Source organism: Pseudomonas sp. MIL9 (genome assembly GCF_016887925.1).
Lineage (GTDB): Bacteria > Pseudomonadota > Gammaproteobacteria > Pseudomonadales > Pseudomonadaceae > Aquipseudomonas > Aquipseudomonas mohnii.
In genome coordinates, this window is record NZ_JAFEHE010000030.1 from 1 (window position 1) to 57,671 (window position 57,671).

Below are 57,671 nucleotides of genomic sequence, written 5' to 3' on the forward strand. Positions count from 1 at the left end.
ACAAGGGACGGTGGTGTTTCAAATGACGGCGGTAGAACGCTGTCACCCTCCTGTAGGAGCGAGCCTGCTCGCGATGGTCGTGAACGATAACGCGTAAAACCGGTTGTCCTGCGGTGCCCGCAGGTTTTTCGCGAGCAGGCTCGCTCCCACAGGATTCGCTCGAATAACCAGCCAGATAGTCTTCCTCCATTTCCAGCCAGTAAGGGCAACCATGCCAAATCAAGCCCCCACCCAGGCTTCCCCTCCCCGCGCCTTGCGCTGGGCAGTGGCCGGCTCGGTGATCGTGATGATCGCTGCCGGTGGCCTGTTCTATTACGCCTCGAAAATGGCCGCCGACAAGCGCCAGGCCAACCACGACGAAGTCCTGGTGATCATCGACCCGCACAGCTGCGAGCCGAATGCCCTGACGGTTCCGGCCGGCCATGCCAGCTTCCGCATCGTCAATCGATCCGATCGCGCCGTCGAATGGGAAATCCTCGATGGCGTGCTGGTAGTCGAAGAGCGGGAAAACATCGCACCCGGCCTGAGCCAAGTGATCAACGCCAACCTGTTGCCCGGCAACTACGCCATCACCTGCGGTCTGCTGAGCAACCCGCGCGGCACCTTGCACGTCACGCCGACAGCGGCTTCCGAAGCGGCGGCCAAGGCCAGGCCGTCGATGGTGGCGTTCGTCGGGCCGTTGTCGGAGTTCCGTGTGTACCTGAGCAGCCAGGGCACAGCGCTGATCAAAGCCGTCACCGCCCTTGAGCAAGCCATTGCAGCCCGCGATCTCAGCCAGGCCCAAGCCTTGTACGTGCCGGCCCGAGCCGCGTATCAACGCCTGGCCCCGGCCGCCCAGCGCCTGGCCGAGCTGGACAACGGGATCAACGCCCGTGCCGACTACTTCGAACAACGCGAGCAAGACCCCGGGTTCGTCGGTTTCCATCGCCTCGAATACGCGCTGTTCCAGCAACGCAACCTCGACGGCCTGGCACCGGTCTCTCAGCGCCTGTTAGCGGACGTGACCACCCTCAAGCAACAGCTGCTGGCCCAGTCCCTGCCACCGGAGCAACTGGTGAGCCTTGTCGTGCGCAACCTCAACGGCATCGCCGAGGTGCGCGCCCGCAGCGGTGAAGAAGAACGTTACAGCCACATTGATCTGAATGGCTTCGCCGCCAATCTCGACGCCGCACGCAAGGTCGTCGACCTGCTGCGTCCGTTGCTGGCCAAATCCGCCGCCGACCTGCTGCCGCAGATCGACAGTGCGCTCAGCGCGTTTGACACCGAGCTCAACGGTTTCAAGGTCAACGACGGCTACGCCAGCTACGACAGTGTCGGCACAGCGCAACGCCAACAGATCGCCGACAAGGCCAAGGCACTGGCCGCTGCACTCGATGGAATCGACCCCGCCCTTGGCCTTTCCGGCCTCTAAGCAGAAGACGACTGATCAATGAACGATTCAGAACAACTCAACCTCCAGCGGCGCCGGGTATTAATGGGCATGGGTGCTGCTGGTGTCGCCCTGGCCGGCTCCGCGCTGAGCTGCCCGGCCATGGCCGCCAGCCCCGCACAAGTCACCGAGGCGCCGAGCAGCGACCACACGCAAGACCGCCACGAATTCCACGGCAAACACCAGACGGGCATCGTCACCCCGCGCCCGGCGTCCGGCATGCTGGTGTCGTTCGATGTGCTGGCCAGCGATCGCGAGGATCTGGAGCGACTGTTTCGCACCCTAAACCAACGCATCGATTTTTTGATGAAGGGCGGCCCGGTCACCCAGGTCGACCCGAAGTTGCCACCCATGGATTCGGGCATTCTCGGCCCGATTGTGACCCCGGATAACCTGACCATCACCGTGTCGGTAGGCGCCTCATTGTTCGATGAGCGCTTCGGTCTGGCCAATGCCAAGCCCAAGCGCCTGACGCGCATGATCGGTTTTCCCAACGATGCGCTGGAGGCTGATTGCTGCCACGGCGACCTGAGCCTGCAGTTCTGCTCCAACACCACCGACACCAACATCCACGCCTTGCGCGACATCGTGAAAAACCTTCCGGACCTGCTGCTGGTGCGTTGGAAACAGGAAGGCAGCGTGCCGCCCCAGGCCCCGGCAAAACCCGGTGTGCCAGCTCAGAGCGCGCGCAACTTCCTGGGCTTTCGTGACGGCTCGGCCAACCCCGATTCCAACAATGCCAACACCATGGACAGCATCGTCTGGATTCAACCCGGCTGCGACGAGCCGGCCTGGGCTGCCAACGGCAGCTATCAGGCGGTGCGGATCATCCGCAACTTCGTCGAGCGCTGGGATCGCACGCCGTTGCAGGAACAGGAAAGCATTCTCGGCCGGATCAAAAGCACCGGTGCGCCCATGGGCGGTACCCATGAGTCGCAAGTGCCGGACTACAGCAAGGACCTGCATGGCAAGTTGACCAGACTCGACGCGCACATCCGCCTGGCCAATCCGCGCACCGCCACGACCCAGGCCAACCTGATCCTGCGCCGGCCGTTCAACTACTCCAATGGCGTGAACAAGAACGGCCAGCTGGACATGGGCTTGCTGTTCATCTGCTACCAGGCCGACCTGGAGAAAGGCTTTATCACCGTGCAAACCCGACTCAACGGCGAGCCACTGGAGGAGTACCTGAAGCCGGTCGGTGGCGGCTATTTCTTCACCCTGCCCGGTGTCACCGGCGATAAGGATTTCATCGGTCGCTCACTGCTCGACGCCACACAACCCACAACAACCGCGTAACCACCCAACACGGAACCGTCCCATGAAACAGTCGCCACTCGCGTTACTGCTGACCCTCGGCTTGCTCACCACACCGCTTGCGGCTTTCGCGGCAACGGCGCCGCTGGAGCTGGTGCAGCCGATTTCGGACTACAAGATCTACGTCACCGAACAACTGGATGAACTGGCCAGCCACACCCGGCAGTTCACCGATGCGGTGAAAAAAGGTGATCTGGCCACCGCGAAAAAACTCTATGCGCCGACCCGTGTTTACTACGAATCGATCGAGCCGATTGCCGAGCTGTTCAGTGATCTCGACGCGTCCATCGACTCCCGCGTCGATGACCACGAGAAAGGCGTGAAAGCTGAAGACTTCACCGGCTTTCACCGCATCGAATACGCGCTGTTTTCGCAAAACAGCACCCAGGGACTGGGCGAACTGGCCGACGGTCTGGACAAAGACATCAAAGACCTGCAAACCCGCGTCGCCGGCCTGACGTTCCCGCCGGAAAAAGTCGTCGGCGGTGCCGCTGCGCTGCTTGAAGAAGTGGCCGCCACCAAGATCTCCGGCGAAGAAGATCGCTACAGCCACACCGACCTCTATGACTTCCAGGGCAACATCGACGGCGCGAAGAAAATCGTCGACCTGTTCCGCCCGCCAATCGAAAAACAGGACGCGGCATTCATCGCCAAAGTCGACAAGAACTTTGCCACGGTGAACAGGATTCTGGCCAAGTACAAAACTGCGGGCGGCGGTTTCGAGACTTACGACAAGGTGAGTGAAAACGACCGCAAGGCGCTGGTCGGGCCGGTGAATACACTGGCTGAGGATCTGTCGACCTTGCGTGGGAAACTGGGGCTGAACTGAATGCAGTAGCGACTGGAAGGGCCTCATCGCGAGCAAGCTCGCTCCCACGGATTGTTGAGTCAAACCACAATGACGTGATCGGCATCAAACCCTGTGGGAGCGGGCTAGCCCGCGATGGCGTCAGCCGCCGCGCTACCGTTTTTAGAGGATTCGGTAGAGCAAGCGCTCAATACGCACCCGGCTCACACGCTTGAGGAACTTCGCCACTCCGGTCGGGTAGTCCGGCAAGGTTTGCAGGTCCTGGAAGCGCTCGATACGCCGGGTGTGCTGGAAAATCTGCGCCAGTTCCGTGCGCCGCGGTGCCTGCAACTCGCCTTTCGGATCATCGATCAGCAAGCCGTTTTCCAGATCGAGACGAAACGCCCGAGGGTTGAGGTTGTTGCCGGTCAGCAAGGTGTAGCGCTGGTCGATCCACATGCCCTTGAGGTGATAGGTGTTATCGCCGTCCAGCCACAGGTGCAGGTTCAACTGGCCACTGTCGATGTTGCGTTGATGGCGCTTGGCGAACCGGCGCAGGCTGATTTCGTACAGGTAAGGCAGCGCCGAAATCACCTTGAACGGCTCGCTCGGCGGGATATAGAAGTCGTTGGCGGTCTTGTCGCCGACCACGATGTCGATCTTCACCCCACGCGCCAATGCCCGGTTAACCTCCCGAATCACCGCCAATGGCAGATTGAAATAGGGCGTGCAGATGGTCAGTTGCTGCTGGGCGCTGGCGATCAATTCACAAATCACCCGGTTCAACGGGTTGTTCTTGCCGACCCCGAGCAACGGGCTCACCGACAAACCAGTCCTGTCCGTGGTGCCCTGGGTGGTGTCGTACGCCGCGTGCTTGAGTCGGCTGCGCAGGTCGCCAATGTCGCTGCGCAGGCTGCGGGTGGTCGGCAGGTTCGGCAGATCCAGGCGATGCACGGCCTTGGAAGCCACCAGGCCGTGTTGAACCAGATGCTGCATCGAATCGGCCAGGTCACGGTTCTGCAACAGGTGATAACGGTCGTAGCGGTACTTGTCGAACTTGTGCAGGTAGACGTTGTTCAGGCTCGCGCCGCTGTAGATCACGCAATCATCGATCACGAAACCCTTCAGATGCAGGACGCCGAACAGTTCGCGGGTCTGCACGGGCACGCCATACACCGGCACTTCGCTGGCGTGGGTGCGGGTCATTTCCTGATACCAGGCCGAGTTGCCCGGTTGCTTGCCGGCACCGATCAGGCCGCGCTGGGCGCGCAACCAGTCGACGACGACCACCACGTCCAGTTCCGGACGCGCCCGTTTGGCAGCGTGCAAGGCATCGAGAATTTCCTGGCCGGCCTCGTCCTGTTGCAGGTACAGCGCAACGATATAAATGCGCCGGGTTGCACTGGCGATTTTCTCCAGCAGGCAACGGCGGAACTCGGCAGCGCCAGAGAGGAAGGTGACGGCATCGGCGGTCAGCGGAAAACTGCGCAGTTTGGGCAGCAGAGAGCGTTTGAAAAGCGACGGCATAGGGCTCGCAGTGGGTCGAATCCAAAGAGGTTGAGAGCTTACACCATGGATCGGTTCGGGTCTTGTGGCTGTCTGTCCTGACGTCATCGAAGGCCAGCCAGCGATGGCCATTTCATGACTGGCAAAAATAGTAATTGACCAAGGAGAACGATCGTTCTACTGTTCGTTCCATGAACGAAATCACAAACAACGACACGCGCGACATCATTCTGGACGTCACCGAAAAGCTGATCTACAAAAGTGGCATCGCCGCCACGGGCATGGATCTTCTGGTGAAGACCGCCGGCGTCTCCAGAAAGAGCGTCTACCGCTACTTCGCCAACAAGGAGGCGCTGACAGTCGCGGCCCTGCAACGCCGGGATCAACGCTGGATGCACTGGTACAGGAGCGCGGTCGACCAGGCCGAAACCCCGGCAGACCGGTTGCTCAATCTGTTTACCGTGCTCAAGTCCTGGTTCTGTTCCGAAGGCTTTCGCGGTTGCGCGTTCATCAATACCAGCGGCGAAACCGGTGATCCGCAAGACCCTGTTCGCCTGGTCGCCAAAGACCACAAACAGAAGCTGCTCGACTACGTGTGCGAGCTGTGTACCGAACATGGCGCCGAAGATCCGCAGACGCTGGCCAAGCAGTTGCTGATCCTGATTGACGGGGCCATTACCGTCGCACTTGTCATGGGTGACTACAGTGCCGCCGATCATGCGCAATGTGTGGCACGCAAGTTATTGGCGCTGTAACTGCTTGATCAAGACCGACAACGTTGTTGAACGTTCATTTGATACGGAGATATCCAATGTCTAACGCTGAAGTTCGTCCGCCATTGCCGCCCTTTACCCGTGAATCCGCCATCGAAAAGGTCCGCCTGGCCGAAGACGGCTGGAACTCCCGCGATCCGCAGCGTGTGTCGCTGGCCTATACCCTGGACACCCAATGGCGAAACCGCGCCGAGTTCGCCCACAACCGCGAAGAGGCCAAAGCCTTCTTGACCCGTAAATGGGCCAAGGAACTGGACTATCGCCTGATCAAGGAACTCTGGGCGTTCACTGACAACCGCATCGCTGTGCGTTATGCCTATGAATGGCACGACGATTCGGGCAACTGGTTCCGTTCCTACGGCAACGAAAACTGGGAGTTCAATGAAGACGGCCTGATGGCCCGGCGCTTCGCCTGCATCAACGACCTGCCGATCAAGGAAAGCGAGCGCAAGTTCCGCTGGCCGCTGGGCCGCCGCCCGGATGATCACCCGGGCTTGTCCGACCTGGGCTTGTAACACTGGCCCCTGGCAGGCACTGGCAAGCCAGTACCTGCCGGGGTTGAGGTGCTCAGGCGACCGCTGCGGTCTGCCGGGACAATGCTTCGGCCTCCAAGGCCCTTACCAGTGGCAATACCCGCTGGCCGAAATACTCCACTTCTTCTTGAAAGTGCAGAAACCCCGCCAATACCAGATCCACGCCCACCGCTTTGAGCGCCACGATTCGCTCGGCGATCTGTTGTGGCGTGCCGATCAGATTGGTCTTGAAACCATCGTTGTATTGCACCAGATCCTCAAACGTCGATTTCGCCCAGTTGCCCTCGCCCTCCGGCGATGCCCGGCCGGCTTGTTTCGCCGCGTCGCCAAAGGCATTCACCGCCTCCGGGTCGGCCTGATCGATGATCTGTGCCAGCACTTCCCGCGCCTCCTCTTCGGTATCGCGGGCGATCACGAATGCGTTCACCCCGATCTTGACTGAATGATTGTTCGCCGCCGCCTTGGCGCGAATGTCATCGACCTGGGCCTTGATGCCTTCCGGGGTGTTGCCGTTGGTGAAATACCAGTCCGACGCCCGCGCGGCCATGTCCCGCGCGGCACGGGAACTGCCACCCTGGAAGATTTCCGGGCGCCCCAGGGGTTTGGGTTTGAGGCTGTAGTTATCGAAGCGGTAGAAGTCGCCGCGAAAGGTGAAGTTGTCCTGGGTCCAGATGCCTTTGAGTGATCGGATGAACTCTTCGGAGCGGCGATAGCGCTCATCGTGTTCCAGCCAGTGTTCGCCGATGGCCTGGAACTCGCCCTTGAACCAGCCGCTGACGACATTGATCGCCACCCGGCCATTGGTGAGTTGATCGATGGTAGCCAGTTGCTTGGCCGCCAGCGCCGGTTGCCAAGGGCCTGGCAGGATCGCGGCGATGACTTTGAGCTTGGTCGTTGCCGCCAGCAGTGCATGGCTGAAGGCGACCGATTCATGCTGGTACTCGGCGCCGTAACCGGCGGTGAAACGAATCTGTGTCAGGGCATATTCAAACCCCGCTTCTTCTGCCAGTTGTGCCAGCTTGCGGTTGTAGTCGATACCCCAGTGGGTACGTTGTTCGATCTTGCTGACCACCAGCCCACCGCTGACGTTCGGCACCCAGTAGGCAAATTTCACGGCTTGCTGACTCATTGGCGTTTCCTCGGGACATTAGGGTTTGTCCTGAGGCATGAGCAGCAAGCGTGCCAGCCCGGAAGTCAGCACTGTGGCTCGGGAGCCTGGTCCCGCCGGGCTGCGCAGCGGCCCCAAATTTTAATGAGCGCTGCGCACTCAAGCGCGAGCAAGCTCCCTCGCCACAAAACCGCCTCACCGGACAATTTGCTGATGCACTGTTGGCCTGACAACAGTTGAAACCACCGCAAACTCAAGGGCGCCCAGTAAATCCGCACAGAACGGGTCCGGCATGGACCCTGCAATCCCCCTTGGCAGACGCAACGCTTTTTCTGCCCAGCCAAGGAGTTGTCCCATGACCGAACACCAGGTAATCAACCCGCTGTCCACCGGCGCCGACTATCAAACCCTCGCCGCGAAGTACCGGCCGATTTTCCAGCGCATCGCCGACGGCGCCCTCGAACGCGAACAGTCGCGCACCCTGCCCTATGAGCCGATTCAATGGCTCAAGGACGCCGGATTCGGCGCAGTGCGGGTGCCGATTGAATACGGCGGCGGTGGTGCTTCGGTGCCGCAGTTGTTCGAGCTGCTGATCGAACTGGCCGAAGCCGACTCCAACGTTCCCCAGGCACTGCGCGGCCACTTCGCCTTTGTCGAGGATCGTCTCAACGCCCCATACGGCCCGTCGCGAGATGTCTGGTTCAAACGCTTCGTCGAGGGCGACATCGTCGGTTGCGCCTGGACTGAAATCGGTGCCGTCGAGGTTGGCGATGTCGTGACCAAAGTCACGCCCCATGGCGATCAATGGCGGCTCAACGGTGAGAAGTTCTACAGCACTGGCAGCCTGTTCTCCGACTGGATTGACGTCTACGCCCAGCGCAGCGACACCGGTGGCGACGTCATTGCCGCCGTGCGCACGCGCCAGCCGGGCATCGTGCAGAGCGACGACTGGGATGGCTTCGGCCAACGCACCACCGGCAGCGGAACATCGCGCTTTGTCGATGCCGTGGTGGACGCCGAGAACGTCATCGACTTCGCGACCCGCTTCAAATACCAGACTGCGTTCTATCAGCTCGTGCTCCTGGCCACACTGGCGGGCATCGGCCGTGCGGCATTGCGTGATGTTTCGCGTCACGTGCGCGAACGCCAGCGCATCTACAGCCATGGCAACGCACAACGTGTCAGCGATGACCCGCAGGTCCAGCAAGTGGTCGGCAATATTGCCGCGTGGGTGTATGCCGCCGAAGCCAGCGCCCTGAGAGCCGCGCTACCGGCGCAGGAGGCCTACCTGGCGCGTTTCGCCGGTGACGACGAACGGGAAACCGCAGCGAATGTGGCCGCGGAAATCGAATCGGCGAAAGCGCAAGTGGTGGTCACGGAGCTGATCCAGCGGGCGACCACCGAGCTGTTCAATGCGTTGGGGGCTTCGGATATTCGCCAGGGCAAATCGCTCGACCGGCATTGGCGCAATGCGCGGACCGTGTCGTCGCATAATCCGCTGATCTACAAGGCACGGATTGTCGGGGATTGGACGATCAACGGAACCGAGCCACCGTTTGTGTGGCAGATCGGCAATGGGCCGCAGCTTAAATGATGTGCCGCCAGGGCTGACGCCTTCGTCGGGTCGCCGCCAAAGGTGGATGTGGGTAAGATGTGAGCCCTCCCCGCATTCCACCTTTGGCACCTCGCCGAATAAGCCGATTCCATGCCTTTCGAACTCAGCGTTGACCTCACCACCCTCGCCATTCTCGCCCTTGTCGCCTTTGTAGCGGGCTTCATCGACGCCATTGCCGGCGGTGGTGGCCTGTTGACCACCCCGGCGTTGCTGACCGCAGGCCTGCCACCGCACCTGGTCCTGGGCACCAACAAGCTCAGCTCGACCTTCGGCTCCGCCACCGCCAGCTTTACCTTCTACCGCCGCAAGCTGTTCCATCCCAGGCAGTGGACTCACGCCATCGTCGGCACGCTGGTTGGCGCCCTGAGCGGTGCCGTGGTTGCCCACTACCTGCCGGCCGAATGGCTGAACAAGATGCTCCCGGTGATCGTCTTTGCCTGCGGTGTCTATCTGTTGTTTGGCGGAACGCCGAAAGCCCCGCTGGACAGCGACGCGCCGATCAAGAAAACCTGGCAATCGACCCAAGGCTTCAGCCTCGGCTTCTATGATGGTGTGGCCGGTCCCGGCACCGGGGCGTTCTGGACTGTCAGCAGCCTGCTGCTCTACCCCATCGACCTGGTGAAAGCCAGCGGCGTGGCGCGCAGCATGAACTTCGTCAGCAACGCGGCGGCGCTGTCGATCTTCATTTTTTCCGGTCAGGTGGACTGGGTCATCGGCTTGAGCATGGGCTCGTCTTTGATGGTCGGCGCCTTCTTCGGCGCTCGCACCGCCATCAGTGGCGGCGCGAAATTTATTCGTCCGGTGTTCATCACCGTGGTGTTGGGCCTGACCGTGCGCCTAGCCTGGCAACACTGGTTCAGCGTGGCCTAACCGCCGCGCCACGTAGACGTCGATCAGGTAACGGGCTATCGAGCGTGACGCCGGCAACGGCGGCAGCTCGTGCACGTTGAACCACTGGGCGTCTTCGATCTCGTCTTCCTGGCAGACGATCTCGCCGCCAGCGTATTCAGCATGGAAGCCGAGCATCATCGAGTGCGGGAACGGCCAGCACTGGCTGCCCATGTACTGGATGTTCCTGACCTCGATCCGCACCTCTTCGCGCACCTCGCGAATCAGGCAATCCTCGGCGGACTCACCCGGTTCGGCAAAGCCCGCCAGCGTGCTGTAGACCCCGCTGACAAACCGTGGCGAACGCGCCAGCAGGATTTCGTCGCCACGGGTCACCAGCACGATCATGCTCGGCGAGATCCGTGGATAGCTGCGCAGATCGCAGGGCTGGCAATACATCGCCCGTTCGCGCGGCACCTGATGCATGGCTTGCCCGCAATTACCGCAAAAGCGGTGCTCACGGGCCCAGGTGCCGATCTGTGCGGCGTACGCGAGCACCTTGTACACCGTGTGATCGCCTTCGAGCATGAACGCCCGCAAGCCTTTCCACTGACAGCCCGGGACTTCGCTGTGGCTGCGCAATTCCAGCAGATACACCGGCTCGCCCTCGAGATGACCGATGCCATGCTCGGCCAGAATCGCCAGGTCCTGGCGCTTGAGCCATTCACGGGGGAACAGCGCGCCATTGTCATCGAACAGAAAGCCTTCGGGGCTGCGCGCCACGGCCCAGCCGCCGGGTTGATCGGTGTCCAGTACTGCAGTGGTCCAGCGTGAAGTCATTTTTCAATCAATCCAGAAATTCGGGTTTCTGTTTGCTCATATGGGCGGCCATGGCCACGCGCAAGTCAGTGGATTGCAACATGGCGGCGTTCCAGGTGGCGACGTATTCCAGGCCATCATCGATGCGGTGATCGCGCATGTAGCTGATCATTTCCTTGGTGCCGGTAACGGCAATCGGCGACTTGCCGGCGATCTCGCGGGCAATGCCCATCACGCCATCAAGCAGGCTGGCGTTGTCGCTGTAAACGCGATTGACCAGGCCCATGCTCCGCGCCTCTTCGGCACCAAAGGTGCGACCAGTGTAAGCCAGTTCGCGCAGCATGCCGTCACCGATGATCCGCGGCAAGCGTTGCAGCGTGCCGACGTCAGCGGCCATGCCGATGTCGATTTCCTTGATCGAGAATTGCGCATCTTCGGCGGCGTAGCGCATGTCGCTAGCGGCGATCAGGTCAATCGCACCGCCCAGGCAGTAGCCTTGAATGGCGGCCAGTACCGGTTTGCGGCAGTTGTCGACGGCATTGAACGACGCTTGCAGGTTGAGAATCTTGCGCCGCAGCAGGCGCGCATTGCGCCCGACGTCCTTGCCCATTTCATTGGCCACGCCCGCCAGCATCATCAGGTCGATGCCCGACGAAAAATGTTTGCCGGCACCACTGAGGACCACCACCCGCACCTCGTCGGTGTCGTCGATCCACTGGAAGATCTCGACGATTTCGCTCCAGAACGCAGCATTCATCGAGTTGATCTTTTCCGGACGGTTGATCTGTACATGGGCGATTTTATCGACCAGTTCGACGTTGAATGCTGTGTATTGGGACATGCCAGTGATCCTTTAGCGGGCAAAAAAGAGGCCCGAACTATAACAAGGCACTGCGGTGGGCAGTAAGGCAGCGGTTCGGCCAAAAGCGGGACTTCTCGACGATCGCCCGATCAAGCATGCCCCCCTCGATTTGAGAGCGCCTTGCAAAGAAACCCGGAATGAAATGAATAATTGTTCGCCCTGCAGTGTTTACCTTTTGACGGGCACCAGCAGAACATTTCGACGTTTTCGGCCTGTTCGATGTCCCGGCCCTGATTCCTGTGGAGCATTGTCCATGAATAGCCGTTTTTCAGTTTTCATCGCACCGCTGTTGATTGCCACCGCGCTGACCAGTTCCCTGGCGCTGGCCCACGGCGATGAAGACGCCCCCGCCAAGCCCGAATGCCCTCGAGGCCAGGTTTTAGATAAAAAAACGCAAAAATGCGTCCTGCAGACCAGTAAAGCGGTGTCTGATGCCGACCGTACCGATTACGCTTATCAATTGGCCAAGGACAATCGCTATGAAGAAGCGCTGGCGTTGCTCGATACGCTCAAAGACCCCAACACTGCCAAGGCGTTAAACTATCGCGGCTATGCCACGCGTAAACTGGGGCGCACTGACGAAGGTATCGGTTACTACCTGCAATCGGTCAAACTCGACCCGCAGTACGCGAGGGTCCGCGAGTACCTCGGCGAAGCCTATGTGGTCAAAGGCCGGCTGGACCTGGCCCAGGAACAGTTGCAACAGATCAAGTCGATCTGCGGCAACACTTCCTGCGAGGAATACCAGGACCTGTCTGAAGCCATCCACGATTCATCGAAAACCTGACATCCCGAACGGACGGAGGTCGCCATCGCCAGCGATCAGGCAATACGGGCAGAGCTGAGCCAGCACCTGGCGCGTTTATGGCGCTACGGCCTGCTGTTGTCCCGACAACGGCATGTCGCCGAAGACCTGGTGCAGGCCACTTGCGTGCGCGCGCTGGAACGGGCCGGGCAATACGAACCGGGGACGCGGATGGACCGCTGGCTGATGAGCATCCTGCATTCGATCTGGATCAACGAAGTGCGCGCGCGGCGGGTGCGTCAGGGGCAAGGCACGGTCGATACCGACAATGCGTTGTCGTTTGACGGAGAGCACGTGGCGCAAACCCATGTGCTGGCGTCGCAGGTCATTCGCCGCGTCGATGCGCTGCCCGAGGCGCAACGGGAAACGGTGTTTCTGGCCTATGTCGAGGGTCTGTCCTATCGCGAGGTCGCCGAAGTGTTGCAAGTCCCCATCGGCACGGTCATGAGTCGCCTGGCAGCGGCCCGGGTGAAACTCGCCGAATACCCGCCGTTGCAATCGGTGCCGACCCCTTCCAGCGGAGAACGTCGATGAACGCGAAACTCTCGGATGAGCAACTGGTGGCCTATCTGGATGACCAGCTCGATACCGAACAGCGGGCACGCATCGACGCGGCCATTGCCGAAGACCCGATGATCGGCCTGCGCCTGCAATGGCTGGATCGCAGCAGCCTGCCGTTCAAGGAAGCGTTCAATCAACTGAATCGGCAGGCTCCCGTGGATCGCCTGCAAGCCATGCTCGACACCCTTCCCTCGCCGGCCCGTCCACCGCTCAGCCGTCGCTGGTTCCTGGCGGCAGCGGCCGGGCTGGTGGCCGGTGGCGTGCTGGCGGACCGGCTGTTCCTGGGCTGGCAGGAAAGTCAACAAACCAGCAACTGGCGCGGGCTGGTGGCCGACTATATGGCGCTCTACGTGCCGCAGACCCTGGACCATTTGCCCAGCGATGAAAGCACTCAACGCGCGCAATTGCAGACCCTCGACGAGCATCTGGGCCTTAAACTCGCACCCGCGCAGTTGAGCTTGCCCCGGGTCGAATTCAAGCGCGCACAAATCCTTGAATACGATGACGTGCCGATCGCCCAGATCACCTACCTCGACCCGGTCCATGGCCCGCTGGCGCTGTGCATCACCCTTTCCAGCAGCGGCAGCCGACATGTCGCCCGGGAGCGTCGGCACGGGTTGAACATTGTCTATTGGTCGGACATGCATCACGCCTGGATGCTGATCGGCCATAACCCGGCGCCAGAACTGGAGGCGATGGCCACGACGCTGCGCAGTCGATTGAACGCCTGACCCTCTGGTATGCACGAATCAATGTGGCGAGGGAGCTCGCTCCCGCTCGGCGGCGCAGCCGTCGTAAAAACTTTGACAGGTATGCAGTGTCACGCCGGCGTCGGCAACCACAAGCGGAATCGCGCCCCGCCCAGCGGCGATGCTTCGACGGTCAAGGTACCGCCCTGCGCCTCCAGTGCCCGACGACTGATCGCCAGCCCCAGGCCAAACCCGCCTGTGGCGCGGTCACGACTGCGATCCAGCCGATAGAACGGCTCGAAAATCCGTTCACGCTGATCATCCGGAATGCCGATGCCGTCATCGTCGACCCAGATCTCACAGCCTTGGGGACACACCTGCACGCCAATCTGGATGCGTTTTTCACAGTAGCGCATGGCGTTGCGCAGCAGGTTCTGCAGGGCGCGGGCGGTCAGGCGCGGGTCGAGGCTGAAGCGTTCGAGCTGACCATGGAGCAACACGTCGATGACAATGTCCGGTGATTGTTCTTCATCCACACTGCCCAGAATGCTGTCGATGAATTCATCCAGCGACACTTCGACCTGCTCCGGCACCCGCGCCGGATTCTGCAAGCGGCTGTAGGACAGCAGTTCAAGCACCAGTTCATCGAGTTCGCGGATGTGGTCGACCAGCCCTTGCAGACGTTCGCGGCTGGTGGCCGGCAGGTCGTCGGACAGGGCCAGGGCCAGGCCGAAATCCAGTCGCGTCAACGGCGTACGCAATTCATGGGACACCGCGTTGAGCAGGTCCCGCTGCTGATTCAGCAGGTTTTCGATATCGCCGGCCATGGTGTCGAAGACGTTCGCCAGACTGCCGATGTTGGAACTGGCCGCAATCTGCGTGCGCTCGCTCAAGTGGCCCTTGCCGAAGCGTTCTGCCGCACGTTTGAGCCGCTCCAGGTCACGCCAATGCGGTCGCAGCCACAGCAACAGGCACGCAAGCATGGTCGCGCCGATCAGCACGTTGATGCTCCAGTACAGCAGGTTGACGTCCAGCGGATCCGGTGGCACCACCATTTGCACCACGGTGCGCTCATTCAGTGGCGCCACCGCCAGGGTGCGCCAACCCCAGTCGCCGATACGCACCACGTTTTCACCGCGCTGCAAACGTTGCTGCTCGTCGAGGGACAAACCGGGATCGTCGATCGCGCTGAGTACGATGTGCAGCGGCCGGAAATCCTCGTCCATTTCGGCCGCCAGGGTTGGCCACCGTTCGACCGGAACCGCTTTGAACTGCTTGACCATGAGGGTTTGCAGCCCTCGGGAATAATCGAGGTTGTAGCTGACAAAGCGCTCGTGGAAGACCTTGATCACCAGGTCCGGCACCAGATAAATGGCGGCGCTGAACGAGACAATGGTCACCAGGTACAGGCGAAAGAGGATTCTGAACATCGGCTCAGTATTCCCACTCGGAACGGCTGAACAGGTAGCCCTTGCCCCACACGGTCTTGATCTTGCGCGCTTCGCCCGCGTGGTCGTCGAACTTGCGTCGCAGCTTGGAGATCGCCACGTCCACCGAACGGTCGGTGCCGTTGAACTCGATGCCGCGCAGCCGTTGCAGAATCTGGTCGCGGCTCAGTACTTCGCCGGCATGCCGGGCCAGCACCACCAGCAGGTTGTATTCGCCGCTGGACAGTTCGACCAATTGCTCGCGCCAGGTCACGGTGCGTTCGGACAGGTCAATGCACAGGTTGCCCATGAGGATGCGGTCATTGGCGGTCTGCGGTTCGCTGAGGCTGCTGCGCCGCAGCAAGGTGCGCACCCGGGCCAGCAATACGCGAGGCTCGCAGGGTTTGGTGACGTAGTCGTCAGCGCCCATTTCCAGGCCCAGCACCTGATCGTGACTGTCGTCGCGGGCGGTGAGCATCAGGATCGGCAGGCTCGCCGAATCGGCGCGCAACAGGCGGCACACTTGCAGGCCGTCGAGCCCCGGCAGCATCAGGTCGAGGATCACCAGGTCCGGCGGATTGAGCCGCGCCCGCTCGTGCACATGATCACCGCGACTGATCACGCTGACGGAGTAGCCGTTGCGTTCCAGGTAGCTGGCAATCAGCTCGGCGAGTGCGGTGTCGTCTTCGACCAGGAGGATGTTGGGCATGGGGGTGTTCCAGAAAGTGCTGTGGCGCTTGATAGACAGCTATCGCGAGCTGGCTCGCTCCCACATTTGATCTGTAGCGTTCACAAATCCCCTGTGGGAGCGAGCCTGCTCGCGATGGCGGTCGACCAAGCGCAAATGAAATCAAGGCCTGCAGGATATACGCCCACACGCACACCTGAGTAAAACCCTTACACAATTTCACACAGCGCCTACAAAGCTTCACCGCTACCCTCGCCGACGCCCAGTAGGATGCTGGGGGTCATTATTGGGGTCATTCATGTCTAAACATCTGCTTGCCAGGCTCAGTCTTGTAGCGCTGGCGTTGACGCTCAGCGCCTGCGACAAGTCCACCAACGCCGAGGAAGAGGCGCCGTTGGCCACCGTTCGCATCGAAACCATCGAAGCCCGACCCCTGTCGATCAGCAGCGAGCTGAGCGGGCGGATCGTGGCGCCACGCATCGCCGAAGTGCGGGCCCGGGTGGCCGGCGTGGTGTTGCAACGCACCTTCCGCGAAGGCAGCGACGTGAAGAAAGGCGATGTGCTGTTTCGCATCGACCCGGCACCGTTCAAGGCCGACCTGGAAAGCGCCGAGGCCGCGTTGCGCAAGGCCGAGGCCAATGCGTATCAAGCCAGACTGCAAGAGCAGCGCTACGCCCAGTTGATCGACGACAAGGCCATCAGCGGGCAGGACTACGACAATGCGCGGGCCGCCGTGCGGCAAACGGCGGCCGATGTTGCGGCCAACAAAGCGGCGGTGGACCGGGCAACCCTCAACCTGGGTTACGCCACCGTCACCGCACCGATCTCCGGGCGCGTCGGTCGCGCGCTGGTCACCGAAGGCGCGCTGGTGGGGCAGAACGAAACCACGCCTCTGGCACTGATTCAGCAACTGAATCCGATCCACGCCGACCTCACCCAGTCGACCCGCGAACTCAACGACCTGCGCCGGGCGTTCCGCTCCGGTCAGTTGAAAGAAGTGGGGCAAGGACAGGCCAAGGCCACGCTGATCCAGGACGACGGCAGTCTGTATCCGTTGCCGGGCAAGCTGTTGTTCTCCGACATCACGGTCGACCCGGGTACCGGGCAGATCATTCTGCGCAGCGAATTCCCCAACCCGGATCTCGACCTGCTGCCGGGCAGTTTCGTGCGCGTGCGTCTCGAGCAAGCGATCAATCAGCAAGGCATCAGCGTGCCGCAACGGGCCATCCAGCGTGACAGCGCCGGGGTGGCGCAGGTGCTGTTGCTCGATGACCAGCAGCGGGTCGGCCTGCAACCGGTCGAATTGGGCCCGGTGCAGAACGATCGCTGGGTCGTCACCGGTGGCCTCAAACCCGGCGACCGCATAGTCATCGAAGGCCTGCAACACGCCCGCCCCGGCGAGAAAGTGCAGATCGACGACACCCCTCTTCCAATCGCCCAGGTTTCTGGCCAGTAAGCAGGACGCTTGTTTATGCCGCAGTTCTTTATCGACCGCCCGGTGTTTGCCTGGGTGGTCGCGTTATTCATCCTGCTGGCCGGGGCCCTGGCCATTCCACAGTTGCCGGTGGCGCAGTACCCCGACGTCGCGCCGCCGCAGATCGAAATCTATGCCGTGTACCCCGGCGCTTCGGCGCAGACCGTGGACGAGAGCGTGGTCAGCCTGATCGAGGAAGAACTCAATGGCACCGACCACCTGCTGTATTTCGAATCGCAAAGCAGTCTGGGCAGTGCCACGATCAAGGCGACGTTCCAGCCCGGCACAAACCCGGAAATGGCCCAGGTGGATGTGCAGAATCGCTTGAAAGTCGTGGAATCGCGCCTGCCGCAAGCGGTGACCCAGCAAGGCTTGCAGGTGGAGAAAGTCTCCGCCGGGTTCCTGCTGTTGATCACCCTGACCTCCAGTGACGGCAAGCTCGACGATGTGGCGCTCAGCGATTACCTGGCGCGCAACGTGATGAACGAGATCAAGCGTCTGGACGGCGTCGGCAAGGCACAGCTGTACGGTGCCGAACGGGCGATGCGTATCTGGATCGACCCGCAGAAACTGCTCGGTTTCAACCTCACGCCCGCCGACGTCAATGCCGCCATCGTGGCGCAAAACGCCCAGGTATCGGCAGGCAGCATCGGCGATTTGCCGAGCCGCGGCACCCAGGAAATCACCGCGACCATTCTGGTCAAGGGGCAACTGTCGACGCCCGAGGAATTCGCCGACATCGTGCTCAAGGCCAATCCCGATGGCTCCACCGTGCGCATCGGCGATGTCGCCAGGGTCGAGATCGGCAGCCAGGACTATCAGTTTTCCACGCGCCTGAACGGCAAGCCGTCGACCGCCGTCGGCGTGCAACTCTCGCCCGGCGCCAACGCCCTGAGCACCGCGACGCTGGTGCGGGCGAAGATGGATGAACTGTCGCGCTACTTCCCGGCCGGGGTGCAATACAAGATCCCGTACGACACGTCGCCGTTCGTCAAAGTCTCGATCACCAAAGTGGTCTACACCCTGGGCGAAGCAATGCTGCTGGTGTTCGCGGTGATGTTCCTGTTCCTGCAGAACATCCGCTATACGCTGATTCCGACGCTGGTGGTGCCGGTGGCGCTGATGGGCACCTTTGCGACCATGTTGGCGCTGGGGTTCTCGATCAACGTGCTGACCATGTTCGGCATGGTGCTGGCCATCGGCATTCTGGTGGACGACGCGATTGTGGTGGTGGAGAACGTCGAGCGAATCATGGCCACTGAAGGCCTGTCGCCCAAGGAAGCGACGCGCAAGGCGATGAAGCAGATCACCGGCGCGATCATTGGCATTACCCTGGTGCTGGTCGCAGTGTTCATTCCGATGGCGTTCATGCAGGGCTCGGTCGGGGTGATTTACCGCCAGTTCTCGCTGTCGATGGCCACTTCAATCCTGTTCTCGGCGTTCCTCGCGCTGACCCTGACCCCGGCGCTGTGCGCGACGCTGTTGAAGCCGATTGCCCAGGGTGAGCATCACGAAAAACGTGGCTTCTTTGGCTGGTTCAACCGCCGTTTCGAGCGACTCACGGACCGTTATCAGGGTTGGGTCGCCTATGCGTTGAAGCGCAGCGGCCGTTACCTGTTGATCTACGGCGTGCTGCTGATCGGCCTGGGGGTTTGCTTCAGTCGTTTGCCCTCCTCGTTCCTGCCGGTGGAAGACCAGGGTTACACCATCACCGACATTCAACTGCCACCGGGCGCGAGCAAGCATCGCACCGTGCAAGTGGTCGAGCAGATCGAAGCGCACAACGCCACCGAGCCGGGCGTCGGCGACAGCACAGTGATTCTGGGCTTCAGTTTCTCCGGCAGCGGGCAGAACGCGGCGTTGGCGTTTACCACCTTGAAAGACTGGTCCGAACGCGGCAGCGACGACTCGGCCAGTTCGATTGCCGACCGCGCCAACATCGCCCTCAGCCAGATCAAGGACGCCATGGCCTTTGCGGTGCTGCCGCCGCCGGTCGACGGCCTCGGCACCTCCAGCGGCTTCGAGTTCCGCTTGCAGGATCGCGGTGGTCTCGGTCACGCCACGCTGATGCGCGCCCGTACTGAATTGCTGGCCGCCGCCGAGAAAAGTCCGATCCTTATGAACGTGCGCGAAAGCGCCCTGGCGGAAGCGCCGCAAGTGCAACTGGTCGTCGACCGCAAACAGGCGAATGCCCTGGGCGTGTCCTTTGCCGACATTGGCAGCGTGCTGTCCACCGCCGTGGGCTCGACTTATATCAACGACTTCCCCAATCAGGGACGGATGCAACGGGTGGTGGTGCAGGCTGAAGGCGACCAACGCAGTCAGGTCGACGATCTGCTGAAGATTCACGTGCGCAACAACGCAGGCGACATGGTGCCGCTGTCGGCGTTCGTCCAGGCCAAATGGACCCAGGGCCCGGCGCAGTTGACCCGCTACAACGGCTACCCGGCGATTGCGATTTCCGGCGAACCGAAACCCGGTCACAGCACGGGTGAAGCCATGGCGGAGATCGAACGGCTGGTCGCGTTGGGCCCGGCGGGATTGGGCCAGGAATGGACCGGATTGTCGTTGCAGGAACGTCTTTCCGGCAGCCAGGCGCCGATCCTGCTCGGTTTGTCCTTGCTGATCGTGTTCCTGTGCCTGGCGGCGCTGTACGAGAGCTGGTCGATCCCGACCTCGGTGCTGCTGGTGGTGCCACTGGGCGTGCTCGGCGCGGTGCTGGCGGTGACCTTGCGCGGCATGCCCAACGATGTGTTCTTCAAGGTCGGGTTGATCACCATCATCGGCCTGTCGGCGAAAAACGCGATCCTGATCATCGAGTTCGCCAAGAGCCTGTACGACGAAGGTCATGACCTGATCGACGCCACCTTGCAAGCGGCGCGCCTGCGACTGCGGCCGATCGTCATGACCTCACTGGCGTTCATCCTCGGCGTGGTGCCGCTGGCGATCGCCACCGGGGCCAGCTCGGCGAGCCAGCAGGCCATCGGTACCGGGGTGATTGGCGGGATGATCACCGCGACCCTGGCCGTGGTGTTCGTGCCGGTGTTTTTTGTGGTGGTGATGAAGCTGGTGCGTAAACGCCACAAAATCATCTGACCAACACAGTCGATGACTTGTGGGAGCGAACCTGCTCGCGATAGCGGTGTGACAGTCAACCGGGTAGTTGAATGTGATGGCCTCATCGCGAGCAAGCTCGCTCCCACAAGTGGCTTCATGGTTTGAGGATTGTGGTCACAACCGACCGCCCTGGGCTAAGGTGTTGGCAACACCCCGACCTCTTGAGTGCTCATGTCCTTCCTCACCCACACCCACCCCCGCCTCTCCGCCGGCATGACGCTCGGCATCGCGGCGGGCATTCTGGTTCCGGCCGATTCGATCATCACCAAAATACTCATCGGCTGGAATGCCGGGGTCTGGACTTACCTGATCCTGATGTCCTGGATCGTCGTACGCTCCAAAGCGGCGGATGTGAAACGCATTGCCGACATGGAAGACGAAAACGCCGGACTGGTGCTGTTCGTGGTGTGCATTGCGGCGATTGCCAGCCTGGCGACCATCACCTTCGAACTGGCCGGCAGCAAGGACCTGGAAACCACCCGAAAGCTCCTGCATTACGGCTTCACCGCATTGACCGTGCTGGGTTCCTGGCTGCTGATCGGGGTGATTTTCAGCGTGCATTACGCGCGGCTGTATTACACCTGGCAAGGCAAGGAGCCGGCATTGCGCTTTGCAGAGGGTTTGACCACGCCCAATTACTGGGACTTCCTGTACTTCTCGTTCACCATCGGTGTGGCGGTGCAGACGTCCGATGTCGGCGTGGCGACCCGTGACTTGCGCAAGATCGTACTGGCGCAGTCGCTGATCGGTTTTCTGTTCAATACGGCGATTCTCGGGTTTTCGATCAATATCGCCGCCGGGCTCTTCAACTGACAAGCTGCACAAACGTTCTAGGCATCGAGCCCGGCGCAAGTGTTAAATCGTTCGGCAATATGTCCCTCAGGTGCAGCATGACGTCTCATAACTGGATCGACCTGTCCAAGGATGCCGACACCGGCATCGAGACCCTGCGCGCGCATTTCCAAGGCCACGCCTACGACCCGCACTGGCATGACAGCTATCTGGTGGGCGTCACCGAGCAAGGCGTGCAGCAGTTCAACTGCCGTCGCGCCAGGCATCAAAGCACGCCGGGCAAAGTGTTCTTGCTCGAACCGGGGGATATCCATGACGGCGAAGCCCCGACCGCTGACGGTTTCACCTACCGCATGCTCTACCTCGACCCGCAGTGGTTGCAGCAAGAACTCGGCGCCGTGTTCGACAGCGCGCCAGACCACAGTGCATTGAGTTTCGCCAATACGCTGGCCAACGATTCGCGGCTGGCCCGTGCGACCAGCCTGGCGTTTGAAACCCTGCACCGCGGCGAGCTCAAGATCGTCCGGCAAACCGCTCTCGCCGACTTGCTCGAACGCCTGACCAGCCATCTGCACTGGCGTGTGCGCTGTGGCGAAGACCCACGCCTGCCTCGAGTGGCCCAGCGGGCGCGAGAGTACCTGCACGCCAACGCTCAATACGACATCGGCCTCGACCAATTGGCCGCCGCCACCGGCGTCGACCGTTTTCGCCTGACCCGTGCCTTCAAGGCCGCTTATGGCATCGCGCCCCATGCCTATCTGGTGCAATTGCGCCTGGCTTCGGCCCGACGAATGCTGGCCCGGGGCGAACAACCGGCGGCAGTGGCGATGACCCTGGGCTTTGCCGATCAAAGCCATCTCGGCCGCTGGTTCGTCCGCGCCTATGGCCTGACACCGGCGCTGTACCGCAAGCGTTGCTCAAATCTTCCAGACAGTTAAGCGCCGCGCTTGTGAAGATCGACTTCACTGATCTTCAGCGGAGTTTGCTTGCGATGCTGTCCTCTTTTCCGACGTTGCTGCCCTTCCTGCTATTCGCCTTTGTGGCCTCGATCACCCCCGGACCGACCAACATTCTGGTGTTGAGCAACAGTGCCCGGTTCGGCGTGATGGCGGCCATTCCGATCATCCTGGGTGCCTGCGCCAGCGCTGCGATCCTTGTGCTGCTGGTGGGTTCCGGGGCCGGCTCTGCGTTGACAGCCTGGCCGGTCATGCAAACCGTCGTGCAATGGGTCGGTGTAGCGTGGCTGAGCTATCTGGCGTGGCAGATTTTTAGCGCCCCCGCCGAAGCCATCAGCACTCAGGACAAAGACGCCCGACTCGGATTGTGGGGCGCCGCCGGCCTGCAATGGATCAACCCGAAAACCTGGATGATGGCGCTGGCGGTGGTCAGTGTGTTTGCCGGGGTGGGCGAAAATCGACTGGTCCATGTGCTCTACCTGTCCCTGGCGTTCTTTGTGATTTCGGTGCCATGCCTGGGGCGCCTGGGCGCTGCTCGGTGCCGCGTCCTCGCGCTGGTTGCATTCGGCAACGGCCATGCAACGCTTCAACCGCGGCATGGCCCTGTTGCTGCTGGGTTCGACGTGGTTGAGCGTACTGGCGTGAGCTCCACTCGTCGCCCATTGTCGGACAATTGTTCATCCGGGGCTTGACGCCGAATTGGCTTTTGGTGTCTTCTGAAACCGGTTTCAGCGTCATGCGCTCAGCCTTATAAATCCAATAAGAAGGTTCCAGACCGTGAACGATTTCTCCGCCGCCCAGCGCAGCCGCGTGACCATGCTCGACGTGGCCGAACACGCCAGGGTCTCCAAGGCCAGCGTTTCGCGGTTCATCGGCGAAGACCGCGCCCTGCTCTCCGATGCCATCGCCCAGCGCATCGAACAGGCGATTGCCGAGCTGGGCTATCGCCCGAACCAGATGGCCCGCGGCCTCAAGCGCGGGCGTACCCGTCTGATCGGCATGCTGGTGGCCGATATCCGCAACCCTTATTCAATTGCCGTGATGCACGGGGTGGAAACCGCCTGCCGACAGCACGGCTACAGCCTGGTGGTGTGCAACACCGACCGCGACGACGAGCAGGAACGCCAGCACCTGGCCCTGTTGCGCTCGTACAACATCGAAGGCCTGATTGTGAATACCCTCGGCCATCACCGGGACGAGTTGCTCGAGCTACACCGTGAAATGCCCCTGGTGCTGGTCGACCGCAAGGTCGAGCATCTGGAGAGCGACATGGTGGGTCTGGACAATCCCGCAGCCGTCGAGATGGCCCTCGCCCACCTTGAAGAACGCGGTTATCGCGACGTGCTATTGGTGACCGAGCCGTTTGATGGCACCAGTTCTCGCACCGAGCGGGTCGCCAGCTTCAAGGCGCAAATCGAACAACGCCCGGCCCTTCGCGGCACGCTGGTCGAAACCGGCAGCGATCTGGCCGCACACCTGAAAAATTTCCTCCAGACACCCGGCCCTGGCCCGAAAGCGCTGTTTTGCGCGAACGGGGTCGCGGCGCTGGCCGGCACCCATGCGTTGCGTGAGCTCAAGTGCAAGCTGTTTGAAGACGTGGGCCTGATCGCCCTCGATGACCTGGATTGGTATCCGCTGGTGGGCAGCGGCATCACCGCCCTCGCCCAGCCGACCACGGAGATTGGCGCCAGTGCATTCGAGTGTCTGCTCAAGCGGTTGCGCGGGGATGACGGGGCGGTACGGACCCTGGATTTTTCGGCGCGGCTGGTGGTGCGGGGTTCGACCCTTGGGGTTCTTCGGTGAACGTCCCGGCCCCTTCGCGAGCAGGCTCGCTCCCACAGTGGACCAGTGTTCGCCAATCCGCGTGGGAGCGAGCCTGCTCGCGATGAGGCCGGCAAGAACCCTGCACAAATCAACAGTGATTTTTTTTGAACAAAAATGAAACCGGTTTCAGAGGTAGAAAAACAATGAACAAACCCGCCGTTTCCATCAGCCTCTCCAGCTACGGTGCCGATCTGGTCCGTCAGCGCGGCCAGGGCAGTTTCATCGCCGTGCTGGCCGCCGCCGGTGCCACGCGCATCGAATGGCGTGAAGAGCTGCTGTCCTTTGAGAACTCCGCGCACCTGGCCGACGCGACACGGGCCGAGGGCCTGGAAAGCGTGTACTCGTCACCGATGGAGCTGTGGCTGGCCGGGCAGTCGAAACCCAACCCGCAACTGATCACCGCCCTGAGTCGCGCCGAGGCGTTTGGCGCCAAATGGCTGAAGGTTTCGCTGGGCTATTTCACCGATAACTGCGACTTGCAATCCCTGGCCCGGGTGCTCGACGAAAGCACCGTGCAGTTACTGGTGGAAAACGACCAGACCCTGCACGGTGGCCGCATCGAACCGTTCCAGCGCTTCTTCAATCAAGTCGAGCAACACCACCTGCCGATCAAAATGACCTTCGATATCGGCAACTGGCACTGGCAGGACCAGTCCGCCGCCAGCGCCGCGCGGCTGCTCGGTCGTCACGTCGGTTATGTGCACTGCAAGGCGGTCACGCGTCGCGCCGACGGCAAACTGATCGCCATCCCGCCCTCCGCCAGCGACTTGCAACAGTGGGAACACCTGCTGCGGCACATGGCCCCTGGCGTTATGCGAGCCGCGGAATACCCGCTGCAAGGTGAGGACCTGGTGCAACTGACCACCGAGCATGTCGCCGCCCTCGCCCACCTCGGTCAGTCGCAACGGGAGAGCGTCCATGTCTGAGATCGATATCCTCTCGTTCGGCGAAACCATGGCGATGTTCGTTGCCGAGCAGGCCGGCGAACTGGCCAGCGTCAACGCGTTCCACAAACGCATTGCCGGGGCTGACAGTAACGTCGCCATTGGCCTGTCGCGCCTGGGTTTCAAGGTGGCGTGGCTGAGCCGGGTCGGTGCCGATTCCCTGGGCCGATTTGTGATCGATACGCTGGAGAAAGAAGGCCTGGATTGCCGTCACGTCGACATCGACCCCGCGCACCCCACCGGATTTCAGCTCAAATCCCGCACCGATGACGGCAGCGATCCCGCCGTCGAGTACTTCCGCCGTGGTTCGGCGGCCAGTCACTTGTCGCTGCATTCGATCGTGCCCGATTTGCTCAACGCCCGGCACCTGCACGCCACCGGCATCCCACCGGCGCTGTCGGAAACGGCGCGGCAGATGTCGTTCGAATTGATGAGCCGCATGCGCGATGCCGGCCGTAGCGTGTCGTTCGACCCCAACCTGCGCCCGAGCCTGTGGGCCAGCGAGCAACTGATGATCACTGAAATCAACCGCCTCGCCGCCCTCGCCCATTGGGTGCTGCCAGGGTTGAGTGAAGGTCGTTTGCTCACCGGTTTCGAAGACCCGGCCGACATCGCCGCGTTCTACCTCGACCAGGGCGCCGAAGCGGTCGCGATCAAGCTCGGCCCGCATGGTGCTTATTACCGCACGCACCTGGATGCCGGTTTTGTCGCCGGTGTGCCGGTGGAAACCGTGGTCGACACCGTGGGTGCCGGGGACGGTTTTGCCGTGGGCATGATCAGCGCGCTGCTGGAAAACCACAGCTTTGCCGAGGCGGTGAAGCGTGCCAACTGGATTGGCAGCCGCGCGGTGCAGAGCCGCGGGGACATGGAAGGATTGCCGACCCGGTCTGAAATGGTCAGCGAATTTGAGGCCGCCATCGCGAGCAGGCTCGCTCCCACTGAGGACTTGTGTCGAACATAAATCAAATGTGGGAGCGGGCTTGCCCGCGATGAGGCCCGCCCAGCCACTGAAGATTTGAAACCGTTACCTGCTGCGACAAAAACAACAAGCTCAGGAGCACCACCATGAAAACCGCAACGCTCGCCACCCGCCGCTGGTGGTACATCATGCCCATCGTGTTCATCACCTATAGCCTGGCGTACCTCGATCGCGCCAACTACGGGTTCGCCGCCGCCTCTGGCATGGCCGCGGACCTGATGATCACCCCGGGCCTGTCGTCGATGCTCGGCGCGCTGTTCTTCCTCGGTTACTTTTTCTTCCAGGTGCCGGGGGCGATCTACGCGCAGAAACACAGCGTGAAAAAACTGATTTTCGTCAGCCTGATCCTCTGGGGTGGCCTGGCGACCTTGACCGGGATTGTCTCCAACGCTTATTGGCTGGTGGTCATCCGCTTCATGCTCGGCGTGGTTGAAGCCGCAGTGATGCCGGCGATGCTGATCTATCTGTGCCACTGGTTCACCCGTGCCGAACGCTCGCGGGCCAATACCTTCCTGATTCTCGGCAACCCGGTGACCATGCTGTGGATGTCGGTGGTGTCGGGCTATCTGGTGCAGCATTTCAGCTGGCGCTGGATGTTTATCATCGAAGGGTTGCCGGCGGTGCTCTGGGCCTTTATCTGGTGGCGTCTGGCCGATGATCGTCCATCCGAGGCCAAGTGGCTCAACGACCAGGAAAAACTCGATCTGGAAAGCGCCCTGGCGGCCGAACAGGTCGGCATCAAAGCCGTGAAGAACTACGCCGAAGCGTTCCGCTCCAGCAAAGTCATCATCCTGGCCCTGCAGTTTTTCTGCTGGAGCATCGGCGTGTACGGCTTCGTGTTGTGGCTGCCGTCGATCCTCAAGGCCGGCGCGCAAATGGACATGATCGAAGCCGGCTGGCTCTCGGCCCTGCCTTACCTGGCGGCGGTGATCGGCATGCTGCTGGTCTCCTGGGGTTCGGACAAGCTGCAAAAACGCAAACGCTTCGTCTGGCCGCCGCTGCTGATTGCCTCTGACAGTTCTGGACCCTAATTAACCGTTAGCTTTGATTTTATCAATGTAATTCAATGCTTTAACCTTAGTAACTATTTTTAGGTTTTTCGAGCGTGTTCTACTGAACCCCGCAAATGGAATAATCTGGGCGCCACTGCGTTCAGCGCGATGGTCATGACATGTACCGATCTAGAGGTGATGGAGCACCCAGACACATACCCCCAAAATTTCTGCTTGAGCCAAAGGCAAAACCCGTTGCGCTCCCAATAGAGGATTTTCAACTCGACTGTGGTGGCGATGCGGATTACTACTCGGTGCCGTACCAGCTGGTGAAGCACCAGCTCGAAGTGCGCCTGACGGCGCAAACGGTGGAGTGCTTCCACGCCAACCAACGAGTGGCCAGCCATCTGCGCTCGCTGTACAAAGGCCGCCACACTACCCAAACCGAGCACATGCCCAAGAGCCACCGCGAACACGCCGAATGGACACCGCAACGGCTGATCGGCTGGGCGGAGCAAACCGGGCCGAACACTGCTGGTGTCATCGCCTACATCCTCGAACGCCGGATCCATCCGCGGGACGGCTTCCGTGCCTGTCTGGGCATCCTGCGCCTAGGAAAACACCATGGCGAAGATCGGCTGGAAGCTGCTTGCCAGCGCGCCCTGGCGCTGGGTGCGTGCAGTTACAAAAGCCTCGAATCGATCCTTCGCCAAGGTCTGGAGCGGCTGCCACTGGCCCAACAAAACCTGCCGCTGTTACCCGAAGAGCACATCAACCTGCGCGGCCCCGGCTACTACCACTGACCTGAAGGAGCACCAAAATGCTACCCAATCCAACCCTCGACAAACTACAAACCCTGCGACTGCACGGCATGATCAAAGCGTTGAGCGAGCAACACAGCACGCCGGATATCGCCAGCCTCGGCTTCGAGGAACGCCTGGGCCTGATGGTTGATCGCGAGCTGACCGAGCGTGAAAACACGCGCCTGAGCAGCCGCCTAAAAGCGGCCCGACTGCGTCATAACGCTTGCCTGGAAGACATCGATTACCGCAGCCCCCGTGGTCTGGACAAGTCACTGATCCTGCAACTGGGCAGCGGCCAGTGGTTACGGGACGGCCTGAACTTGATCATCGGCGGCCCCACTGGCGTAGGCAAAACCTGGCTCGCTTGCGCGCTGGCACACAAGGGGTTAAGCCGAGATAAAGGAAAATCAGGACATTTATTCCGTAAGCTGTTGATCTATAATGGTTTCACTGAAGGATAGGCGCAGACCTCGACCTATCCTCGCACGCCTGTCGCCTGGTCTCTGGAATTTTCAATTCCGACAAGTAGTTGCAGACCAAATGAGTTTTCCCTTATCTCGGCTTGACCCCATGTAGGCGAGCTTCAGTCTTATGCAAGACCATGTTGCGCTCTACGGCAAAGTCTGTGCACCAGGTAACGCATCAACCATTCGTTGGCCTGCCCATGTCTTTCTCCTGGTTCGACGGAATTACTTAAACGCGACCGGTTCGCCGTTGACGGCCCAGCTCACGCCGAAGCGGTCGGTCAGCATGCCGAAGGTCTTGGCCCAGAACGCGGGTGCCAGCGGCATCGTCACCTGGCCACCTTGCGACAGCACGTGGAAGGTGCTGTGGGCCTTGTCGATCGTGTCGTACTGAAGCGCGAGCATCACGCCCTTGACGCCTTCGTATGGCATGCCGGGCGGGGTGTCGCCGGCAAACAGCATCGCGCCACCGGGCAGCGCCAGGCAGCCGTGCATGATGCCATCCCCACTGGGTGCGCTGCCGCTATCACAGCCTTCGCCGGGGTTGGCGGACGCAGGCATGTCGGCGTAGCTCATCATGGTTTCGATCTTCGCGCCGAGCGCCTTTTCGTAGAATGCAAAGGCCTCGCGAGTGTTGCCGTTGAAGCTGAGGTAGGGAGTAAGGGTGGTGCTCATGGTGGGCTCCTGTTGCCAACGTGGATGGACTCGATGTGTCGGCATCATTTAGTCGAACGGCTTCGACGCCTTTCGACAGTCGCAACAAAAAATTTCTCAATCTCCAGACACCCACCAAGGACAATCAGGGCCAGTTGCTTCTGGCGGCAGATGAGTATCGAGAGCAATGGATAGTCGCACAGGCCTCTTTGGCGGCCTCCGTGAAGAGGGCTGTGAGCGATCGCACTCCATCGACAACCTATGATCGTCGACTCGAGGTGGAGAGAATCATAGAAGGAATTCCGGTAAAGCTTGCATTGCAGCAACGGACCAGTGCATCAGTCGATCATTCCTGGTGGACATTGAGTTGGCGGACAAAATATTCGTCGGATGGCTCGAATCGCCGTTTCTACCTGACAAAGAATGGTTGCTGGACAATTCCCGCGATGGTCGCTCTGAACATGATGGAAGAGATGGACGCCCTAGGGGGGATGAATGAGCAATACTTCGATCATCGCGGGAGGCCATATTTTGAAACCCTAGTTTCCAGCGAGATGCTTCCCGAGCAAAAAACAGAAGCTCTATCGAAGGTGACTGGACCAGACGAGGACTGGGGGGAAAATCCCTTTGTTGTGATCACTTACGATCCGAACAAAAACTGGAAGAAAGTCATGATCGTGAATACCGACATCGCTACCTGCTGACCTTCGCGGAGGTGCTTAACCCGCGGACCCTGGCCCTGCGCCTGACCGCGCTGACTCAATGGCACCGCTATCAGGGCTTTCCCGACCCAGCAGCCAGCGCCACCGTGCGTAAGACCTTGCGCGGTATTGAGCGAGTGAACGGGCGCCCTCGACAAAAAGCCAAGGCCCTGCTGCTGGAGGATCTCGAACTCATCGTGTCGCACTTGGACACGCTCGAAGGGCTCGCCGCGCTGCGTGACAGCGCGCTGCTACAGCTGGGGTACTTCGGCGCCTTCCGCCGCAGTGAGCTGGTCACGCTGGAGGTCCGCGATCTGCAGTGGGAACGGGAAGGTCTACGGATCACGCTCCCGCGCTCCAAAACCGATCAAGAGGGCGAGGGACTGGAGCGCGTGATCCCCTATGGCGACGGCCTCTGCTGTCCAACGAAGGTGTTACGGGGCTGGTTGGAAGCCGCTCAGATTGAGCAAGGACCATTGTTTCGACGCGTCAGTCGTTGGGGCGTGATCGGCGAGGTGGCGCTGCACGAGGGTAGCGTCAATACCATCCTGGCGACACGTGCCGAAGCCGCGGGACTGTTGTATGTGCCACAGATGAGCAGCCACAGCCTGCGCCGAGGCTTGGCCACCAGCGCTTACCGTGCCGGGGCGGACTTTCTGGAAATCAAGCGCCAGGGTGGGTGGCGGCACGATGACACCGTACATGGCTATATCGAGGAGGCTAGAGCCTTCGAAGACAATGCCGCCGGCTCGTTGTTACGGCGAAAACCATTAATGTAGTCCTCGGTTACGTGGTTTACATGCATCCACGAAACCTAGCAGAAGGGGCCGAATATTGTGTTTTATTTGCATGAAATAAAGCTATAAAATCATAACCTTGTGACTCAAATGTCCTAATTTTCCTTTATCTCGGCATGACCTCCGCAACGCGCCATGCCTGGCGCACCAAAAAAAGGCATCACCAAAAATTGGCGATGCCCGCATGCTCAAATGAGCGAGTCGTGATAAGCCGCATTACCTCAACGATAGGAGACCAATCAAATCGTCTGTACGGCGATGCACTGATGGCACCTGTAAGCCAATCAGACGGTAAGAAGCGACTTGCCATCCATCTCTGACGGAATAGGCAAACTCAGCATCTGCAACAAAGTTGGAGCGATATCGCACAGCCGGCCGTTTTTCAGTCCCAAACGATCAGGCTGCTCACTGACCAGAATCAGGGGAACAGGATTCAAGGTGTGAGCCGTGTGTGCCTGACCAGACTTGACGTCGAGCATTTGTTCGACGTTGCCGTGGTCGGCAGTAATCAGACATTCGCCTCCTGCTGCGAGCGTCGCTTCGACCACTCGGCGCAGACAGTCATCCAGTACTTCTACGGCCTTTACTGCGGCGTCAAAAGAGCCGGTGTGGCCCACCATGTCACCATTGGCGTAGTTGCAAACGATAAGGTCGAATGTGCCGCCGGCGATGGCGTTGACCAGATGATCCGTCAGCAGCGGTGCACTCATCTCAGGCTGGAGATCGTAGGAAGCCACATCAGGCGAAGGAATCAGGATTCGCTCTTCACCGGCAAAAGGCTGCTCTCGGCCACCGTTGAAGAAGAACGTGACGTGGGCATACTTCTCGGTTTCGGCAATACGTAATTGCTTCTTCCCAAGATTCGCCAGGTGTTCGCCCAAGCTGTTGCTGATCGCCTCTGGAGCGAACGCACAGGGGCAGTCCAGCTCTTCGGAATACCGGGTCAACGTCAGCAGTCGATCCTTGGGCAACACAAAAGGCCGCTCAAACGCGTCGAAGTCAGGTTTGATCAATGCCTGGGTCAATTCTCGCGCCCGATCGGGGCGGAAGTTCATGAAGATCATCGCGTCATCAGGGCCGACACTGACAGGTTGCCCAATCGTTGTCGGCTTGACGAACTCGTCCGACTCCCCGCGCTCGTAAGCTGCTGACAAAGCCTCAGAAGCGGTTGCCGCTTGATGTTCAGCATCCCCTGAAACAATCAGGCGGTACGCCGATTCAATCCGAGGCCAGCGGTTATCGCGGTCCATTGCATAGTAACGACCGACCAACGAGACGATCCGTCCAGCGCCCAGGCGAGCGAACTCAATCTCCAAGGCATCAAGCGATGCCTGCGCACTCTTGGGCGGAGTATCCCGACCATCCAGGAAGCCATGCACATAGATTTTTTCGACACCCTGCTCAACCAGGCAACCGCATGCCGCGACAATCTGATCGATGTGGCCATGAACACCGCCAGGAGAAAGCAGACCCATGACGTGCACAGCACCCTCGCGCGTCTTTATTCCCTGGATCAATTCCAGCAACGCGGGGTTGCGGGAGAACTCGCCATCGGCGAGCGCTTTATCAACCCGGGTCAGGCTTTGATAAACCACCCGGCCCGCTCCCAGGTTCATATGCCCAACTTCGGAGTTCCCCATCTGGCCTTGAGGAAGCCCAACCGCCAAACCTGATGTTTCGATTTGGCTGTTCGCAAAACGCGCAAGCAACGCATCGAATGTAGGTGTCCTGGCCGCTGCAAAAGCGTTCGACTCAGTCGCCTGACGAATGCCGACACCGTCGAGAATAATCAAAGAGCGCGTAGTCATCGTGCCCCCTAAAAGATGTAGTCGGTGGTCAAGAAGCTCGACTCACGATGACGGATGATGTCGCTGACCAGATCCTTGTTGCTCTCCTGGAACTTGGTGGCGACCAGTGTCCGGATGGAAAACACCCGCAACGCGTCATCGACCGAGAGCGTGCCTTCGGCAGAGTTTTTGCGGCCGTTGAAGGGAAAGCTGTCCGGACCACGCTGGCATTGCGCGTTGATGTTGATGCGCCCTACCTGGTTGGCGAACGCATCGACCAGACGCCCCACTTCTGCGGAGTTCGTGCCGAAAATGCTCAGTTGTTGGCCGAAATCGGAGTCGAGGACGTAGTTGATGACTGTTTCCAGATCGCGGTAAACCACCACTGGTACGACGGGTCCGAATTGCTCTTCGTGGTACACCCGCATTTCGCTAGTCACCGGGTACAGCAACGCCGGGTAGAAGAAGGTTTCGCAGACTTCCCCGCCTCCGGCATTGACCACTTGGGCGCCTTTGCTGACAGCATCGGCCACAAGTCCGGTAAGGAAATCAGTCTTGCCAGGCTCCGGCAGCGGAGTTAAGGCCACTCCCGCTTCCCAAGGCATGCCCGGTTTCAGCTGGGCAAGCTTCGACTGAAACTTATCCAGAAAGGCGTCAACTACGTTTTCATGAACAAAGAGAATTTTCAGCGCCGTGCAACGTTGCCCATTAAACGACAGAGAACCGGTCACGGCCTCTGAAACGGCGTTATCCAGATCAACATCAGGCAGGACGATGCCGGGATTCTTGGCATCCAGACCGAGGGCTGCACGCAGGCGATGTGGCTTGGGGTGCAGCTTTTTCAGATCACTGGCCGCCTTGTTGGTGCCGATGAATGCGAAGACATCGATCTTGCCACTGGCCATCAAAGCGCTGACGGTTTCCCGGCCGCTGCCGTAGATGATGTTGATAACCCCTGCCGGGAAGCTGTCGCGGAACGCTTCCAGCAATGGCCTGATCAGCAACACACCGAACTTGGCGGGTTTGAACACCACGGTGTTGCCCATGATCAACGCCGGGATCAACGTGGTGAACGTCTCGTTTAGCGGGTAGTTGTAAGGCCCCATGCACAGGGTCACGCCCAGAGGCACGCGGCGGATTTGTCCCAGCGTGTCCTGCTCCAGCTCGAAACGGCTGGAACGACGATCCAGTTCCTTGAGGGCATTGATGGTGTCGACAATGTAGTCGCAGGTGCGATCGAACTCTTTCTCTGAGTCCTTGAGGTTCTTGCCGATCTCCCACATCAACAACTTCACCACGGCTTCCCGTTGTTCGCGCATACGCTTGAGGAAAACCTCGACGTGGCGAATACGTTCGACCACACGCAGGGTGGGCCAGGTGCCCTGACCACGGTCATAGGCCTGCACCGCCGCATCCAATGCCGTCATCGCGGTTTGCGCATCCAGTAGCGGAGTACTGCCCAGAATCACGGCCTCGTGTCCCGATTCTTTTTTCAGGCACACAGGGCTACGGACCGGCGCTAATGGGCCGTCCCACAACCGCAGTTCCCCATTGACCAGATACTCTCGCTGCTCAATGGCCGGTCCTGGACGGAAAGCCGCAGGGATTTCGTCAGCGCTTGGGAACAGTGCTTCAAGTCGATTATTCAAAGTCATTTTTCATCCCTCTGTGCAGGTGCTCGCGCGGCCCGAAAGAAACGATCGGACACGCAGCGCCTGCACATTCAAAAGAATTCAGATCGCGATAGAGTCGGTGATCGGCCCGGTTTGAGCCGCCCAGCAAATGGCAGCGAAAGACATCGCATCCAGAGACGCTCCGCCGATCAAGCCGCCATCGATATCGGGTTGATTGAACAATTGTTCTGCGTTGTCGGCCTTCACACTGCCACCGTACAAAATCCGGCAATCGGCGGCCGCTGCGCGATCTTGGTCAGCCAAATATTGGCGGATGTGTCGATGCACCGCTTGCGCCTGCTCGGGCGTCGCCGTTTCGCCAGTACCAATGGCCCAGACCGGCTCGTAGGCAATCACGCCTTTAACCAGATCCTGAATGCCAACAGCCTTCAGTACCGCATTCAGCTGATTGGTGACGACCACTTCCGTTTCGCCGCTCTGACGCTGAGCGAGTGTTTCGCCCACACACAACACCGGAATGAGCCCGGCACGCAGCGCCGTAGCAAATTTCTTTGCCACGAGATCATCGTCCTCGGCATAAAGTGCACGGCGCTCCGAATGCCCGACCAACACAAAGCGACAGCCGATATCGTGGAGCATCGAAGCGCTGACCTCACCGGTATGAGCGCCTGAGAGCTGGGCGCTGAGATTCTGCGCACCCAGTGCAACATCTGAATCATCAAGCAAATCGGCTACGGTCGTCAGGTAGGGATACGGCGGGCAAAGCGCAACTTCAACGCTTTCAAAGCGTGAAATCACCGGCAGCAAACTAAGCAGCAACGACGCGTTTTCAGCACTGCTGCCATTCATTTTCCAGTTGCCGATCACCAGTTGTTTTTTGTTCGAAGAGGTCTGCATGATTCAGGCTTTCCTGTTCACAAGCGCGGCCGTGTTGTAAGGCGCCCGCTCCTGCAAGGCCTCTTCGATGCGCAACAAGCGGTTGTATTTACCGACGCGATCCGACCGGCTGAGGGAGCCTGTCTTGATCTGTCCCGCGCAAGTGGCGACGGCGAGGTCGGCGATGGTGGTGTCCTCGGTCTCACCCGAACGATGGGAGATGACGGCGGTGTAACCGGCATCTTGCGCCATGCGAATGGCGTCCAGCGTTTCGCTGAGCGTGCCGATCTGGTTGAACTTGATCAGGATCGAATTACCGATCCCTTTCTGAATGCCCTCACGCAGTATCTTGGTGTTGGTCACGAACAAGTCGTCACCCACCAATTGCACGTGACCCAGCTTTTGGGTCAGGCCTGCCCAGCCGTCCCAGTCACTTTCGTCCATCCCGTCTTCAATGGAGATAATCGGGTACTTGTCGCACAGCATCGCCAGGTAATCGGCAAAGCCTGCCGAATTGAACGACTGGCCTTCACCGGCGAGCACATATTGACCGCCCTCGTAGAACTCGGATGCCGCGCAATCGAGTGCCAGGGTAATGTCCTTGCCCAGCTCATAACCCGCTCGACTCACCGCTTCCTTGATAACAACCAGTGCTTCTTCGTTGGAGGCCAGCGAAGGCGCGAACCCACCCTCATCCCCCACCGCCGTGCTCAAGCCACGCTCCGACAAAACCTTCTTCAAGGAATGGAACACCTCGGCGCCCATGCGCAGGCCTTCACGGAACGACGATGCGCCGACGGGCTGGATCATGAATTCCTGGATGTCGATGTTGTTATCGGCATGCTCACCCCCGTTGATGATGTTCATCATGGGAACCGGCATGCTGAACTGGCCAGGCGAGCCGTACAGCGCCGCCAAGTGTTCATACAAAGGAATGTTCTGAACCTTGGCCGCCGCTTTGGCGGTCGCCAGTGACACGGCGAGAATCGCATTGGCCCCCAGGATGCTCTTACTCTCGGTGCCATCCAGCGCAATCATGACGTTGTCGATTTCGCGCTGGTTCAAAGCATCCAGTCCGATCAGGCACTCGCGGATCGGGTTGTTCACGTTCTCGACCGCTCGCATAACGCCTTTGCCCATGTAGCGCGCTGCGTTGTCCCGCAATTCAAGCGCTTCGCGTGACCCCGTCGAAGCACCAGAGGGCACGCTGGCGGTAGCACTGACGCCATTGGCGAGTGTCACCACGGCTTCAACCGTCGGGTTGCCTCGCGAGTCGAGGATTTCCCGAGCGCTGATGTGTTGAATCTGGCTGGTCTTGTTAAGCATGGTTTTCCCCCTTCGGATGGTTCGGAGCTTGCGTGCCGTCGCTCGGCGACTTCAGTAATTCCTGCTGCTCCGCGTACTGCTCACGAAAATCGAAATCTCTTGGCCACGATTCACGATCATGGTTATTCGTTGCGTCGTGATCTGCTGAATGGGTCTTACTCATCAGTCCTTCCTCACTCAGCGAATGGCTTCACCGACGCACACGACTCGAAGGGAGTTCGTGCCACCTTGGGCGTTGGCGTAGTCGCCTTTGGTAATCAGCACGTGATCGCCAGCCTTGACGACGCCACGCCGGGTCAGCTCCGCAACGGCCTTCTCGTTCACCAACTCAGGGTCGAAATCATCGCTGTCGAACGGAATGGTGGTGACACCACGGAACAGCGTGACCCGGTTCTGAGTAGCCAGATTGCGAGAGAATGCAAAAATGGGCAGGTGCGAGCGAATGCGCGACATCAAACGAGGGGTATCGCCGCTCTCCGTCATGCAGATGATGGCTTTGACGCCATGCAGATGGTTGGCTGCATACATCGCTGACATCGCGATGGATTCGTCGATCTTGTGGAACACTTGATCGACACGGTGCTTGGAGCGATGGGATTGAGGGTGTTTTTCCGCACCGATAATGATCCGGTGCATGGCCTCAACCGTCTCGATCGGATAGGCACCGGCCGCGGTTTCAGCGGAGAGCATCACCGCATCGGTACCATCCAGCACCGCATTGGCCACGTCGAACACTTCAGCACGGGTCGGCATAGATTGAGTGATCATCGACTCCATCATCTGCGTCGCCGTGATTACCACGCGATTCAGTGTGCGAGCACGGTCAATAATCAGCTTTTGCACGGCCACCAATTCTGCATCGCCAATCTCAACGCCCAGATCGCCACGAGCGACCATTACACCTTCCGATGCTTCAATGATCGCGTCCAGAATACGTAGATCGTTGACGGTTTCTGCGCGCTCGATCTTCGCGATCAAGCCTGCCTGCCCTCCAGCTTCATGCAGCAACCGACGCGCCAATTCCATATCCGAAGCATCGCGTGGGAACGACACAGCCAGGTAGTCCACCTGCATTTCTGCGGCAGTCTTGATATCGGCGAAGTCCTTCTCGGTCAGTGCCGACGCAGACAATCCCCCACCTTTGCGGTTGATCCCTTTGTTGTTCGAAAGCGGCCCGCTGACCAGGACTTCGCAGATCAATCGCGTCGCCTCGACCTTCAGGACCCTAAGCTCGATTCGCCCATCATCAAGCAGCAAAATGTCGTACGGACGGCTATCGGTGATCAGCGCTTCGTAGTCAATACCGACTCGCTGCTGGTCCCCTGCATTCTTGTCCAGGGAAGCGTCGAGAACGAACTGCTGACCCTTTTCCAGGATCACCTTTCCTTGCGCGAATCGCGCAATTCGAATTTTCGGACCTTGCAAATCAGCCAACACCGCCACGAAGCGGCCATGCTTGGCAGCCAGCTCACGGACCAACCTCGCCCGGGCAATGTGATCCTCCGCCTTGCCGTGAGAAAAATTCAGACGCACGACATCCACGCCTGCTTTGACCAACCCCTCGATGGCTTCGAATGATTCGGTTGCTGGCCCCAATGTAGCCACAATTTTTGTTCTGCGTTGCATGACAGTCACCACTTCAAATACGTTCGTATGAATAGCGCCCCGTATAAATCCGAAGCCCTGCTTCGCTAACCCATGCGCGAATTGTTCGAGCCCGGCACGCCGAAGCCGGCCGGGATGCTCGAAGGTCGGTCATGATTCGCGGTAGAAAGCCCCTGAATCGTAGAGTTCAGGGGCTTTGCTTTAACCGGACTCCCGATCAGGCCGTTTCGATCTTGCTGCGGTTCTGCTCGACCTTATTCAGGTAGTCCTTGAGGTTTTCCTGTTCCGCCGGTGTGATAAACAAACCGAGCTTGCTGCGGCGCCACAGAATGTCGTGCGCGGTGGTGGCCCACTCTTCACTGCACAGGTAATCGACTTCACGGGTGTAGAGCCCGCCGCCGATGTGTTCGCCCAGATCGCTCAGGTTCTGCACGCCTTCCAGCATGCGCCAGGTGCGGCTGCCATAAGTGGTGGCCCAACGGCTTGCGATTTCGCTTGGCATCCAGTCGAACTTGTCGCAAATCAGCGAGCTCAATGCCTGCGGGGTGGTCATGTCTTCGCCGCCGGGCAGAGTCGATTGCGCGGTCCAGCTCGGCTTGATGCCTTTAAAGAACGGCGCCAGTTGCGCCAGGGCCGATTCGGCCAGTTTGCGATAAGTCGTCAGCTTGCCCCCGAACACCGACAACAATGGCGCCTCTGCCGCACTGCCGGACAGGGCCAGGGTGTAGTCGCGAGTCACGGCCGAAGGGTTGTCGGATTCGTCATTGCACAGTGGGCGAACGCCAGAGTAGCTGTGCAGGATGTCCTCGCGGCTCAGTCGCTTCTTGAAGTGCGCGTTGACCACCTTGAGCAGGTAATCGGTTTCGCCTTCGGTGATCGTCACTTTGGCCGGGTCGCCGGTGTATTCGCGGTCGGTGGTACCGATCAGGGTGAAGTGGTTCAGATACGGAATAGCGAACACGATGCGCTGGTCTTCGTTCTGCAGAATGAAAGCATTCGGCGCGTCGTAGAGTTTCGGCACGATCAGGTGGCTGCCCTGGATCAGGCGGATGCCATACGGTGATTCCAACATCAGGTCATCGCGAATGAACTTGGCGACCCAGGGGCCGGCCGCATTCACTAGCGCCTTGGCGCGAATCGAAAACAGGTTGCCGTCAGCGCGTTCCAGGTGCAGGTGCCACAAACCGTTGCTGCGCCGGGCGCTGACGCAGCGGGTTTGGGTGTGAACATGAGCGCCTTTCTCGCGGGCGGCCATGGCATTCAATACGACGAGGCGAGCGTCATCGACCCAGCAATCGGAATATTCGAAGCCTTTGGTGATTTCGCTTTTCAGCGGGCTGTCCGGACCGAACTTCAGGCTTTTCGAACCTTCAAGTTTTTCCCGTTTGCCCAGGTGGTCATAAAGGAACAGACCGGCGCGGATCATCCATGCAGGTCGCAGGTGCGGGCGGTGTGGCAACACGAAGCGCATCTGCTTGACGATGTGCGGCGCCTTGGCCAGCAGCACCTCGCGCTCGGCCAGGGCTTCTCGAACCAGGCGGAATTCGTAATGTTCGAGGTAGCGCAGGCCGCCGTGGATCAGTTTGCTGCTGGCCGACGACGTGTGGCTGGCCAGGTCGTCCTTTTCGCAAAGGAACACCGAAAGACCGCGACCGGCGGCATCCGCTGCGATCCCCACGCCATTGATCCCACCACCGATGACGGCGATATCGTAGACCTCAGCGAGAGGGGGCGTAGGCAAGGTAGAAGTGAGCATCGGCAGGCCTCAGGGCTTTGTTGTGCATTTGAATTCGAACATTAATGTTCATTTTCGAAAATTGCAACCGAAATTGACGCCCGCGACCACTTAACTTCGATTGAAAATACTCATCGAAGGGCCGCTAAAGGAACATTTTCGAACATTTAGATGTGCGGGGGGGGGATTTGTAGTGCGGGCTTAACCGCCCTTGGGGTTAAACAACCTCGAGGCGAATCTTGTGTTGACTCAGTAGCTGCGCCAGCGCCGGCACTGGCGGCTGATCGGTGACCAGGCAATCGATCAGGCTGATCGGTCCCAGTCGAACCATGGCGTTACGACCAAATTTACTGGAGTCGGCCGCCAGTATTACTTGTCGGGCATTGGCGATGATTGCCTGGGATACCCGCACTTCCTGATAGTCGAAATCCAGCAGGCTGCCGTCTTCGTCGATCCCGCTGATACCGACCAGGGCGAAGTCGACCTTGAACTGGTTGATGAAATCGACGCTGGCCTGGCCGACGACACCGCTGTCGCGGCGCACATTGCCGCCAGCGAGCAGGACTTCGAAATCATCCTTGGCGCTGAGGATCGAGGCGACGTGCAGGTTGTTGGTGATCACCTTGAGCTGGGTGTGATTGAGCAGCGCCCGGGCGATGGATTCGGTGGTGGTGCCGATGTTGATGAACAGCGAGGCGTGATCGGGAATCTGGGCGGCGATAGCTTCGGCGATGCGTTGTTTCTCATCGCGCATTTGATCGGCACGCATGGCGTAGGCAGTGTTTTCTACGCTTGAATCGTAAGCAGCGCCGCCGTGATAGCGACGCAACAAATTTACTTCCGCCAATTGATTGATATCGCGGCGGATGGTCTGCGGTGTAACGACGAACAGCTGAGCCATTTCCTCGATGCTGACGTAACCGCGTTCGCGGACCAGCTCGAGGATTTGCTGCTGACGGGGAGGCAGATTCATGGGGCTTCCTTTGGGCTGCCGTGCAAAATTTGCCCATGATGCCGCAGGAATCCACTCCCTGCCAGTTACATACGGATACGAGTCAGTGCTCTGGCTTACTTAGCCTCTTCGTGCGGTTCCCAATCGCGGGTGCGGCTCACGGCTTTTAGCCAGCCGGCGTAGAGTTTTTCCTTCTCTGCTTCGGCCAAGTGAGGTTCGAATTCGCGCTCGATCACGGCTTTGCCACGCAGTTCGTCCAGGCTGCCCCAGAAGCCACAGGCCAGACCTGCCAGATAGGCAGCGCCCAGGGCAGTGGTTTCACGCATTTGTGGGCGTTCGACGTGAGTGCCGAGAATGTCCGCCTGGAATTGCATCAAGAAGTTGTTCGCGACTGCACCGCCGTCGACGCGCAGGGCTTTGAGGCGTTCGCCCGAATCCTGTTGCATGGCGTCGAGCACGTCGCGGGTCTGGTAGGCAATCGATTCCAGGGCCGCGCGAATGATGTGATCCACGCGTACGCCACGGGTCAGGCCGAACAGCGCACCACGGGCATACGGGTCCCAGTACGGTGCGCCTAGACCGGTGAAGGCCGGGACCAGGTACACGCCGTTGCTGTCTTTGACCTTGCCGGCAAAGTATTCGGTGTCGTGAGCGTCGTTGATGATTTTCAGCTCGTCACGCAGCCACTGCACGGTGGAACCGCCGTTGAACACCGCGCCTTCCAGCGCGTAAGCGACTTCGCCGCGTGGGCCACACGCGATGGTGGTGAGCATGCCGTGCTTGGATTTCACGGCCTTGTCGCCGGTGTTCATCAGCAAGAAGCAGCCGGTGCCGTAGGTGTTTTTCGCCTGGCCTGGCTCGACGCACATCTGACCGAACAGAGCAGCCTGTTGGTCGCCGGCAATGCCGCCGATGGCGATACCGCTTTTGGTATGGCCGTAGATTTCCGAGGACGACTTTACCTCTGGCAGCATTTCCCGCGGGATATCCAGTATCTCAAGCATCTTCGCATCCCACTCCAGGGTGTGGATGTTGAAGAGCATGGTCCGCGAAGCGTTGGTGTAGTCGGTAACGTGGATCTTGCCGCCGGTAAATTTCCAGATCAGCCAGCTGTCGATGGTGCCGAACAGCAACTCGCCGTTGCGGGCGCGTTCGCGGCTACCTTCGACGTTGTCGAGAATCCACTTCAGCTTGGTGCCGGAGAAGTACGGGTCGGTAACCAGGCCCGTGGTTTCGCGGATGTACTGTTCATGGCCATCGCGTTTGAGCTGCTGGCAGATCTCGGTGCTACGTCGGCACTGCCAGACGATTGCGTTGTAGATCGGGCGGCCGGTGGTCTTGTCCCAGACTACGGTGGTTTCGCGTTGGTTGGTGATGCCGATGGCGGCAACCTGATCGTGATGCAGGCCGGCTTGAGCCAGGGCCTCGACCATCACCGCACTTTGGGTGGCGAAGATTTCCATCGGGTCGTGTTCGACCCAACCGGCTTGCGGGTAATGCTGGGCGAATTCGCGCTGAGCGGTACAGACCACATTGGCGTCGCGGTCGAAAATGATCGCCCGGGAGCTGGTCGTACCCTGATCGAGGGCAATGATGTAGTTCTTATTCTGAATGTCGGTCATGTCGATTGCCTTGGACGAAATAAGGGGGGGTGGGGGCGCGAGATCAGGGTTGGGCAGGATTTCGCGCCGCCGCTTTCAAGAAACTTTTACTTTGCCGTCAATGGCGTGTTCTGCAGGCGTGTTCTGCATCCTTTGTAGCAGGTATGACGCTGGGTAGATGGCGGGCAATCAGCCCGCGATAGGCGGCAGCGCCGAGGCAGGCACCGATGATCGGTGCAAAAATCGGAATCAGGAAGTACGGAATATCGCGCCCGCCGGTAAAAGATATTTCACCCCAGCCGGCGAAGAAGGTCATCAATTTAGGACCGAAATCGCGCGCCGGGTTCATCGCAAAACCGGTCAGCGGGCCCATCGAGCTGCCGATCACGGCAATCAGCAGACCGATCAGCAACGGCGCCAGTGGGCCCTTTGGTAGACCATTGTTGTCGTCGGTCAGGGACATGATCACGCCCATTAGAATGGCGGTGATGATCACTTCAACCAGAAATGCTTGGCCCGTCGACAAGGCAGGGTTCGGGAAGGTCGAGAACACCGAGGCCAGTTCCAGGCTGGCTTGTGTGCCGCGAACCATATGGTGCGTTTGTTCGAAATCGAAGAACAGGTTGCTGTAAAGCGTGTAAACCAACAACGCTGCGCAGAAGGCGCCAGCGACCTGGGAGAAGATGTAGAACGGTAGTTTGCGCTTTTCAAAGTCGGCAAAAATGCACAGCGCAATACTGACTGCCGGATTGAGGTGGGCGCCGGAAACACCGGCGGTCAGGTAGATCGCCATGCTCACGCCGATCCCCCAGATGATGCTGATTTCCCAAAGGCCAAAGCTGGCACCCGCGACCTTGAGCGCGGCAACACAGCCCGTACCAAAGAAGATCAGTAAAGCAGTACCCAGGAACTCGGCCATGCATTGGCTCGAGAGCGAAGGTTGTTGTAATGCAGTCGTCATTGAAAACCTCGTTTTTTGTTGTTGTCGGGCGCTTTTTCATCAGGGTCAAAGCGCGATTTTCACTGAAGCAAGATCCCCTTCGATCTCGAGCTTGCTGCCGAGTGTTGCAGTGGAACATTCGCAAAATGTTCACATTCGAAAAATACAGACATTGAACACTGGTGTCAAAGGTCGAAAGTGAATAAAAACCCAATTCAACTATTAGTCATTAGTCACATGAATCATCGTTCTTGCTTAATCAGCGCCTCTCTCTGACGAGCGGCAACAAGCGCTGGTAGCCCTTTGGAAATTGGCCAAATAGAGCCTTGTGTCGATCAATGACCTAGAATCCAGCACACCATTTTTCTTCAGCCGCCAAGCCAAGAGCTACCATTACACCCGCATTGGATTTGTTGAAAAAAGTTCGTTACGAACATCGTGCGCGCAGTTACGAACATTATCCCAAGGCAGCGTCTTATGGGCTGGAGCCCGCGGAGAACTTCGGATTGGACCTACGCAAGTGTTCAAGGCATTGCTGGGCGGCTACTGAGAAGTTCGAGTTGCCGGTAGCCGTGGTGCCGGTCGTTTGGCACTGACGGCAGGCGAAGTTTCCCACCGCAACCAGAACATTGTGATTCGGGCTGATGGACGTGAATTTCGCGAGGCAGGTGTTCAGGTAATGGCTTGCGCCGAGAGATAGGGCGAGGTGGCGGTTCGGTTGGCGGCGTCAGTTCCGTCTGGCTGACTTGCAACTCTTCAAGACTCAGTTGGAGCTGATCGATCATCGCGTCCAGTTGCTCGGAGCTGCGACCGAACTGCGTACGACGCAGCTTGGCGATCATCATTTTCAAGCGCTCAATCTCTGCCCGCTGGGCAGAGACCAGAGCCTTCAAGACTTGAAGATCGTTAGGCAGAGAGTCGGTCGCGAGAGTCATGACCGAATGTTACTTGGGATTTTTTTCAGCGTGGCAAGTCAGACCGCGAGGACAGGTGCTGTACGAATTGGCCTGCGCCAATCAATGCCTTCCAACAGCATCGACAACTGCGCAGCCGTCAGCGACACGCTGCCGCTGGTTGCTTGCGGCCAGACGAAGCGCCCTTGTTCCAGCCGTTTGCAAAACAGGCACAACCCGTCGCCGTCCCACCACAGCAATTTGATCCGGTCACCGCGCCGTCCGCGAAAGGCGAAAATCTGACCGGAGAACGGATCGGCTTTAAGCTGAGTCTGCACCAGTGCGGCTAAACCGTCGAAGCCACGGCGCATGTCCGTGACACCGGCGGCGATCCAGATGCGGGCTCCAGCGGGAGGAGAAATCATCGCAATAACTGCTGCAAGATGAGTTGCAGGGTCTGCGGGTCAGGCGTGCCAGTGATGCGCAGCTTACGGGCTGCCCATGCCCGAAGGTTCTGAAGCTAACCAGTATCTTTTTTTCGACTTGGTTGAGACTGTCGGCAGAAATCGGCGTATTCGTGCCGGTGAGCACGAAGAGAATGTCTACACCGTGATTCGTGATGGCTGCGAGATAATCAGCTTTAGGCATGCGTTTGCCACTTTCGTATTTGCCTTCAGCGTTTGCCTCCACACCACCTAATTGACCAAACGCACGTTGCGAAAGACGTAAGCGCTCCCTTTCGCTTCGTAATCGACAGCCAATTCAATCCATATGAATACTCAAACAAGTAAGCTCTATTCGTTAGGGTTGTAAATTGATTCAGCCTGAACCAATTTTAACCAGTATGAATGATTTTGAACCATGTCACGCTTGGAGCAGCGCCGCGTAAAGGGCAAACGTCCGAGCATCATGACGACCACCCAACAAGGTAAATCCGACCAAGAGTTTCATTCTTGAGAGATTGCGTTACCCCCGCCACATCAATTGAAGGCTTCAGCTAGCAGGCGAATATGAAGTCTGCGTTAATTTGAGAAAAGTCGCATTAATTTCAGAAACCTTATTGAACCATTGGCTCATTTGTCACTCTGAGACCACCGCAAAACTGTCGATGTTTCTCGCTCAGTCACGCAAGCGGCTGAACACGTAGTCGTGATCTTTTTGCGGGGTATGGCAGGCAAAGCAGGCGGTCGTCGCCTTGGCACGCACGACGCGATTGGCTGAGTCACCGCTGCCGAAGCCTTCGAACCCCCAGCCCCCCGTCGCACTGAACTGCTTCGCATCCTTGTGCATGACGCCCACAACCTTGCGCGCTCCTTCGGTCACAGCATTGTCGGCCCGCTTCGCGTCCAGCAAATCGAACACGATGACCGCGCCATCCGGAAACTTACCTGATCGGTAACCTTCCATCGCTTGCTTATTGGCATACAGGTGATGGATGCCGCCGAAGGCTTCGTAAAGCGGATGTCCCTGGTCAATGACCATACTCTTGACGTGGTGCCAGTCGCGGTAGCCGGTCGGGTACGGCACTTCCGCATCTGTCGCCAGGACAGGGTTGACGAGGGTTGCCAGTGTCAGTGCAGCGAGTAAGCGCTTCATGGTTGCCTCAGTACTTCAGTCCGCGAGCGCGGCACCGAAGTTGATGTGAATGATTGGTGGTCGATACCAGCGCAGGTGCCGACTTCACGCTAAACCCCTCCGCCTGGGCGATGCGTCCTTGCTGATCACCGAGAAGCGTCACTGCAACCTGATTGCGCGCCGGGTCGAGAGCGCTGGAGTACTGCTGTTCTACAGACACTACATCGGAGAGCTGTTGTAAAAAACAGAGCCTTGCTCATGTCCGACTCCTCTATCGCTGGCTTTAGAGCATCGCCACGATGCATTACTGGAATTAGAGCTTGCTACCTCTATCTCGTCAAATTATGCATCGAGGAACACTGGTGTTGAGGGGACCTGCTGCTCAATGGGTTGCCGACCGATACGTTGCCAGATCACATTCCCACTGAACAGCAGTCGCATCACTTGCACACAATCGCCCTTAGCGTTGGGATCAGGAAGGTGTGTTGGACGGACGGTTATGGGCACACTTCTTGAAACGATTCGTCTGCGGCATGTTGTTTGGCTGACACTCCCCAGTGATTTTTTTGTAAGTCCTTCCCTTCTGGCAGATTCCGTCCGACGGACAGAACATACTTGGAGGGAGTATCAGAGCATTTTCGTAGCACATTTAGAGAGCGAGAGCTTACGGAATTACAACTTGCCCGAGGGTAGATCTACTACCTTGGGGTCGCTCTGCTTTGCCTTTAGAACACGGGTCTCGGCTATCAATACCTCGTTAATCGAGGCGAGGTTGGCAATCTTCACGCGTAGCTCCTCATTCTCTTGGCGGAGCATTCGATTTTTCTCGCGTTCAGCCAAGAGATCCTGGTGTTTCACATCCCGCTGAGCACGACTCGAACGTCCCTGAGCTTCACGGATCGCTTCGGCGATATTTGGGTAGTGATTGTGGATCAGCGCCGTCGAAACACCGGCCTCACGCGCCACCGCGGCGATGGTGACCTTGGATTCTCCGGTGTGCGTCCGACCACGCTGGATGCGCGCGAGCGCGAGTTGCAAATCCCGCTCGCGGGCGTCCGAGGGCTTGCGTTTGATCGTCATACTACGTTCGCCTCCGGGTCGTATCCAAGCTGCATAAGCACGTCACGACAGCGATCCAAATCACGCAATACGCGCTGTCGACCACCGTCACCAATATCGTTGCAATCCAACAACCCCTTCAAGTTGCCATAAAGACGCTGGTAGATACCAACATGGGCACCTCCAATCACGGCGTTGTTGCAGTCGCCGCAGCGCGTTCGCTCCATGGTGTTGCCGACGCAACGATCATCGGCGGCGGTACACCAGGCATGACCATTACTTCGAATCGCGGTGCTCTCAGCAATCGAGGTCACCATCGAGGCGTGGTTCTTGAAGATCGCGAGGTTCGCCGAATCGCGCTGCCAATGCTTGATCGATCGACCGTAGCCGCCAGTCAGTGGTGTGTCCCCCAGCCAAGTACCGACGACCTCGGACTTGATGTCTTCGAGTTCTGACTGGATGTCTTCGTACAGTTCGATATCGAGATGCTGCCCCCAATCTTGATCCATGGCGTAGCCCAAGGTCATGTCCATGGACCAGTGCGCGAAATGCTCACGCAGGTAACGCAGGTCGCCAAACTGGCTATGCGCTGCGTAGTTGGCGAATTTACGGCGAAATTGATGGCTGGCTAAGATCCAGATCAGACCACAGCTCTTCGCGAACGCTTTGAGGCACATGTTCCATGCCGAACCCGAGAGGGTACGAACTTGATTACGCTTCGTGGCAGCCACCCCGAGAAAGAGAGCCTGCTGATGCTTCTGCGCCGTGGCGATTTGCGGATCACTCGAGTTAAGCATTCTTCGCTCGGCGATCTCAGCGTCGATCATCGCCTGGTACGGCTCGGCCCAACGCTCCATTAGGCGCAACACGTGCACAGCAATTTCTGGAATCATCCAGTCGTGCACGCCGGTATCGGTTTTTTCCGATGTGGAGCGCAGCCAGTGGAAGACCGTGCCTTCATCGTCTTCCGTACGGTGGTGCGCGCCAGATTTTACGTTGGCCAACTCATGATTCCGGCAACCGGAGGTGCTGGCCAGAACGATATAGGAGGCAGTTCTCAAATCTTTAATCGCTTGGTTGAATGTCTCAAGCCCGCCTTCCCACCCAAGAGCCGTCAGCTGGCGAACCTTATGCTCCTGAACTGATCTGATCACCTGTCCCTTGCGCGCTACTGCGACGCTATCGAGGGCGTCGCGCAGATCGAGCAGACGCTCACCGCGCTGAACCTGTTCATAGGCCTTCTCGAACAAAGTACAAAACACCTCATCTGGTATCAACGGCGTTTTGCCGGCCTCACTGTTGAGGGAGGCTCTACCGGCCAGGGCTCTCGCCGATGTATCAGGCCAGGGATGTCTTGGGATTGGGTCGTTGGTGTACTGACTGAGTTCATGAAGCGCCTCGACTGACATAAAACGACGTTCAAGGGCCGCCGGAGACAGCGCCTGCCCCCGATTGCGACGCGTCTGTCGGATCTCCTTGCACTCGGCGACGTAATTTGCACAGATCATGGGCGTTACAGCGCCGAAGTGACCGAGCTTAAGCGCGCTTAGATACCGTAGAAAGGGCAATACATTTTCAAAAACATTGCGCAAAGTACTTGCCACGGGACGCTTCTGCCCTGCGCGACCGCGCCGTAGGTAGCGGTACAAGAGGGACTTCATCACCGTTACAAACGCAGCGGGTACTCGATTGAAGTCCAAATTCCTCATGTTGTCCGGTACATTGCTAGTCAACCCTTCGAGCTGCCAAATGTTGTCGCGATAGCGACTGAGGATGACCCAGTGGCCATCAACATGGATGGCGCTGACAATGAGTGCTTCGCGGTCGCCCTCGGGCAACTCACGTATATCCCCTGGTTGTAGTTCGATGCTTGCCCAAGGCAACATGGCCACATTGCTTTTGCTCATGCAAACATCTCCAGACTTTCCACTACATCGGACGACCAAAACGGGTGCGGATCGCGGCGAGCCTGCTCGCGAGCAGCTTCAACGACGGCCGATTTGAAGGTTCCACGCCGCAGCCCTTCAGCCACGATATAGTCGTCAATCAATCGAGGAATATGCGCGTATTCCTGCGCCCAACGCCGCTTGTTCATGCGGGTACGCTCCGCAAACACACGGAAGTAAAAACTAAATAGCCGGTGCAAATCGTCTCCCGTGACCGCGTAATGTTTGCATCGCAGACAGTTGAGGAATGAGAAGCACGCTTCCCCCTCACGTTTTGGTGCATATTGGCCGTTCACCGGATCACCACAGCGCCCCATTGGGGTAGTTTTGTAAGTAGCGCCAATGGTCCGGCTGAGCAGTTCCTGAACCATTATCTCGCCCATAAACTGCCAGTTGCGCCTCGCGTCTGCGCTAGGTGCCAAGTAATTTCGTCCGGCCACCTGTGGTGTGTTACCAAGCGCGATGGCCGTGGTCATCAGGTCACCCGCGAGCAATTCGAATATTCGGTTGGCAAACGTTTTACGTAGTCGAGAGATGTTGATGCGCAGCGGCCGACCATCCGTATCGACGAGTCCATAATCAGTCACCAATTTTTTGGCCGCTAGTTTCAACGCTGAATCCGTCAGGACAATGACCGTGCCGACGCCTGGACCACGGTGCACGCGATACAGCCAAACGCAATCCTTGATGTCGTTCGGAGCCTCCGCACGCAGCGTTTCACTGTGAGCAAGGACACGGCGGATCAGGCGTTCAATGTTGGTTTTGATGGTTGGGGTCGACTCCAGACGACGCTCAGTGGCGCTCTCTGCGCGCAGAGCCACTTTACTGCTGCTGTGTCCGCGACGTTTCCAGAGGACCAAAAAGACACTGTTGTCTTTGGGGTGAGCGCGCAGGCAATCGTGCCCCATCTCCAGCAGCGGCGTGGCGTTACGCCCGGTGTGCAGCGCAACGGTCAACAAGGCATAAGCCAGTAGCTCACCTGTCACAACGGCGTCTTCATTCCAGATTGGCAGGGTCGCCTGTTTTAATGCTGAGGTGAACGCTTGTCGCTGACGTTTCGGTAGTGGCGTTTCCCCCTTACTCTTGCCACTGTTTGGGAACGGGTTTCGCGGAAACGTCGCATCGTCCCCTGTGGTGACCAACGAAATTATCCCTCTGCGGCCCAACGCGTGAAGGACGCACTTCATACCGGTGTAGTGAGTACTCTGGCTAAGCGTGGTAATGCCCAATCCAGCAAGGTAGCCAAGAAAATCGTCAATCAATGCGCGATCGATGGCGTTCAGGGTCAACTCACGGCTGAGCGCGGTTGCACGCAAAATCATGAAGTTAAGGAAGTGGCGTAAACCGCCTTTACAGAAGCTTGCTACGGTACTCGCTTCGACCCCAGTGTCCTGCTGGGCCAGAAAGCGTTCAGTCTGTCGCTGACAGGCATACGTGATTGAATCGATACCCACGCCGTACCAGAAAGCGAAGTCGATGCCTCGGGAACGCGTGGCATTCCTTCCGAAATTGACCTTTGTGTGGACAGGTGGAATCACTTCGGGCAGAACAATGACAGACCCGTTCGCGTCGTGACTATGCTCGACTTGCGGGATATTGAGGTCGGTCTTTAAGAAGACCTTGCGCTTCCCCATTAAACAGCTCCCAAGTCGTCAGACAGTTCATCGTCGTAAGCCAGCACCGCGTTGTCGGCCAGTTCGTTGACCAAGTGCAGGTACACCATCGTCGTCTGGATCGAACTATGACCGAGCTGCCGCTGCACAAACACGAGCGGTTCCAGGCTGCTGCCATTGCGCTGAAGGGCGACCAGAGTATGGGTCGCGTAGGTGTGGCGAAGCATGTGCGTATGAACCTTGATATCCGCACGCTTGCCAATTTCTCGGACAATGCGTTCGATGCGTTTACCATCATCGGCGTAGGGCTCACCGAACTGATTCAAGAACAGCGATTTGTGTTGAGTACGACTCAGTGAAGCCCGCTCACCACGAACCTGCACTACATACCGGTACAGATCCGCGAGAAAGCGTCGACTGATATAGATGTCACGCGGCTTGCTTCCCTTCGTTCGCATTCCGTGACCATCGTGTGGATCAAGGCGAATCCGGATGTTGCGCTCGTGCCTACCGGCTTTGTCCGGATCGAAGACATACGCCAACGGAAAAGAGGCGATTTCCGCTCGCCGCAGGCCAGTCTGAAGTCCAAGTCGAATCATCATTCGGTGATGCGGATTTTCCGCCTTCTCCAGCAACTCCTTAATCTCATCCATGCTGAGGAACTTCGGCAGCACCCGATGCTGACGCGGCATGACGTCGTTCACCATTGCCTTTCCGCCGCTGGCATCGATGTGTGCAAGAAAGCCGGGAGCCCGCTTGATCTTCCGCTCCTCATAACCAAACGGCAGTCTGCTCACCCATTCCTGCTGCTGGGCATACTCATAAAACTTGCAGATATAGTGGAGTCGTTGCCGGGTTGTTGATCGGGCCAACTGACACTCCACCAGGCAGTAGTCCCGGTAACCGGCAACGACACTCTTGGCCTCGCCACGATCTACGTCTCGCCAGTCGAGCTCATGTGCCTGAAGGAAACTGAAAAAGTCGTAAAGAGCACGCCCCGTGCTTGGCCAAGATTTCCGCGACCCAATGGCTCCCCGCAATAGAAAGTGGCGCATGAATTCATTGGCAGGAACGCAACTGTCCATCGTGTCCCAAAGCAAGATCGGAAAGCCTGGATACGGGCGACCGCCAATCACCAAGAGTTCAGTAGCCCACACAAGCTCCATCAACCGCCCCCCCAACCTATGATCTAAACCAATGCTTCTATGGTTGCTTTCTAAATTACTGTTTATAAAGTACTTACCTTCTAACTTTTATCAAGCCCCAGAACATCGCCTTCTACGCTTCCTACGCGTTGGGCGCCGAACATTTCTGGTGGTCCTATACCCTGCTGGTGATTGCCGGTGCCTGCATGTACGCGCCTTACGGGCCCTTCTTCGCGATCATTCCGGAAATCCTTCCCTCCAACGTCGCCGGCGGCGCCATGGCACTGATCAACAGCATGGGCGCCCTGGGTTCGTTCGGCGGTTCCTACCTGGTCGGCTACCTGAACAGCTCTACCGGCTCACCCGGCGCCTCGTACCTGCTGATGAGCGGCGCATTGATGCTCTCGGTGGTACTGACGATTTTCCTCAAGCCCGGCGCCAGCGACCGGGAGCGTCCCACGGTCGCGCTGACCCGTCGCACCGCCGCCCACCCATGAATTGATGTCGAGAGAACCCGGATGAAAAAGCAGGTCGTTCTATACAAGAAACTGTCGCCGTCGCTGATGGCTCGCTTGCACGAGCAGGCTGAAGTGACGCTGATCGAAAGCCTCGATGCCACAGGGCTGGCCAGGCTGCGCGACGCCCTGCCCCGAGCCCAGGGCTTGCTCGGCGCCAGCCTGAAACTGGATGCCGAGCTGCTCGACCTGGCGCCGCATCTTGAAGCCATCGCCAGCGTCTCGGTGGGCGTCGACAACTACGACATCGGCTACCTGACCGAGCGGCGCATCCTGCTCAGCAACACACCGGATGTGCTGACCGAAACCACCGCCGACACCGGTTTCGCCCTGATCCTGGCCACCGCGCGGCGCGTAGTGGAATTGGCGAACCTGGTTCGCGACGGCCGGTGGACCCGCAACATCGGCCCCGCGCACTTCGGCAGCGATGTCCACGGCAAGACCCTGGGCATCATCGGCATGGGACGCATAGGCGAAGCCCTGGCCCAACGTGGGCACTTCGGCTTCGGCATGCCGGTGATCTACCACAGCCACTCGCCGAAACCGGCGGTCGAACAGCGGTTCAATGCCCAGTACCGCAGCCTCGACGACTTGCTGCAGCAGGCTGATTTTGTCTGCCTGACGCTGCCGCTGACCGCCGAAACCGAAGGGCTGATCGGTCCGCGGCAGTTCGCGCTGATGCGTCCAGAGACCATCTTCATCAATATTTCCCGAGGCAAAGTCGTGGATGAAGCGGCGCTGATCCGGGCCTTGAGCGAACGGCAGATTCGCGCCGCCGGGCTGGACGTGTTCGAGCGTGAACCGCTGGGTCATGACTCGCCGTTGCTGCAACTGGACAATGTGGTGGCCACGCCGCACATGGGCTCGGCCACCCATGAGACACGGGAGGCGATGGCCCGGTGTGCGGTGGACAACCTGTTGGCGGCGCTGGCGGGTCAGCGGCCGGTTAATCTGGTGAATGGCGCGGCCTGGAAAGGCTGAAAATCAAAAGGTCGCAGTCGTCGGCAGCTCATTGAGGGAACGCACTTCAACGCAGGCGCTTCCAAAGGCTGCGATCTTTTCAGACCCGCCGGGCATCCAGCAGGTCTGGCGTACATCCCGCCATCGGGCATCGCACGAAGTCAGGCTGAAGTAGCAGATGCCGTGCCGTTAGTGAACGTCTTCGTTACCGACAGGGAACGGTTTCCAGCGGCATCTTTGGCCCTGACATCAAAAACCTCCGAGCTCCCCAGGCCTGAAACCGGGTAACTGTTACCGCTCACCGACACCCAGCTACCCGCGTTGCGACGCACCTCATAGCCGGTGACCCCGACATTGTCCTGCGATGCACTCCAGCTCAGCAGCGCATTGCCAGGCGTCGAGAGCGTCAGCTTGAGGGCCGTCACGCGAATAGGCGGTACCCGGTCATGGGTCACCACGTTGATCACAGCCGACAGGGCCGGTACGGGTCCTTCGGAACGACGGGGCTGAACCGTGAACCGATACTCCTGTTCGGGCATCAACCCCGTGGCGATGTGCTCACGCACGCTGGTGCGAACAAGAGGTCGTCCGGGACAGGTGACTTCGTAATCGATCAGATAAGAGGCGTCCTGCGGAGCATCCCAGGTCAGCCTCGCTTCGTTGAACGTCCTGCCGGGATTGTTCAGGTTTCGTGGTTGCGTCCTGTCCGGGCCGATGGTGACGGTCGCGGACGAGGGCGCTGAATATCCGGTCTCATTAAAGGCTCGCACCTCGATGAAATAGGTCACATCGGGAGACAGGTACCTCAACAGCCAGGTCAGGTGCTCGGTCTCATATCGGGCGATGACTTGTGGGTGTTGACTGAGCAATCCATAGGCCACCTCGTAACCTGGCTGATTGATCGTGGCCCAACTGACTCGCACCGTATCGAAGGTGTCCAGCACAACCAACGGGCCCGGTTTGGGCGGTAATGGAGGGCCATCCAGCGTTCGTTGAGTGATGCGCGACGGCGAAGACTCGCCGTTGGCATTGCGGGCACTGACTTCGACGAAATACAGCGTGTTTTTGTTGAGGTTGGCCAGCGTTTCGTGCAGTAGCCGGGTGGTCAGCGTATTGACCGCCCCGCCGGGTTCGATGCCGTAACGGATCACATAATCGACGGCCCCCGTGGCCGCAGACCATTGAATTTCCAGGGTCGAGATTGTCGACGTCGCCCGCAAGCCAGCGGGCGTCGGCGGTACTTGCAGGGTCTGCCGGGTGATCCGCGTCGGCGCCGAATCGCCGACGTTATTGGTCGAGCGCACATCAAAGTAATAGTTGGTTCCGGAGTTCAGGCCGCTGACCGTGTGAGCTGTTGCCACCGACGTCTGGGTGCCGATCACCGCGCCACTGGGGGCCAGACCATAACTGATCTTGTAACTCGAAGCGTCGGCGGGGCCGGACCAGCTCAGGGCCATGCTGTTTTTGGCGGGTGTGGCGCCCAGATTGGTCGGGCTTGCCGGAACCGAGGCGGCGGGATGGGTTTTGGCCTGGGCGTCCTTGCTGACTGGCGATACCTCGCCGCCCTTGAGCCCGAAGACCTGGATGAGGTATTCCGTGTTCGGATTCAGCCCGCTGACGATATAGGTCAACGAACTGATGGGGACATCGAACTCGCCGACCGTGGAGCCGCCGACCACCGCCCACCTCACCCGCGAAGCGGTGTGCCCGCCACCGGCCGTGTATCCCCAGATCACGCGAATGGCCGAGGTCGACTGAGCGGACGCGGTGATGGTGATCGGCGGGGCCACGTTCGCCGCTTCAGGCAAGGTCTGTTTATTGATCCGAGTCGGCGCCGAATCGCCGACGTTGCTGGACGAACGCACATCAAAGTAATAGTTGGTTCCAGCGTTCAGGCCGCTGACCGTGTGAGCTGTTGCCACCGACGTCTGGGTGCCGATCACCGCGCCACTGGGGGCCAGACCATAACTGATCTTGTAACTCGAAGCGTCGGCGGGGCCGGACCAGCTCAGGGCCATGCTGTTTTTGGCGGGTGTGGCGCCCAGATTGGTCGGGCTTGCCGGAACCGAGGCGGCGGGATGGGTTTTGGCCTGGGCGTCCTTGCTGACTGGCGATACCTCGCCGCCCTTGAGCCCGAAGACCTGGATGAGGTATTCCGTGTTCGGATTCAGCCCGCTGACGATATAGGTCAACGAACTGATGGGGACATCGAACTCGCCGACCGTGGAGCCGCCGACCACCGCCCACCTCACCCGCGAAGCGGTGTGCCCGCCACCGGCCGTGTATCCCCAGATCACGCGAATGGCCGAGGTCGACTGAGCGGACGCGGTGATGGTGATCGGCGGCACCACATACGCCACCCCAGGCAAGGATGATTCGTTTTCGTGCCCACTCATTCGGAAGCCTCCAGCAACGGTTCGATTGTTTGCCATTTAAATACCGTTTGCTGGGACTGCGCTACTGACAGAACTGACAGTGGCGTTCAGCCAGTTTCTATGCTTTCCATGGCCAGATCATCAGAATTTTTCAACCAACATTCGCATGAGGTTCCAGAAGGTCGCTGGCACACAACGCGATGCGCCGACAGGCGTCCAGCAATTGCAGTTGATCCACCACCAGGCCAATACGAATATGCCCCGCCGCGCTCGGCCCAAACGCCTCGCCTGCGAGAACCGATACACCGTAACCTTCCAGCAGTCGCTCGGCGAAGCGTTGGGCACAGAGACCTGTCTGGCGCACATCGACCATCACGAACATGCCGCCATCGGGCAGAACGGGGCGCAAACCCGGGCACTGGCCAAGAATCTCGCATACCAGATCGCGGCGCTGGCGATATTCCTCACGCATCGACGCCACTTGCGGCAAGTCTTTGTCCAATGCCAGTTGCGCGGCGTTCTGCACGAAGTCCGGAATTCCAAACAACATGCTCAACGACAAGTTCACAAGATGCTCGGCCAAGGGTTTTGGCCCGATGACCCAGCCCACTCGCCATCCGCTCATGGCGTGGGATTTGGACAGGCTGTTGATGGTCGCCGTACGCTCGGCCATGCCCGGCAGGCTCGCCGGGCTGATGTGCCGGCCCTCATACAACAGCTCGCTGTAGACCTCGTCGCTGATCAGCCAGAGGTCATGACGAATGCACAGCGCTGCCAGTTGCTGCCAGATCTCCAGTGAAAGACTGGCCCCCGACGGATTGTTCGGGCTGTTGACCAAAATGGCCCGGGTTCTGGGCGTTATCCGCGCAGCGACATCCGCCGGGTCCACGCGAAAGCCGTTCTGCGGGCTCACTGGCACTGACACGACTCTGGCCGCGCATGCACCGATCACACCTTCGTAGGTCACGTACATGGGTTCGGCGATGAGTACTTCGTCACCCGGATCGAGCAAACATTGCACCACTGAATAGACCGCGCACTGCGCGCCCGGAAAAACAATCACATGGTCGGCATCCACAGCCTGGCCGCTGTGTTGGCGGTGACGACGGGCGATACTGTCGCGCAGACCCCGGCTGCCGCGCACTTGCGGATAGTGCGTGTCACCGGCCAGCAAACTGTCGATGGCGGCCTGCACGATGGGCTGGGGAGTGTCGAAATCCGGATCGCCGATGGACAACAGCAGTACATCGACGCCCTGCTCGCGCAATTGCAACGCTCGATCGTGAATCTGCCAGGCCGCCGCCCCTTCTCCGGCAATGCGTTGGGTCAAGGCTGAATAGCGCATGTCATTCTCCTGTCGCGCGGGTTCCCAGCCACAACCCTATCTCAAATCGAGAAACGCGCCACCCGCGTTTTTAAGCGACGAACGGCGATATCGGTGCGGATCAAAAACTGGCCGCTGCATTGGCGTGTATTCGGTCAGCATTTGCGTGCTAACTCGGCTCCGTTCAATGCATAAAGTCTCGCCTATTCAAAAAATTAACGCGCATTTCTCAGGAGGTCATCATTCAAAGATCCGTCCTACAACCGCGAGAGTCTTTCGCTGACAGCCTTTTCCATAGCACCCGACTAAAGTCCGTCACCTGTAATTTCTGACAGGTTCCAAGTCGGTTAATTCGCGTTATAACGAGACCTCGCCTACAGCCCTGCACCGGGTTTTGTAGGACGGCAGCGCGAACCACGCCTTTTTGAAGTAGGACGATTCTGCCGCGCCCACGCCGTCATAGATGATGAATGGGAGAACCAAAATGCATCAGTCCACTACCGCCTCAGTTCGTTCATCGATAGCCCCGCTCAAACAGCTCGTTCAGGAGGTCGATCAACCCAAGAAAGTCAAGCTCACCCCCAGGGAAAAAGAAGTCCTGATGTGGATCGCAGCGGGCAAATCTTCCTGGGAAATCGCGCAGATCTTCAGCTGTTCCGAGGCGGGTGTGAACTACCACTTCGGCAACATTCGCAAAAAATTCGATGTGAGCTCACGCTGGGTCGCCCTGGTCATGGCGCTGAAACAAGGCTTGATCCGAATGCCTTGAACCAGCTCTCATCGAGGGTCCGCGTGTCATCGACCCTGTTGAGACATTTCATGAATCCGGAAATCAAGCCTCAATTCTTGCCCTCTTCGCCCGCCCTCCAGAGTGCCTGTGACGATTCGCCCGTATCGTACGGGCACCCAACCCACGTTCGGCTACGCATCATTCTCGCCGACGACCATCCCGTGGTACTGGGAGGCGCAAAAATTGCCCTGTGCTCGCCACCTGACTCAGTGTTTTCGGTGGTCGCCCTGGCGCACAACGCCGATGAACTGATCAACCATCTGGAGCACACGCCGTGTGATCTGGTGATCAGCGATTATGCGATGCCTTATGGGCGCTTTCCCGATGGCATGGCATTGATGGGTTACCTCAAGCGCCACTTTGCCCGTATCCCGCTGGTGGTCATGACCACGATGCGCAACCCTTCGCTGTTGCAGGCATTGTTGAACGCGGGTGTCAAAGGGCTGTTCGATAAGCGCAGTCCGATGAAGGAATTGAAGCGGGCGGCACAGCGGGTGACCAGTGGGCGAAGTTACCTCTGCCCGGCATTCGCCAGTGTTCTGCAGGCCCAGACCCTGGTCGAGTCTGAAAGCGGTACGTCGGCGGTGAGTCTTTCCGACCGTGAACTGGAGGTAGTACGTCTGTTCGTCCAGGGCATGTCCGGTCGCCAGATCGCGGCACTGCTCAACCGCAGTGAAAAAACCATTAGCCGACAAAAACGCACCGCCATGGACAAGTTGGGGCTTGACCATGATGGTGGGTTGGTGGAGTTTGCGCGGGTGAGTGGGTTGGGTTGA

The 57,671-nt window shown here is 59.3% G+C and carries 47 protein-coding genes and 8 pseudogenes; 28 read left to right on the forward strand and 27 right to left on the reverse strand.

Features of this window, described 5'->3' with window-relative positions:
• Positions 1–211 precede the first annotated feature (211 nt).
• From efeO (JQF37_RS26975) to efeO (JQF37_RS26985), 3 genes are read left to right on the forward strand one after another with little or no spacing between them, the layout of a single operon-like run.
• A complete protein-coding gene (gene efeO, locus JQF37_RS26975; RefSeq protein ID WP_130210336.1) occupies positions 212–1,411 on the forward strand; it encodes an iron uptake system protein EfeO in 1,200 nt (399 codons plus the stop codon).
• 18 nt (positions 1,412–1,429) lie between these two features.
• Complete coding sequence (efeB, locus tag JQF37_RS26980; RefSeq protein ID WP_130210334.1) at positions 1,430–2,728, forward strand: iron uptake transporter deferrochelatase/peroxidase subunit; 1,299 nt, start codon at positions 1,430–1,432, stop codon at positions 2,726–2,728.
• Positions 2,729–2,750: 22 nt separating this feature from the next.
• On the forward strand, positions 2,751–3,575 hold the full coding sequence (gene efeO / locus JQF37_RS26985; protein WP_130210332.1) for an iron uptake system protein EfeO: 825 nt from the start codon (positions 2,751–2,753) through the stop codon (positions 3,573–3,575).
• 141 nt (positions 3,576–3,716) lie between these two features.
• Here the strand turns inward: efeO (JQF37_RS26985) and pssA are convergent, their stop codons facing one another.
• The gene (gene pssA, locus JQF37_RS26990) at positions 3,717–5,060 is read right to left on the reverse strand and encodes a CDP-diacylglycerol--serine O-phosphatidyltransferase (RefSeq protein WP_130210330.1); all 1,344 of its coding nucleotides are present in this window, start codon (positions 5,058–5,060) and stop codon (positions 3,717–3,719) included.
• A gap of 170 nt (positions 5,061–5,230) precedes the next feature.
• Between pssA and JQF37_RS26995 the strand changes: the two genes are divergently transcribed.
• On the forward strand, positions 5,231–5,794 hold the full coding sequence (locus JQF37_RS26995) for a TetR/AcrR family transcriptional regulator (RefSeq protein ID WP_130210328.1): 564 nt from the start codon (positions 5,231–5,233) through the stop codon (positions 5,792–5,794).
• A 56-nt stretch (positions 5,795–5,850) separates the two neighbouring features.
• On the forward strand, positions 5,851–6,327 hold the full coding sequence (locus JQF37_RS27000; protein ID WP_047529351.1) for a nuclear transport factor 2 family protein: 477 nt from the start codon (positions 5,851–5,853) through the stop codon (positions 6,325–6,327).
• Between the two features lie 52 nt (positions 6,328–6,379).
• On the opposite strand, the gene sfnG is transcribed toward JQF37_RS27000, so the two are convergent.
• Entirely contained in the window at positions 6,380–7,474 is a 1,095-nt protein-coding gene (sfnG, locus tag JQF37_RS27005; RefSeq protein WP_130210326.1) for a dimethylsulfone monooxygenase SfnG, read from the reverse strand.
• Between the two features lie 334 nt (positions 7,475–7,808).
• On the opposite strand from sfnG, the gene JQF37_RS27010 reads away from it, so the two are divergent.
• Together JQF37_RS27010 and JQF37_RS27015 are read left to right on the forward strand one after the other, a co-directional pair.
• A complete protein-coding gene (locus tag JQF37_RS27010) occupies positions 7,809–9,047 on the forward strand; it encodes an acyl-CoA dehydrogenase family protein (RefSeq protein ID WP_130210324.1) in 1,239 nt (412 codons plus the stop codon).
• A 111-nt stretch (positions 9,048–9,158) separates the two neighbouring features.
• On the forward strand, positions 9,159–9,938 hold the full coding sequence (locus JQF37_RS27015) for a TSUP family transporter (RefSeq protein WP_047529357.1): 780 nt from the start codon (positions 9,159–9,161) through the stop codon (positions 9,936–9,938).
• Here JQF37_RS27015 and nudC read toward each other — a convergent pair.
• Positions 9,906–10,736, reverse strand: a complete 831-nt coding sequence (gene nudC / locus JQF37_RS27020) for an NAD(+) diphosphatase (RefSeq protein ID WP_130210322.1) — start codon at positions 10,734–10,736, stop codon at positions 9,906–9,908. The two genes, JQF37_RS27015 and nudC, sit on opposite strands and share 33 nt — an antisense overlap.
• 7 nt (positions 10,737–10,743) lie before the next feature.
• The gene (locus tag JQF37_RS27025) at positions 10,744–11,556 is read right to left on the reverse strand and encodes a crotonase/enoyl-CoA hydratase family protein (protein WP_130210320.1); all 813 of its coding nucleotides are present in this window, start codon (positions 11,554–11,556) and stop codon (positions 10,744–10,746) included.
• 274 nt (positions 11,557–11,830) lie between these two features.
• On the opposite strand from JQF37_RS27025, the gene JQF37_RS27030 reads away from it, so the two are divergent.
• Genes JQF37_RS27030 through JQF37_RS27040 form a run of 3 tightly spaced genes read left to right on the forward strand, consistent with a single transcriptional unit; the run spans position 11,831 to position 13,674 of the window.
• Entirely contained in the window at positions 11,831–12,364 is a 534-nt protein-coding gene (locus JQF37_RS27030; RefSeq protein ID WP_130210318.1) for a tetratricopeptide repeat protein, read from the forward strand.
• A gap of 54 nt (positions 12,365–12,418) precedes the next feature.
• A complete protein-coding gene (locus JQF37_RS27035) occupies positions 12,419–12,916 on the forward strand; it encodes an RNA polymerase sigma factor (protein ID WP_130210316.1) in 498 nt (165 codons plus the stop codon).
• Complete coding sequence (locus JQF37_RS27040) at positions 12,913–13,674, forward strand: transcriptional regulator (protein WP_130210314.1); 762 nt, start codon at positions 12,913–12,915, stop codon at positions 13,672–13,674. Before JQF37_RS27035 ends, JQF37_RS27040 begins: the two co-directional genes overlap by 4 nt.
• A gap of 89 nt (positions 13,675–13,763) precedes the next feature.
• On the opposite strand, the gene JQF37_RS27045 is transcribed toward JQF37_RS27040, so the two are convergent.
• Both JQF37_RS27045 and JQF37_RS27050 read right to left on the reverse strand, forming a co-directional pair.
• Positions 13,764–15,062: an ATP-binding protein gene (locus JQF37_RS27045; protein ID WP_130210312.1), complete on the reverse strand. Its 1,299-nt coding sequence runs from the start codon at positions 15,060–15,062 to the stop codon at positions 13,764–13,766.
• Between the two features lie 4 nt (positions 15,063–15,066).
• A complete protein-coding gene (locus JQF37_RS27050) occupies positions 15,067–15,768 on the reverse strand; it encodes a response regulator transcription factor (protein WP_130210310.1) in 702 nt (233 codons plus the stop codon).
• A 277-nt stretch (positions 15,769–16,045) separates the two neighbouring features.
• On the opposite strand from JQF37_RS27050, the gene JQF37_RS27055 reads away from it, so the two are divergent.
• The 11 genes and pseudogenes from JQF37_RS27055 to JQF37_RS27105 all read left to right on the forward strand — a co-directional run.
• Positions 16,046–17,203 (forward strand): efflux RND transporter periplasmic adaptor subunit, encoded by a 1,158-nt coding sequence (locus JQF37_RS27055; RefSeq protein WP_130210308.1) that lies wholly within the window; start codon positions 16,046–16,048, stop codon positions 17,201–17,203.
• Positions 17,204–17,218: 15 nt separating this feature from the next.
• Positions 17,219–20,317 (forward strand): efflux RND transporter permease subunit, encoded by a 3,099-nt coding sequence (locus JQF37_RS27060; protein WP_130210306.1) that lies wholly within the window; start codon positions 17,219–17,221, stop codon positions 20,315–20,317.
• A gap of 192 nt (positions 20,318–20,509) precedes the next feature.
• Positions 20,510–21,151, forward strand: a complete 642-nt coding sequence (locus tag JQF37_RS27065) for a DUF1345 domain-containing protein (protein ID WP_130210304.1) — start codon at positions 20,510–20,512, stop codon at positions 21,149–21,151.
• A 77-nt stretch (positions 21,152–21,228) separates the two neighbouring features.
• Positions 21,229–22,068 (forward strand): AraC family transcriptional regulator, encoded by an 840-nt coding sequence (locus JQF37_RS27070; protein ID WP_130210302.1) that lies wholly within the window; start codon positions 21,229–21,231, stop codon positions 22,066–22,068.
• A 53-nt stretch (positions 22,069–22,121) separates the two neighbouring features.
• Positions 22,122–22,731, forward strand: a pseudogene (locus JQF37_RS27075) (LysE family translocator).
• Between the two features lie 132 nt (positions 22,732–22,863).
• Entirely contained in the window at positions 22,864–23,889 is a 1,026-nt protein-coding gene (locus JQF37_RS27080; RefSeq protein ID WP_130210298.1) for a LacI family DNA-binding transcriptional regulator, read from the forward strand.
• A 164-nt stretch (positions 23,890–24,053) separates the two neighbouring features.
• A complete protein-coding gene (locus JQF37_RS27085) occupies positions 24,054–24,836 on the forward strand; it encodes a TIM barrel protein (RefSeq protein ID WP_130210296.1) in 783 nt (260 codons plus the stop codon).
• On the forward strand, positions 24,829–25,815 hold the full coding sequence (locus tag JQF37_RS27090) for a sugar kinase (RefSeq protein WP_130210294.1): 987 nt from the start codon (positions 24,829–24,831) through the stop codon (positions 25,813–25,815). The genes JQF37_RS27085 and JQF37_RS27090 overlap by 8 nt, the downstream gene beginning before the upstream one ends.
• A gap of 104 nt (positions 25,816–25,919) precedes the next feature.
• Positions 25,920–26,846 (forward strand): annotated as a pseudogene (locus tag JQF37_RS27095) (MFS transporter); the annotation flags it as partial.
• Between the two features lie 284 nt (positions 26,847–27,130).
• Positions 27,131–27,628, forward strand: a pseudogene (locus tag JQF37_RS27100) (IS21 family transposase); the annotation flags it as partial.
• A 17-nt stretch (positions 27,629–27,645) separates the two neighbouring features.
• A pseudogene (locus JQF37_RS27105) lies at positions 27,646–28,011 on the forward strand (ATP-binding protein); the annotation flags it as partial.
• A gap of 306 nt (positions 28,012–28,317) precedes the next feature.
• Here JQF37_RS27105 and JQF37_RS27110 read toward each other — a convergent pair.
• On the reverse strand, positions 28,318–28,767 hold the full coding sequence (locus tag JQF37_RS27110) for a VOC family protein (protein WP_041506109.1): 450 nt from the start codon (positions 28,765–28,767) through the stop codon (positions 28,318–28,320).
• 35 nt (positions 28,768–28,802) lie between these two features.
• On the opposite strand from JQF37_RS27110, the gene JQF37_RS31565 reads away from it, so the two are divergent.
• The gene (locus tag JQF37_RS31565; protein WP_206684467.1) at positions 28,803–29,450 is read left to right on the forward strand and encodes a hypothetical protein; all 648 of its coding nucleotides are present in this window, start codon (positions 28,803–28,805) and stop codon (positions 29,448–29,450) included.
• Between the two features lie 11 nt (positions 29,451–29,461).
• Positions 29,462–30,226: a site-specific integrase gene (locus JQF37_RS27115; protein WP_235575256.1), complete on the forward strand. Its 765-nt coding sequence runs from the start codon at positions 29,462–29,464 to the stop codon at positions 30,224–30,226.
• Between the two features lie 302 nt (positions 30,227–30,528).
• Here JQF37_RS27115 and gpmI read toward each other — a convergent pair whose 3' ends face one another.
• From gpmI to JQF37_RS27165, 10 genes are all read right to left on the reverse strand, one after another.
• A complete protein-coding gene (gpmI, locus tag JQF37_RS27120) occupies positions 30,529–32,052 on the reverse strand; it encodes a 2,3-bisphosphoglycerate-independent phosphoglycerate mutase (RefSeq protein WP_057978689.1) in 1,524 nt (507 codons plus the stop codon).
• Positions 32,053–32,060: 8 nt separating this feature from the next.
• On the reverse strand, positions 32,061–33,686 hold the full coding sequence (locus JQF37_RS27125; protein WP_057978691.1) for an NADP-dependent glyceraldehyde-3-phosphate dehydrogenase: 1,626 nt from the start codon (positions 33,684–33,686) through the stop codon (positions 32,061–32,063).
• A gap of 78 nt (positions 33,687–33,764) precedes the next feature.
• Positions 33,765–34,562, reverse strand: coding sequence for a triose-phosphate isomerase (gene tpiA, locus JQF37_RS27130; protein WP_057978693.1), 798 nt, complete (start codon positions 34,560–34,562; stop codon positions 33,765–33,767).
• 3 nt (positions 34,563–34,565) lie between these two features.
• Entirely contained in the window at positions 34,566–35,867 is a 1,302-nt protein-coding gene (gene eno, locus JQF37_RS27135; protein ID WP_060501487.1) for a phosphopyruvate hydratase, read from the reverse strand.
• A complete protein-coding gene (locus JQF37_RS27140; protein WP_166729440.1) occupies positions 35,860–36,030 on the reverse strand; it encodes a hypothetical protein in 171 nt (56 codons plus the stop codon). The genes eno and JQF37_RS27140 overlap by 8 nt, the downstream gene beginning before the upstream one ends.
• 14 nt (positions 36,031–36,044) lie before the next feature.
• On the reverse strand, positions 36,045–37,493 hold the full coding sequence (gene pyk, locus JQF37_RS27145; RefSeq protein WP_057978697.1) for a pyruvate kinase: 1,449 nt from the start codon (positions 37,491–37,493) through the stop codon (positions 36,045–36,047).
• A 196-nt stretch (positions 37,494–37,689) separates the two neighbouring features.
• Complete coding sequence (gene glpD / locus JQF37_RS27150) at positions 37,690–39,228, reverse strand: glycerol-3-phosphate dehydrogenase (RefSeq protein ID WP_057978699.1); 1,539 nt, start codon at positions 39,226–39,228, stop codon at positions 37,690–37,692.
• A gap of 196 nt (positions 39,229–39,424) precedes the next feature.
• Complete coding sequence (locus tag JQF37_RS27155) at positions 39,425–40,180, reverse strand: DeoR/GlpR family transcriptional regulator (RefSeq protein WP_057978701.1); 756 nt, start codon at positions 40,178–40,180, stop codon at positions 39,425–39,427.
• A gap of 95 nt (positions 40,181–40,275) precedes the next feature.
• Positions 40,276–41,781, reverse strand: coding sequence for a glycerol kinase GlpK (gene glpK / locus JQF37_RS27160; protein ID WP_057978703.1), 1,506 nt, complete (start codon positions 41,779–41,781; stop codon positions 40,276–40,278).
• Between the two features lie 97 nt (positions 41,782–41,878).
• Positions 41,879–42,721 carry an MIP/aquaporin family protein gene (locus tag JQF37_RS27165; RefSeq protein ID WP_057978705.1) on the reverse strand — a complete coding sequence of 281 codons (843 nt, stop codon included), beginning with the start codon at positions 42,719–42,721 and terminating at the stop codon, positions 41,879–41,881.
• A gap of 371 nt (positions 42,722–43,092) precedes the next feature.
• Here JQF37_RS27165 and JQF37_RS31570 point away from each other — a divergent pair.
• Positions 43,093–43,287 (forward strand): annotated as a pseudogene (locus tag JQF37_RS31570) (Cys-tRNA(Pro) deacylase); the annotation flags it as partial.
• Positions 43,288–43,305: 18 nt separating this feature from the next.
• Here JQF37_RS31570 and JQF37_RS27170 read toward each other — a convergent pair.
• The 8 genes and pseudogenes from JQF37_RS27170 to JQF37_RS27200 all read right to left on the reverse strand — a co-directional run.
• Positions 43,306–43,635, reverse strand: a pseudogene (locus JQF37_RS27170) (IS66 family transposase); the annotation flags it as partial.
• Between the two features lie 38 nt (positions 43,636–43,673).
• Entirely contained in the window at positions 43,674–44,018 is a 345-nt protein-coding gene (tnpB, locus tag JQF37_RS27175; protein WP_041506139.1) for an IS66 family insertion sequence element accessory protein TnpB, read from the reverse strand.
• A gap of 88 nt (positions 44,019–44,106) precedes the next feature.
• Positions 44,107–44,355: pseudogene (locus tag JQF37_RS31575) on the reverse strand (helix-turn-helix domain-containing protein); the annotation flags it as partial.
• Positions 44,356–44,712: 357 nt separating this feature from the next.
• The gene (locus JQF37_RS27180; RefSeq protein ID WP_041506140.1) at positions 44,713–45,189 is read right to left on the reverse strand and encodes a cytochrome P460 family protein; all 477 of its coding nucleotides are present in this window, start codon (positions 45,187–45,189) and stop codon (positions 44,713–44,715) included.
• Between the two features lie 651 nt (positions 45,190–45,840).
• The gene (locus tag JQF37_RS27185) at positions 45,841–46,248 is read right to left on the reverse strand and encodes a TetR/AcrR family transcriptional regulator (protein WP_041506141.1); all 408 of its coding nucleotides are present in this window, start codon (positions 46,246–46,248) and stop codon (positions 45,841–45,843) included.
• Complete coding sequence (locus tag JQF37_RS27190) at positions 46,245–48,134, reverse strand: integrase (protein ID WP_041506142.1); 1,890 nt, start codon at positions 48,132–48,134, stop codon at positions 46,245–46,247. The genes JQF37_RS27185 and JQF37_RS27190 overlap by 4 nt, the downstream gene beginning before the upstream one ends.
• A complete protein-coding gene (locus tag JQF37_RS27195) occupies positions 48,131–49,807 on the reverse strand; it encodes a hypothetical protein (protein WP_041506143.1) in 1,677 nt (558 codons plus the stop codon). Before JQF37_RS27195 ends, JQF37_RS27190 begins: the two co-directional genes overlap by 4 nt.
• The gene (locus JQF37_RS27200) at positions 49,807–50,952 is read right to left on the reverse strand and encodes a site-specific integrase (RefSeq protein WP_041506144.1); all 1,146 of its coding nucleotides are present in this window, start codon (positions 50,950–50,952) and stop codon (positions 49,807–49,809) included. The genes JQF37_RS27195 and JQF37_RS27200 overlap by 1 nt, the downstream gene beginning before the upstream one ends.
• A gap of 101 nt (positions 50,953–51,053) precedes the next feature.
• Here JQF37_RS27200 and JQF37_RS27205 point away from each other — a divergent pair.
• Both JQF37_RS27205 and JQF37_RS27210 read left to right on the forward strand, forming a co-directional pair.
• Positions 51,054–51,428: pseudogene (locus JQF37_RS27205) on the forward strand (MFS transporter); the annotation flags it as partial.
• 21 nt (positions 51,429–51,449) lie between these two features.
• Positions 51,450–52,427 carry a D-glycerate dehydrogenase gene (locus JQF37_RS27210; RefSeq protein WP_130210290.1) on the forward strand — a complete coding sequence of 326 codons (978 nt, stop codon included), beginning with the start codon at positions 51,450–51,452 and terminating at the stop codon, positions 52,425–52,427.
• 140 nt (positions 52,428–52,567) lie between these two features.
• Here the strand turns inward: JQF37_RS27210 and JQF37_RS27215 are convergent, their stop codons facing one another.
• Complete coding sequence (locus JQF37_RS27215; protein WP_189340464.1) at positions 52,568–54,802, reverse strand: fibronectin type III domain-containing protein; 2,235 nt, start codon at positions 54,800–54,802, stop codon at positions 52,568–52,570.
• A gap of 130 nt (positions 54,803–54,932) precedes the next feature.
• The gene (locus JQF37_RS27220; RefSeq protein WP_130210286.1) at positions 54,933–56,126 is read right to left on the reverse strand and encodes an aminotransferase class I/II-fold pyridoxal phosphate-dependent enzyme; all 1,194 of its coding nucleotides are present in this window, start codon (positions 56,124–56,126) and stop codon (positions 54,933–54,935) included.
• A 463-nt stretch (positions 56,127–56,589) separates the two neighbouring features.
• Here JQF37_RS27220 and JQF37_RS27225 point away from each other — a divergent pair, with 463 nt between their 5' ends.
• Positions 56,590–56,874, forward strand: a complete 285-nt coding sequence (locus JQF37_RS27225) for a LuxR family transcriptional regulator (protein WP_130210284.1) — start codon at positions 56,590–56,592, stop codon at positions 56,872–56,874.
• Between the two features lie 50 nt (positions 56,875–56,924).
• A complete protein-coding gene (locus JQF37_RS27230; protein ID WP_130210282.1) occupies positions 56,925–57,671 on the forward strand; it encodes a response regulator transcription factor in 747 nt (248 codons plus the stop codon).

Bases quoted from the DNA above. Each gene is read 5' to 3' on its own strand.
- efeO (WP_130210336.1), top strand. From the start codon at position 212: ATGCCAAATCAAGCCCCCACCCAGGCTTCCCCTCCCCGCGCCTTGCGC.
- efeB (WP_130210334.1), top strand. From the start codon at position 1,430: ATGAACGATTCAGAACAACTCAACCTCCAGCGGCGCCGGGTATTAATG.
- efeO (WP_130210332.1), top strand. From the start codon at position 2,751: ATGAAACAGTCGCCACTCGCGTTACTGCTGACCCTCGGCTTGCTCACC.
- pssA (WP_130210330.1), bottom strand. From the start codon at position 5,060: ATGCCGTCGCTTTTCAAACGCTCTCTGCTGCCCAAACTGCGCAGTTTT.
- JQF37_RS26995 (WP_130210328.1), top strand. From the start codon at position 5,231: ATGAACGAAATCACAAACAACGACACGCGCGACATCATTCTGGACGTC.
- JQF37_RS27000 (WP_047529351.1), top strand. From the start codon at position 5,851: ATGTCTAACGCTGAAGTTCGTCCGCCATTGCCGCCCTTTACCCGTGAA.
- sfnG (WP_130210326.1), bottom strand. From the start codon at position 7,474: ATGAGTCAGCAAGCCGTGAAATTTGCCTACTGGGTGCCGAACGTCAGC.
- JQF37_RS27010 (WP_130210324.1), top strand. From the start codon at position 7,809: ATGACCGAACACCAGGTAATCAACCCGCTGTCCACCGGCGCCGACTAT.
- JQF37_RS27015 (WP_047529357.1), top strand. From the start codon at position 9,159: ATGCCTTTCGAACTCAGCGTTGACCTCACCACCCTCGCCATTCTCGCC.
- nudC (WP_130210322.1), bottom strand. From the start codon at position 10,736: ATGACTTCACGCTGGACCACTGCAGTACTGGACACCGATCAACCCGGC.
- JQF37_RS27025 (WP_130210320.1), bottom strand. From the start codon at position 11,556: ATGTCCCAATACACAGCATTCAACGTCGAACTGGTCGATAAAATCGCC.
- JQF37_RS27030 (WP_130210318.1), top strand. From the start codon at position 11,831: ATGAATAGCCGTTTTTCAGTTTTCATCGCACCGCTGTTGATTGCCACC.
- JQF37_RS27040 (WP_130210314.1), top strand. From the start codon at position 12,913: ATGAACGCGAAACTCTCGGATGAGCAACTGGTGGCCTATCTGGATGAC.
- JQF37_RS27045 (WP_130210312.1), bottom strand. From the start codon at position 15,062: ATGTTCAGAATCCTCTTTCGCCTGTACCTGGTGACCATTGTCTCGTTC.
- JQF37_RS27050 (WP_130210310.1), bottom strand. From the start codon at position 15,768: ATGCCCAACATCCTCCTGGTCGAAGACGACACCGCACTCGCCGAGCTG.
- JQF37_RS27055 (WP_130210308.1), top strand. From the start codon at position 16,046: ATGTCTAAACATCTGCTTGCCAGGCTCAGTCTTGTAGCGCTGGCGTTG.
- JQF37_RS27060 (WP_130210306.1), top strand. From the start codon at position 17,219: ATGCCGCAGTTCTTTATCGACCGCCCGGTGTTTGCCTGGGTGGTCGCG.
- JQF37_RS27065 (WP_130210304.1), top strand. From the start codon at position 20,510: ATGTCCTTCCTCACCCACACCCACCCCCGCCTCTCCGCCGGCATGACG.
- JQF37_RS27070 (WP_130210302.1), top strand. From the start codon at position 21,229: ATGACGTCTCATAACTGGATCGACCTGTCCAAGGATGCCGACACCGGC.
- JQF37_RS27085 (WP_130210296.1), top strand. From the start codon at position 24,054: ATGAACAAACCCGCCGTTTCCATCAGCCTCTCCAGCTACGGTGCCGAT.
- JQF37_RS27090 (WP_130210294.1), top strand. From the start codon at position 24,829: ATGTCTGAGATCGATATCCTCTCGTTCGGCGAAACCATGGCGATGTTC.
- JQF37_RS27110 (WP_041506109.1), bottom strand. From the start codon at position 28,767: ATGAGCACCACCCTTACTCCCTACCTCAGCTTCAACGGCAACACTCGC.
- gpmI (WP_057978689.1), bottom strand. From the start codon at position 32,052: ATGACTACGCGCTCTTTGATTATTCTCGACGGTGTCGGCATTCGTCAG.
- JQF37_RS27125 (WP_057978691.1), bottom strand. From the start codon at position 33,686: ATGACTTTGAATAATCGACTTGAAGCACTGTTCCCAAGCGCTGACGAA.
- tpiA (WP_057978693.1), bottom strand. From the start codon at position 34,562: ATGCAGACCTCTTCGAACAAAAAACAACTGGTGATCGGCAACTGGAAA.
- eno (WP_060501487.1), bottom strand. From the start codon at position 35,867: ATGCTTAACAAGACCAGCCAGATTCAACACATCAGCGCTCGGGAAATC.
- JQF37_RS27140 (WP_166729440.1), bottom strand. From the start codon at position 36,030: ATGAGTAAGACCCATTCAGCAGATCACGACGCAACGAATAACCATGAT.
- pyk (WP_057978697.1), bottom strand. From the start codon at position 37,493: ATGCAACGCAGAACAAAAATTGTGGCTACATTGGGGCCAGCAACCGAA.
- glpD (WP_057978699.1), bottom strand. From the start codon at position 39,228: ATGCTCACTTCTACCTTGCCTACGCCCCCTCTCGCTGAGGTCTACGAT.
- JQF37_RS27155 (WP_057978701.1), bottom strand. From the start codon at position 40,180: ATGAATCTGCCTCCCCGTCAGCAGCAAATCCTCGAGCTGGTCCGCGAA.
- glpK (WP_057978703.1), bottom strand. From the start codon at position 41,781: ATGACCGACATTCAGAATAAGAACTACATCATTGCCCTCGATCAGGGT.
- JQF37_RS27165 (WP_057978705.1), bottom strand. From the start codon at position 42,721: ATGACGACTGCATTACAACAACCTTCGCTCTCGAGCCAATGCATGGCC.
- tnpB (WP_041506139.1), bottom strand. From the start codon at position 44,018: ATGATTTCTCCTCCCGCTGGAGCCCGCATCTGGATCGCCGCCGGTGTC.
- JQF37_RS27180 (WP_041506140.1), bottom strand. From the start codon at position 45,189: ATGAAGCGCTTACTCGCTGCACTGACACTGGCAACCCTCGTCAACCCT.
- JQF37_RS27185 (WP_041506141.1), bottom strand. From the start codon at position 46,248: ATGACGATCAAACGCAAGCCCTCGGACGCCCGCGAGCGGGATTTGCAA.
- JQF37_RS27190 (WP_041506142.1), bottom strand. From the start codon at position 48,134: ATGAGCAAAAGCAATGTGGCCATGTTGCCTTGGGCAAGCATCGAACTA.
- JQF37_RS27195 (WP_041506143.1), bottom strand. From the start codon at position 49,807: ATGGGGAAGCGCAAGGTCTTCTTAAAGACCGACCTCAATATCCCGCAA.
- JQF37_RS27200 (WP_041506144.1), bottom strand. From the start codon at position 50,952: ATGGAGCTTGTGTGGGCTACTGAACTCTTGGTGATTGGCGGTCGCCCG.
- JQF37_RS27210 (WP_130210290.1), top strand. From the start codon at position 51,450: ATGAAAAAGCAGGTCGTTCTATACAAGAAACTGTCGCCGTCGCTGATG.
- JQF37_RS27215 (WP_189340464.1), bottom strand. From the start codon at position 54,802: ATGAGTGGGCACGAAAACGAATCATCCTTGCCTGGGGTGGCGTATGTG.
- JQF37_RS27220 (WP_130210286.1), bottom strand. From the start codon at position 56,126: ATGCGCTATTCAGCCTTGACCCAACGCATTGCCGGAGAAGGGGCGGCG.
- JQF37_RS27225 (WP_130210284.1), top strand. From the start codon at position 56,590: ATGCATCAGTCCACTACCGCCTCAGTTCGTTCATCGATAGCCCCGCTC.
- JQF37_RS27230 (WP_130210282.1), top strand. From the start codon at position 56,925: ATGAATCCGGAAATCAAGCCTCAATTCTTGCCCTCTTCGCCCGCCCTC.